The 56,663-nt window shown below is 64.0% G+C and carries 57 protein-coding genes and 1 pseudogene (2 of these 58 running past the window's edge); 31 read left to right on the top strand and 27 right to left on the bottom strand.

Annotated features, from left to right (window positions below; all coding sequences use genetic code 11):
* A protein-coding gene (locus OC450_RS08040; RefSeq protein WP_262047621.1) for an ABC transporter substrate-binding protein crosses the window boundary here: on the bottom strand, positions 1–1,211 show its 5' portion. It extends 40 nt beyond the left edge of the window; 1,211 of the gene's 1,251 nt are visible here — the first part of the coding sequence; its start codon is at positions 1,209–1,211; its stop codon lies off the left edge, out of view.
* Positions 1,212–1,413: 202 nt separating this feature from the next.
* Positions 1,414–2,172, bottom strand: coding sequence for an SDR family NAD(P)-dependent oxidoreductase (locus OC450_RS08035; protein WP_262047620.1), 759 nt, complete (start codon positions 2,170–2,172; stop codon positions 1,414–1,416).
* Between the two features lie 166 nt (positions 2,173–2,338).
* Here OC450_RS08035 and OC450_RS08030 point away from each other — a divergent pair, with 166 nt between their 5' ends.
* From OC450_RS08030 to OC450_RS07995, 8 genes are all read left to right on the top strand, one after another.
* Positions 2,339–3,598: an extracellular solute-binding protein gene (locus OC450_RS08030; protein ID WP_262047619.1), complete on the top strand. Its 1,260-nt coding sequence runs from the start codon at positions 2,339–2,341 to the stop codon at positions 3,596–3,598.
* Between the two features lie 2 nt (positions 3,599–3,600).
* On the top strand, positions 3,601–4,542 hold the full coding sequence (locus OC450_RS08025; RefSeq protein WP_262047618.1) for a carbohydrate ABC transporter permease: 942 nt from the start codon (positions 3,601–3,603) through the stop codon (positions 4,540–4,542).
* Positions 4,535–5,383 carry a carbohydrate ABC transporter permease gene (locus tag OC450_RS08020; RefSeq protein ID WP_211383194.1) on the top strand — a complete coding sequence of 283 codons (849 nt, stop codon included), beginning with the start codon at positions 4,535–4,537 and terminating at the stop codon, positions 5,381–5,383. Before OC450_RS08025 ends, OC450_RS08020 begins: the two co-directional genes overlap by 8 nt.
* A 22-nt stretch (positions 5,384–5,405) precedes the next feature.
* Positions 5,406–6,503 (top strand): Gfo/Idh/MocA family protein, encoded by a 1,098-nt coding sequence (locus OC450_RS08015; RefSeq protein ID WP_262047617.1) that lies wholly within the window; start codon positions 5,406–5,408, stop codon positions 6,501–6,503.
* A 10-nt stretch (positions 6,504–6,513) separates the two neighbouring features.
* Positions 6,514–7,158 carry a ThuA domain-containing protein gene (locus OC450_RS08010; protein WP_262047616.1) on the top strand — a complete coding sequence of 215 codons (645 nt, stop codon included), beginning with the start codon at positions 6,514–6,516 and terminating at the stop codon, positions 7,156–7,158.
* Complete coding sequence (locus OC450_RS08005; protein ID WP_262047615.1) at positions 7,155–8,204, top strand: LacI family DNA-binding transcriptional regulator; 1,050 nt, start codon at positions 7,155–7,157, stop codon at positions 8,202–8,204. Before OC450_RS08010 ends, OC450_RS08005 begins: the two co-directional genes overlap by 4 nt.
* 353 nt (positions 8,205–8,557) lie before the next feature.
* Positions 8,558–9,613 (top strand): sugar phosphate isomerase/epimerase family protein, encoded by a 1,056-nt coding sequence (locus OC450_RS08000; RefSeq protein WP_262047614.1) that lies wholly within the window; start codon positions 8,558–8,560, stop codon positions 9,611–9,613.
* A gap of 14 nt (positions 9,614–9,627) precedes the next feature.
* Positions 9,628–10,803: a Gfo/Idh/MocA family protein gene (locus OC450_RS07995; protein ID WP_262047613.1), complete on the top strand. Its 1,176-nt coding sequence runs from the start codon at positions 9,628–9,630 to the stop codon at positions 10,801–10,803.
* Between the two features lie 99 nt (positions 10,804–10,902).
* On the opposite strand, the gene OC450_RS07990 is transcribed toward OC450_RS07995, so the two are convergent.
* The 13 genes and pseudogenes from OC450_RS07990 to OC450_RS07930 form a co-directional block, all read right to left on the bottom strand.
* On the bottom strand, positions 10,903–11,607 hold the full coding sequence (locus tag OC450_RS07990) for a DUF1275 family protein (RefSeq protein WP_211383200.1): 705 nt from the start codon (positions 11,605–11,607) through the stop codon (positions 10,903–10,905).
* 10 nt (positions 11,608–11,617) lie between these two features.
* Positions 11,618–12,400 carry a 3-hydroxybutyrate dehydrogenase gene (locus tag OC450_RS07985; protein ID WP_211383201.1) on the bottom strand — a complete coding sequence of 261 codons (783 nt, stop codon included), beginning with the start codon at positions 12,398–12,400 and terminating at the stop codon, positions 11,618–11,620.
* A 40-nt stretch (positions 12,401–12,440) separates the two neighbouring features.
* Entirely contained in the window at positions 12,441–14,060 is a 1,620-nt protein-coding gene (locus OC450_RS07980) for an MDR family MFS transporter (protein ID WP_262047612.1), read from the bottom strand.
* Positions 14,061–14,097: 37 nt separating this feature from the next.
* Positions 14,098–15,247: pseudogene (locus OC450_RS07975) on the bottom strand (HlyD family secretion protein).
* Between the two features lie 34 nt (positions 15,248–15,281).
* Complete coding sequence (locus tag OC450_RS07970; RefSeq protein WP_211383204.1) at positions 15,282–16,457, bottom strand: DUF3734 domain-containing protein; 1,176 nt, start codon at positions 16,455–16,457, stop codon at positions 15,282–15,284.
* Positions 16,458–16,488: 31 nt separating this feature from the next.
* Positions 16,489–17,289 (bottom strand): acetoacetate decarboxylase, encoded by an 801-nt coding sequence (locus OC450_RS07965; protein WP_262047611.1) that lies wholly within the window; start codon positions 17,287–17,289, stop codon positions 16,489–16,491.
* 76 nt (positions 17,290–17,365) lie between these two features.
* Complete coding sequence (locus OC450_RS07960; protein WP_262047610.1) at positions 17,366–18,571, bottom strand: NAD(P)/FAD-dependent oxidoreductase; 1,206 nt, start codon at positions 18,569–18,571, stop codon at positions 17,366–17,368.
* A gap of 114 nt (positions 18,572–18,685) precedes the next feature.
* On the bottom strand, positions 18,686–18,979 hold the full coding sequence (locus OC450_RS07955; RefSeq protein WP_211383207.1) for a hypothetical protein: 294 nt from the start codon (positions 18,977–18,979) through the stop codon (positions 18,686–18,688).
* 101 nt (positions 18,980–19,080) lie between these two features.
* Complete coding sequence (locus OC450_RS07950) at positions 19,081–20,031, bottom strand: helix-turn-helix transcriptional regulator (RefSeq protein ID WP_262047609.1); 951 nt, start codon at positions 20,029–20,031, stop codon at positions 19,081–19,083.
* A gap of 51 nt (positions 20,032–20,082) precedes the next feature.
* Positions 20,083–21,030 (bottom strand): helix-turn-helix transcriptional regulator, encoded by a 948-nt coding sequence (locus tag OC450_RS07945; protein WP_211383209.1) that lies wholly within the window; start codon positions 21,028–21,030, stop codon positions 20,083–20,085.
* A gap of 262 nt (positions 21,031–21,292) precedes the next feature.
* Entirely contained in the window at positions 21,293–23,365 is a 2,073-nt protein-coding gene (locus OC450_RS07940) for an ATP-binding protein (protein WP_262047608.1), read from the bottom strand.
* Complete coding sequence (locus tag OC450_RS07935; RefSeq protein WP_211383211.1) at positions 23,358–23,795, bottom strand: response regulator transcription factor; 438 nt, start codon at positions 23,793–23,795, stop codon at positions 23,358–23,360. The genes OC450_RS07940 and OC450_RS07935 overlap by 8 nt, the downstream gene beginning before the upstream one ends.
* Before the next feature lie 39 nt (positions 23,796–23,834).
* Complete coding sequence (locus tag OC450_RS07930) at positions 23,835–24,497, bottom strand: response regulator transcription factor (RefSeq protein WP_211383212.1); 663 nt, start codon at positions 24,495–24,497, stop codon at positions 23,835–23,837.
* A 443-nt stretch (positions 24,498–24,940) separates the two neighbouring features.
* Here OC450_RS07930 and OC450_RS07925 point away from each other — a divergent pair, with 443 nt between their 5' ends.
* Entirely contained in the window at positions 24,941–25,759 is an 819-nt protein-coding gene (locus OC450_RS07925; protein WP_262047607.1) for a sigma-70 family RNA polymerase sigma factor, read from the top strand.
* 264 nt (positions 25,760–26,023) lie between these two features.
* Positions 26,024–26,953 carry a helix-turn-helix domain-containing protein gene (locus OC450_RS07920; protein ID WP_262047606.1) on the top strand — a complete coding sequence of 310 codons (930 nt, stop codon included), beginning with the start codon at positions 26,024–26,026 and terminating at the stop codon, positions 26,951–26,953.
* A 28-nt stretch (positions 26,954–26,981) separates the two neighbouring features.
* Here the strand turns inward: OC450_RS07920 and OC450_RS07915 are convergent, their stop codons facing one another.
* Both OC450_RS07915 and OC450_RS07910 read right to left on the bottom strand, forming a co-directional pair.
* Positions 26,982–27,923 (bottom strand): catalase family peroxidase, encoded by a 942-nt coding sequence (locus OC450_RS07915; protein ID WP_256806232.1) that lies wholly within the window; start codon positions 27,921–27,923, stop codon positions 26,982–26,984.
* 377 nt (positions 27,924–28,300) lie between these two features.
* On the bottom strand, positions 28,301–28,426 hold the full coding sequence (locus OC450_RS07910; RefSeq protein WP_256806231.1) for a hypothetical protein: 126 nt from the start codon (positions 28,424–28,426) through the stop codon (positions 28,301–28,303).
* 94 nt (positions 28,427–28,520) lie between these two features.
* On the opposite strand from OC450_RS07910, the gene OC450_RS07905 reads away from it, so the two are divergent.
* From OC450_RS07905 to OC450_RS07860, 10 genes are all read left to right on the top strand, one after another.
* Positions 28,521–29,675, top strand: coding sequence for a transporter substrate-binding domain-containing protein (locus tag OC450_RS07905; RefSeq protein ID WP_256806230.1), 1,155 nt, complete (start codon positions 28,521–28,523; stop codon positions 29,673–29,675).
* 2 nt (positions 29,676–29,677) lie between these two features.
* Positions 29,678–30,343 (top strand): ANTAR domain-containing response regulator, encoded by a 666-nt coding sequence (locus OC450_RS07900; RefSeq protein WP_211383217.1) that lies wholly within the window; start codon positions 29,678–29,680, stop codon positions 30,341–30,343.
* Between the two features lie 10 nt (positions 30,344–30,353).
* Positions 30,354–31,595: an urea ABC transporter substrate-binding protein gene (locus tag OC450_RS07895; RefSeq protein WP_211383218.1), complete on the top strand. Its 1,242-nt coding sequence runs from the start codon at positions 30,354–30,356 to the stop codon at positions 31,593–31,595.
* Between the two features lie 115 nt (positions 31,596–31,710).
* On the top strand, positions 31,711–32,583 hold the full coding sequence (locus OC450_RS07890; protein WP_148741855.1) for an ABC transporter permease subunit: 873 nt from the start codon (positions 31,711–31,713) through the stop codon (positions 32,581–32,583).
* Positions 32,584–32,598: 15 nt separating this feature from the next.
* Complete coding sequence (locus OC450_RS07885; RefSeq protein WP_262047605.1) at positions 32,599–33,663, top strand: branched-chain amino acid ABC transporter permease; 1,065 nt, start codon at positions 32,599–32,601, stop codon at positions 33,661–33,663.
* Positions 33,663–34,379 (top strand): ABC transporter ATP-binding protein, encoded by a 717-nt coding sequence (locus OC450_RS07880; RefSeq protein WP_211383220.1) that lies wholly within the window; start codon positions 33,663–33,665, stop codon positions 34,377–34,379. The genes OC450_RS07885 and OC450_RS07880 overlap by 1 nt, the downstream gene beginning before the upstream one ends.
* 1 nt (position 34,380) lies before the next feature.
* Positions 34,381–35,100, top strand: coding sequence for an ABC transporter ATP-binding protein (locus tag OC450_RS07875; protein ID WP_211383546.1), 720 nt, complete (start codon positions 34,381–34,383; stop codon positions 35,098–35,100).
* A 31-nt stretch (positions 35,101–35,131) separates the two neighbouring features.
* A complete protein-coding gene (locus tag OC450_RS07870; protein WP_211383221.1) occupies positions 35,132–36,121 on the top strand; it encodes an acetamidase/formamidase family protein in 990 nt (329 codons plus the stop codon).
* A 14-nt stretch (positions 36,122–36,135) separates the two neighbouring features.
* Positions 36,136–37,875, top strand: coding sequence for a nitrilase-related carbon-nitrogen hydrolase (locus tag OC450_RS07865; protein WP_262047604.1), 1,740 nt, complete (start codon positions 36,136–36,138; stop codon positions 37,873–37,875).
* Between the two features lie 21 nt (positions 37,876–37,896).
* Positions 37,897–38,658, top strand: a complete 762-nt coding sequence (locus OC450_RS07860) for an SDR family NAD(P)-dependent oxidoreductase (protein WP_211383223.1) — start codon at positions 37,897–37,899, stop codon at positions 38,656–38,658.
* Between the two features lie 419 nt (positions 38,659–39,077).
* Here the strand turns inward: OC450_RS07860 and OC450_RS07855 are convergent, their stop codons facing one another.
* The 6 genes from OC450_RS07855 to OC450_RS07830 form a co-directional block, all read right to left on the bottom strand.
* Positions 39,078–39,914, bottom strand: a complete 837-nt coding sequence (locus tag OC450_RS07855) for an ABC transporter substrate-binding protein (RefSeq protein ID WP_211383224.1) — start codon at positions 39,912–39,914, stop codon at positions 39,078–39,080.
* Between the two features lie 64 nt (positions 39,915–39,978).
* Positions 39,979–40,467 (bottom strand): MaoC family dehydratase, encoded by a 489-nt coding sequence (locus OC450_RS07850; RefSeq protein WP_262047603.1) that lies wholly within the window; start codon positions 40,465–40,467, stop codon positions 39,979–39,981.
* A gap of 10 nt (positions 40,468–40,477) precedes the next feature.
* The gene (locus tag OC450_RS07845) at positions 40,478–42,061 is read right to left on the bottom strand and encodes an acyl CoA:acetate/3-ketoacid CoA transferase (protein ID WP_211383226.1); all 1,584 of its coding nucleotides are present in this window, start codon (positions 42,059–42,061) and stop codon (positions 40,478–40,480) included.
* A gap of 16 nt (positions 42,062–42,077) precedes the next feature.
* A complete protein-coding gene (locus tag OC450_RS07840) occupies positions 42,078–43,220 on the bottom strand; it encodes an acyl-CoA dehydrogenase family protein (RefSeq protein WP_256806226.1) in 1,143 nt (380 codons plus the stop codon).
* Between the two features lie 14 nt (positions 43,221–43,234).
* Entirely contained in the window at positions 43,235–43,603 is a 369-nt protein-coding gene (locus OC450_RS07835; protein WP_211383228.1) for a tautomerase family protein, read from the bottom strand.
* A gap of 3 nt (positions 43,604–43,606) precedes the next feature.
* Complete coding sequence (locus tag OC450_RS07830; RefSeq protein ID WP_262047602.1) at positions 43,607–44,716, bottom strand: LacI family DNA-binding transcriptional regulator; 1,110 nt, start codon at positions 44,714–44,716, stop codon at positions 43,607–43,609.
* A gap of 184 nt (positions 44,717–44,900) precedes the next feature.
* On the opposite strand from OC450_RS07830, the gene dapA reads away from it, so the two are divergent.
* From dapA to OC450_RS07775, 11 genes are all read left to right on the top strand, one after another.
* The gene (gene dapA, locus OC450_RS07825; protein ID WP_262047824.1) at positions 44,901–45,809 is read left to right on the top strand and encodes a 4-hydroxy-tetrahydrodipicolinate synthase; all 909 of its coding nucleotides are present in this window, start codon (positions 44,901–44,903) and stop codon (positions 45,807–45,809) included.
* 15 nt (positions 45,810–45,824) lie between these two features.
* Positions 45,825–47,015, top strand: a complete 1,191-nt coding sequence (locus tag OC450_RS07820; RefSeq protein WP_262047601.1) for a CaiB/BaiF CoA transferase family protein — start codon at positions 45,825–45,827, stop codon at positions 47,013–47,015.
* Positions 47,012–48,175 carry an acyl-CoA dehydrogenase family protein gene (locus OC450_RS07815; protein ID WP_211383231.1) on the top strand — a complete coding sequence of 388 codons (1,164 nt, stop codon included), beginning with the start codon at positions 47,012–47,014 and terminating at the stop codon, positions 48,173–48,175. The genes OC450_RS07820 and OC450_RS07815 overlap by 4 nt, the downstream gene beginning before the upstream one ends.
* Positions 48,176–48,184: 9 nt before the next feature.
* Positions 48,185–48,592: a MaoC/PaaZ C-terminal domain-containing protein gene (locus OC450_RS07810; protein WP_211383232.1), complete on the top strand. Its 408-nt coding sequence runs from the start codon at positions 48,185–48,187 to the stop codon at positions 48,590–48,592.
* Positions 48,593–48,595: 3 nt separating this feature from the next.
* Complete coding sequence (locus OC450_RS07805; protein WP_211383233.1) at positions 48,596–49,027, top strand: MaoC family dehydratase; 432 nt, start codon at positions 48,596–48,598, stop codon at positions 49,025–49,027.
* Positions 49,024–49,977 carry a dihydrodipicolinate synthase family protein gene (locus tag OC450_RS07800; RefSeq protein ID WP_211383234.1) on the top strand — a complete coding sequence of 318 codons (954 nt, stop codon included), beginning with the start codon at positions 49,024–49,026 and terminating at the stop codon, positions 49,975–49,977. Before OC450_RS07805 ends, OC450_RS07800 begins: the two co-directional genes overlap by 4 nt.
* Before the next feature lie 11 nt (positions 49,978–49,988).
* A complete protein-coding gene (locus tag OC450_RS07795; RefSeq protein ID WP_211383235.1) occupies positions 49,989–50,291 on the top strand; it encodes a DUF4286 family protein in 303 nt (100 codons plus the stop codon).
* A 123-nt stretch (positions 50,292–50,414) separates the two neighbouring features.
* The gene (locus OC450_RS07790; RefSeq protein WP_211383236.1) at positions 50,415–51,251 is read left to right on the top strand and encodes an ABC transporter substrate-binding protein; all 837 of its coding nucleotides are present in this window, start codon (positions 50,415–50,417) and stop codon (positions 51,249–51,251) included.
* 16 nt (positions 51,252–51,267) lie between these two features.
* Complete coding sequence (locus tag OC450_RS07785; RefSeq protein ID WP_211383237.1) at positions 51,268–51,999, top strand: amino acid ABC transporter permease; 732 nt, start codon at positions 51,268–51,270, stop codon at positions 51,997–51,999.
* Complete coding sequence (locus OC450_RS07780; protein WP_211383238.1) at positions 51,996–52,796, top strand: amino acid ABC transporter ATP-binding protein; 801 nt, start codon at positions 51,996–51,998, stop codon at positions 52,794–52,796. The genes OC450_RS07785 and OC450_RS07780 overlap by 4 nt, the downstream gene beginning before the upstream one ends.
* Before the next feature lie 17 nt (positions 52,797–52,813).
* A complete protein-coding gene (locus OC450_RS07775) occupies positions 52,814–53,743 on the top strand; it encodes a dihydrodipicolinate synthase family protein (RefSeq protein WP_262047600.1) in 930 nt (309 codons plus the stop codon).
* Here the strand turns inward: OC450_RS07775 and OC450_RS07770 are convergent.
* The 4 genes in view from OC450_RS07770 to OC450_RS07755 are tightly spaced (at most 4 nt apart) and all read right to left on the bottom strand, a layout consistent with a single transcriptional unit that may run on beyond the window.
* Entirely contained in the window at positions 53,740–55,044 is a 1,305-nt protein-coding gene (locus tag OC450_RS07770) for an LLM class flavin-dependent oxidoreductase (RefSeq protein WP_262047599.1), read from the bottom strand. The two genes, OC450_RS07775 and OC450_RS07770, sit on opposite strands and share 4 nt — an antisense overlap.
* Before the next feature lie 4 nt (positions 55,045–55,048).
* A complete protein-coding gene (locus OC450_RS07765) occupies positions 55,049–55,807 on the bottom strand; it encodes an ABC transporter permease (RefSeq protein ID WP_211383241.1) in 759 nt (252 codons plus the stop codon).
* Positions 55,804–56,619, bottom strand: a complete 816-nt coding sequence (locus tag OC450_RS07760) for an ABC transporter permease (RefSeq protein WP_211383242.1) — start codon at positions 56,617–56,619, stop codon at positions 55,804–55,806. Before OC450_RS07760 ends, OC450_RS07765 begins: the two co-directional genes overlap by 4 nt.
* Positions 56,616–56,663, bottom strand: partial view of an ABC transporter substrate-binding protein gene (locus OC450_RS07755; protein ID WP_262047598.1) — the 3' portion only. Its footprint extends 969 nt past the window's final position; only the last 48 of its 1,017 coding nucleotides appear in the window; the start codon falls outside the window, past its right edge — the gene reads right to left on this strand; its stop codon occupies positions 56,616–56,618. The genes OC450_RS07760 and OC450_RS07755 overlap by 4 nt, the downstream gene beginning before the upstream one ends.

Genomic DNA, 56,663 nt, shown 5'->3' with positions numbered 1-56,663 from the left:
CCGATCTTGGCGAATACCGCAGGGTCGTAGCCCAGCGTCTGGTTGACGTTGGGAATCACCTTCACGACCTTCGAGAACAGCGCGCCCTTGCCGTCGTCGACGACTTCGGTGACGAAGTTTGTGCCGATCGCCTGTCGGTTGGAGTCGAGCTTGATCTTGCCGTTGGGCGCGTCGAGCTCGATCTTGGCGAGGGCTTCCTTGTACTTGGCCTGGTTGTTGGAGAGATCGCCATTGACCTGACGCAGCGCCAGGATCAGCGCCATGGTCGAGTCGTAATAGTTGGTGGCGAGCAGCGACGGGCTCGGGAAGCGCTTGTTCGGCGGGAAGGCGTCCTGATAGTTCTTGACGAACTTCTGCCAACTTGGATCCTCCCAGGTATCGGCCTGACCGCTCGCGGCCAGCGTGCCGACCAGCGCGTTCTTGGCGTTGCCCTTGGACGAGAGAATGGTCTGGTCGATCATGATCGAGCCACCCATCAGATGCGCCTTGCCGCCGGCCTGCTGGTACTGGTTGAGGAAGTTGACGGCGTCGGCGCCGCCGAGGCCGAGATAGATCGCGTCGACATCGTCGGGCAGCGCCGCGATGACCGAGGCAAAGTCCTTGGTGCCGAGCGGCACCCATTGCCGGTTGGTGACCTGTCCGCCGGCGCCGCAGAACTCGAGCACGAGGCCGAACACCTGGGTGTAGATGAAGGAGTAGTCCTCGCCGACGGTCGCTATCTTGCGATACTTCTTTTCTTCATAGGCGTATTTGCCGAGGCCCACCTGCCATTGTGCGCCGTCCATATTGTAGCGGAAGAAATTCGGGGCGGGGTCGACATAGGTCGTTTCCTGGGCGCCCGAAGCGGCGTTGATGAAGGTCAGCTCCGGATGGGTCTTTGCGAAATTCTTGACGGCGATGCCTTCGTCACCAGACAGCGGCGACAACAGGATCTGCACCTTGTCCTGCTCGATCAGTTTTCGCACGGCACGAACCGCGGAATCGGGCGTCGCGTCGGTGGACGCGATGACGAATTCGAGCTCCTTGTCGCCGACCTTCTTGCCGAGCACGTTGAGCGCCGTCTGGAAACCGCGGATACCGTCTTCGCCGAGCACGGTGTAGGTGCCTTCGAGCGTTGCGGTGACGCCGACCTTGATCTTTTCCTGGGCGATCGCTGCGCCCGAAAGAAACAGACTGCTCAGCGCGAGCAGTCCCACACTGCATTTCGACATTGTGCTCCTCCCTGTGTGTCGTCGCTTTGTTGCCGCGCCGAACCGGGCGCTACGCCCGTGGCTCTCGAACGGCCCGCGGCTTTGGAGGGAAGCTAGCCGAAGTCGAACGCGGCGCCTGCGTAGGCGCCTCGTCCGGTTTGACGGGCAGTCTCATTTTTGAATGTTGCGGCGCAAGTGGTTTTGCGGTGCAACTCGAAGCATCTCACACCCAGCCGCCATCTACGATGTAGTGCTGGGCGGTGCAGGCGGAGGCCTCGTCGGACGCGAGGAATACGGTGAATCTGGCGACCTCATCGGGTACGAGCTTGCGCTTCAGGCATTGCCGCTGCATCAGCTCGACCTCTCCCTGTGGCGTCATCCATTTCTCGAGCTGGCGCTCGGTCATGATCCAGCCCGGCGCTATCGCGTTCACGCGGATATTGTAGGGACCGTAGTCGCGCGCCAAAGAGCGCGTGAGGCCGATGACGCCGGATTTGCTTGCCGTGTACGCGGCCATGCCGCCTTGTCCGGCGATCCATGATACCGAGCCGAAATTGATGATGGCGCCGGCATTCGCCGCCTTCATGTCCGGCAGCACGGCTTGTGCCGCAAAGAACTGGTGCTTCAGGTTCACCGCGATGCGGTCGTCCCAATACTCCGGCGTCACCCCCTCGGTCTCGTGCCGTTCGTCATGCGCGGCATTGTTGACGAGGATACTGATCGCGCCGTGCGCGTTTCGCGCCTCCGCGACACTGGCGCGCAACGCGGCGATGTCGGTCAGGTCGACGCGCTGGAAATGCGCAGCCAGACCTTGATCCGACAACTCGCGTGCGAGGCGTTGGCCTTCGTCGGTTTTGATGTCGAAGAATACGACGTTGGATTTCTGCTGCGCGAAGCGCCGCACGATCGCAGCGCCAATTCCCGATGCGCCACCGGTGACGAGAACGACCTTGCCGGCGAGGTCGGAATAAACGGCGGCCATGGGCACCTCTCGTGTTGCGTTGTGGGCGGTGCGAGGGTCGCCCGATTCTGCCGCAGACCTTAGCCATTTCGGTCGTGAGGTTCATAGATCAGAATTTTAGTTGCGTACCTCAAAAATCGAAGGCAGGATTGCAGCCAAAGAATAAGAGCCTGTTGGGAGGGATGTGATGAGACTGCTCGGGAAGCTGGGACTCGCCGCTGCCGCATGCCTGCTTTGGGCCAACTCTGCCGCAGCCGACACAACCGTGAAATGGCTGCACATCGAGGCCAATCCGGCCCAGGTGAAGATCTGGGAGGAGGTTGCGCGTGCCTATGAGGCGTCGCATCCGGGCGTCAAGGTCGAGATGCAGTTTCTCGAGAACGAGGCCTACAAGGCCAAGCTGCCGACCATCCTGCAATCCAGGGATCGGCCGAACATCATCTACAGCTGGGCCGGTGGCGTTCTGAAGACGCAGATCGAGGCTGGTGTCCTCGACGACATCACGGATTCCGTGAAGGGTTACAGCGACAGCCTCACGCCGGCTGCGCTGGCCGCCTTCACCAGCAATGGCCGCGTTTATGGTCTGCCGACCGCGCTGTCGCAGGTCGGCTTCCTCTGCAACAAGGAGCTGATGGCCAAGGCGAAGGTCGACCCTGCAGGGATCAAGAGCTGGGATGACCTGCTTGCCGCCGTCAAGGCGTTGAAGGCCGCCGGCGTTACGCCGATCGTGGTCGGCGGCGCCGACAAATGGCCGTTGCACTTCTATTGGACGCATCTTGCCGTGCGGATCGGCGGCAAGCCGGCCTTCGACGCGGCGCTGCGCGGCGAGAATGGCGGCTTCGCCGGCGAAACCTTCCAGAAATCCGGCGAGTTGTTCAAGCAGCTCGTCGATCTGCAGCCGTTCCAGAACGGTTTCCTGGGCTTCAAGAATCCGCAGGCGGTCGGCTATTTCGGCGACGGCAAGGCGGCAATGACGCTCGCCATCAGCACCGTCTATCACTTGCAGCGCGCGCTTGCCGCCGACAAGGTCGGCTTGAGCGAGGACAAGATCTGCTGGTTCGACTTTCCGGTCGTATCGGGCGGCAAGGGTGCGCCGACGGATACGCTCGGCGGCATCACCGGCTGGCTGATTACCAAGGACTCGCCGAAGGAGGCGGTCGATTTCCTGAAGTATTTCGTCTCGAAGGACGTGCAGACGCGGCTTGCGGCGGGCAATTTCATCATCCCGGTGGTGCAGGGCGCGGATGCGGGCCTCAACAATTCCTTCATGAAGCTGATCGCGGCCAACCTGACGAAGTCGAACTACCACCAGAACTTCTATGACCAGAGCCTCGGCCCCTCGGTCGGTCGCGTCGTCAACGATGTTACTGCCGAAATCGCCGGCGGCAGCATGAGCCCGCAGGACGCCGCCAAGGCGATCGAGGCGGCCTGGAAGCAGGGCAACTGACGGTGGCGCGACGGATCGCGAGCGCGCCGGCGATGAGCGTTGCCCAGACACCGTTCTCGCCGACGGCGGTCCGCGGTCCTGGCTGGGACGGCCGTTTCACGGTGCTGATCCTGTTCCTGCCGCCGGCGCTGCTGTTGTTCACGCTGTTCGTGGTCCTGCCGATCGGCGAGGCCGCCTGGTATTCGGCCTTCAACTGGAACGGGTTTGGCCGGCCGACCAACTGGATCGGCTTCGACAATTACCGCTTCGTGCTGGAGACGCGCGCCTTCTGGCTTGCGCTGCGCAACAACGGGCTGATCATCGCGGTCTCGGTGCTGATCCAGCTGCCGCTGGCGCTCACGCTCGCGCTGATGCTCGCCGAGCGCTTTCGCGGCGCAGTGGCGCTGCGCATGCTGTTCTTCATGCCCTATATCCTGGCCGAGATCGCAACCGGGCTGATCTTCTCATTCGTCTATGACGGCGATTATGGCCTGGTCGCCTCGATCTGGCGCACCTTCGGCGCCGAGCCGCCGCATCTGCTGGCCTCGACCGATACGGCGATGCTGGCGGTGCTGATCGTCGTCGTATGGAAGTATTTCGGCTTCCACATGATGCTGTTCATCGCCGCACTCCAGGGGCTCGACAAGAGCCTGGTCGAGGCCGCCACCATCGACGGCGCGACGCGGTCTCAGACGCTCCGCCACGTCGTCGTTCCACTGCTCTATCCGACGATCCGGCTCTCGGTGTTCTTCGCCATCATCGGCTCGCTGCAGCTTTTCGATCTCGTCATGCCGTTGACGCGCGGGGGACCCGCGGATTCCTCCAACACGATGGTGAGCTTCCTCTACAACAACGGCATCTCCCGCATGCGCGTCGGCTACGGCAGCGCCATCGGCGTCATCCTGTTCGTGATCTGCGTGACCTTTGCCTTCACCTACAAGCGTTGGTTCATGCGCGATGAATGATGCCGAGACCACCCGTACGCCGTTCGATCCCGCCATCCTGTTCAAGGCGCTGTTTCTCGCCGTGATCGCCGTCCTCGTGCTGGTGCCGCTGCTTGCGACCCTGCTCGGCGGTTTCAAGTCGCTCGGTGAGCTGCGCGTCAATCCGTTCGGCCTGCCCAGGCACTGGGAATGGCAGAACTATGCCGACATCCTGTTCTCGGCGCGCTACTGGCAACTGCTCCGCAACTCCCTGGTCATCTCGACGCTTGCGGTGATCCTGACCCTGATCGTGGCCTCGATGGCGGCGTTCACCTTCGCCCACGTCAAGTTCTACGGCAGCTCGATGCTGCTGAGCTACCTGACGCTCGGCCTGCTGTTTCCCGCCGCGACCGCGGTGCTGCCGCTCTTCATCAAGGTGCGAGATCTCGGCTTGCTCGATACCTATTTTGGCGTTGCGCTGCCGCAGGTGGCCTTCAGCCTCGCGATGAGCGTGCTGCTGCTGCGACGTTTCTTCAAGGACATCCCTTATGAACTGCTGGAGGCTGCGCTGGTCGATGGCTGCAGCTATATCAAGTTCTTCCGTTATGTGACGTTGCCCTTATCAAGGCCGATCCTGGCGACCGTCGGCACCATCACCTTCGTCAATAGCTGGAACGCCTATCTGCTGCCGCTGGTGATGCTCAATACCGACGCGCTCTATCCCTGGCCGCTCGGTATCATGGTCTATCAAGGCGAGTATTCGTCCGAGTGGCACCTGATCCTGGCCTTCATCACGCTGACCATCCTGCCGACGGTCATTCTCTTTCTGCTGGCGCAGAAGCACATCGTCGCCGGCCTCACCGCGGGCGCGGTCAAGGGATGAACGGCATCTCACGGAGATCACAATGAGAAAAGTAGGCGTTGGAATCATCGGCTGCGGCAATATCAGCACCGCCTATCTGAAGGCGGCCCAGCGCTTCCCGGTCATGGAAATCAAAGCGCTCGCTGATATGCGCAGCGATGCCGCGGAACGCCAGGGCGCAGCCTTCGGCCTGCCGGGGGTGCGGGTCGATCAGTTGCTGAAGCGTGACGACGTCGAGATCGTCATCAATCTAACGGTGCCGCTCGCCCACACCGACGTCAGTCTCGCGGTGCTCAATGCCGGCAAGCACGTCCACTCCGAGAAGCCGCTCGGCATCAACGTCGCGGAAGCCCGCAAGGTGATGGACCTCGCCGCGCAGAAAGGCCTTCGCGTCGGTTGCGCGCCCGACACTTTCCTCGGTGGCGGACACCAGACCGCGCGCAAGCTGATCGACGACGGTGCGATCGGCACGCCCGTTGCGGGCAGCGCCTTCTTCGGCTGTCCCGGTCACGAGCGCTGGCATCCGGCGCCGGGCTTCTACTATTTGCGCGGCGGCGGGCCGATGCTGGACATGGGACCGTATTACGTCACCGATCTCGTGCAGTTGCTCGGCCCGGTCGTGAGCGTGATGGGCTCGACCGCGCGCCCGAAATCCGAGCGTCTGGTCACCAGCCAGCCGATGAACGGCACACTGATTCCCGTCGAGGTATCGACCCATGTGGCGGGCACGCTCGAATTCGAGAGCGGGGCGGTCGTCTCGATCGCCATGAGCTTCGACGTGCCGAAGCACCGGCACGCGCCGATCGAGATCTACGGCGACAAAGGCAGCATGCTGGTGCCGGACCCGAACCGGTTCGGCGGCGAGGTGCAGGTGGCGAGGACCGGCGGTGAATGGGAGACGGCGCCGCTGACGCACGGCCACGTCGACGGCGAGTTTCGCTCGATCGGTGTCGCCGACATGGCTGCCGGGATCCTGAACAACCGGCCGCACCGCGCCAGCGGTGCGTTGGCTTTCCACGTGCTGGAGGTGATGGAGGCGTTCCAGACCTCCGCCGACGAAGGGCGGCGCGTCGAGATCGAGAGCCGCGTCGAGCGGCCGGCGATGCTGCCGGCCGGACGCGAAACCGGACAGATCGACTGAGGACATGAACATGCGCAAGGCAATGATTGTTTGGGGCGGTTGGCCGGGACACGATCCGGACCTGTGTGCCTCGATGATCCGCGGCTGGCTCAAGGCGGAAGGCTTCGAGGTGCGGATCGAAACCACGACCGCGGCGTTCGCCGACCCCGCGATTCACGATCTGTCGCTGATCATCCCGATCTACACCATGTCGAAGATCGAAAAGGCGGAAGCGCTCAATCTCTGCGCGGCGGTGCGCAGCGGTGTCGGTCTCGCCGGCCATCATGGCGGCATGTGCGACGCGTTCCGCGATTCCGTCGATTACCAATTCCTGTGCGGCGGACAGTGGGTTGCGCATCCCGGCAACATCATCGACTACAAGGTCGACTTGACGAAGCCGGATGATCCCATCATGAAGGGTCTGAAGAGTTTCGAGCATCGTTCAGAGCAGTATTACATGCATGTTGACCCCGCCAATGAGGTGTTGGCGACGACGACCTTCACCGGCGAGCACGCGCCCTGGATCGAGGGCGTGATCATGCCGGTGGTCTGGAAGAAGCACTACGGGACGGGCAGGGTGTTCTATTCCTCGCTCGGCCACCGTGCCTACGAGCTCGACGTACCGGAGATCCGAACGTTGATGACGCGCGGCATGCTGTGGGCGGCGCGGGAATGACAGCCGGTGCGACGCAGCCGGCGGTTCGCGCCACGCTGGAGGACGTCGCGCGTGCGGCGGGCGTTTCGCTCGCAACCGTCGACCGCGTCGTCAACCGGCGCGAGGGCGTGCGCGCCAAGACCGTCGCGCGCGTCGAGGCCGCGGTGGCAAAACTCGGCTATCGGGGTGATGTCGCGGCGGCGCGGCTCGCGCGCGGACAGACGTTCCGCTTCGCCTTCGTGCTGCCGAGCGGCAGCAACAGCTTCATGACCAATCTGGCCGAGCAGGTCCGGCGCACCGCGGACTGGCTCGCCGGCCATCGTGGCTTTATCGATATTCTCCACGTCGACGTGTTCGATCCGGATGTACTCGCCAGTGCGCTGGAAGACCTGTCGCCGGCCTATCAGGGGGTCGCCGTCATCGCGCTCGACCATCCCAGGGTGCGCGCGGCGATCGACGAACTCGCCGCCCGCGGGGTCGCCGTGGTGACCCTCGTGTCGGACGCGCCGAGCTCGCGCCGGCTCCATTATGTCGGAATCGACAACCCGGCCGCGGGGCGAACTGCGGCAACGCTGATGGGACGCTTCCTCGCGGGCCGCGAGGGAACGGTTGCCGTGATCGCCGGATCGTTGTCGCTGCGCGATCACACCGAGCGGCATTTCGGCTTCCACCAGATCCTGTCCAGCGAGTATCCGAACCTGCTCGCGTTACCGGCCATCGAGGGCCGCGACGACGCCGCGCGCACGAGGGAGCTCACTGCCGCGCTGCTCGCGAGCCATGTCGATCTTCGTGGCATCTACTGCTGCGGCGCCGGCAATCGTGGCATCGCCGATGCGCTTGAGAGCTCGGGACGCGCGCGCGAAGTGGTCTGGATCACTCATGAGCTGACCCGGTATACGCGGCGTTTCCTGGTCCACGGCACGCTCGACGCAATCATCAACCAGGATCCCGGCCACGAGGCGCGGTCTGCGGCGCGAGTCCTGCTCGCGCATTGCTCGGGCGAGCCCATCAGCCCCGACCAGGAGCGCATTCGTATCGACATTTTTCTGCGAGACAATCTGCCGTAATTTCGAACCCGTCGTTGATGCGCGGGTCTTCAGCGGTTTGAGCACCGTGAACGTCGATCGTCGAACGAGCTTACAAGCGTGCGCAGGATCAGCTGGATGCAAAGCTATCAAGTCGGCAAAGGTGTGCGCGTCGAGCGACCGGCTCCGCTGTCCGACCTCGAGGCGATGGCGTTGTGTGCCGGGGAGACGGTCTGAAGCCGGGATTGTGCCCGGCTGCGATTGCCCGATCTCAGCATTGGGGTGAAATGCCCGCCCGGTCTACGGGAACCAGCAAGGGGAGACGAGTTTTTGGTGGTGTATCGAACTCAGCGGGCGCGTGCTGCTGGAGCGTTCAGGGTAGAAGGAAGCATTCGATGAAGACGATCAAAGGACCGGCGATATTCCTCGCTCAGTTCGCTGCCGACGCGGCGCCGTTCAACTCCTTCGATTCGATCTGCGGATGGGCCGCCGCGCTTGGCTACAAGGGGGTCCAGATTCCGAGCTGGGATGTGCGGCTCTTCGACCTGAAGAAGGCTTCGGAATCGCAGGACTACGCCGACGAGGTGAAGGGTATCGCAGCCCGTCACGGCCTTTGTATCACCGAGCTCTCGACCCATCTCCAGGGGCAGCTCGTCGCCGTTCATCCGGCCTATGACACGGCGTTCGACGGCTTCGCTGCACCTGAGGTTCGCGGCAACCCGAAGGCGCGCCAAGAGTGGGCCGTTGACCAGGTCAAGCGCGCGATCCTGGCCTCCAGGCGTCTCGGTCTCACCGCGCACGCAACCTTCTCAGGGGCACTTGCCTGGCCCTACATCTATCCATGGCCGCAGCGTCCGGCCGGCCTCGTCGAGGCCGCCTTCGACGAACTCGCGAAGCGCTGGCGGCCGATCCTTGACCATGCGGACGAGCAGGGCGTCGATCTCGCCTACGAGATCCACCCTGGCGAGGATTTGCACGACGGTGTCTCCTACGAGATGTTCCTCGAGCGTGTGAATAACCACAAGCGCGCGAACCTGCTCTACGACCCATCGCACTTCGTGCTGCAGCAGCTCGACTACCTCGACTACATCGACATCTACCACGACCGCATCAAGGCTTTTCATGTCAAGGACGCCGAGTTCAACCCGACCGGTCGCCAGGGTGTCTATGGCGGGTTCCAAAGCTGGGTCGACCGTGCCGGCCGCTTCCGCTCGCTGGGCGACGGCCAAGTCGATTTCGGCGCCATCTTCTCGAAATTGACGCAGTACGACTACGGGAGCTGGGCGGTGCTCGAATGGGAATGCGCGCTGAAGCATCCCGAGCAAGGTGCGCGCGAGGGCGCGGAGTTCATCGAAAACCATATCATCAGCGTCACCGAAAAGGCGTTCGACGATTTCGCAGGTTCCGGTACGAACCAGCAGGCGAACCGCAAGATGCTGGGCATCTCCTGAGCGAGGGGAAAAATATGGCTATCGAAGCAAGCAATGAAGCTGGCGGTCATCGTCGTATCCGGCTCGGCATGGTCGGTGGCGGCCAGGGAGCCTTTATCGGTGCCGTACACCGTATTGCGGCCCGTATCGACGACCAGTTCGAGCTCGTTGCCGGCGCGCTCGCGTCTGATCCGGTTCGGGCCAAGGCCTCGGCGAAGGAGCTCGGCATTGCCGACCATCGCGCCTATGGCTCCTTCGAAGAGATGGCGAAGCTCGAAGCCGCGCGAGCGGACGGCATCGAGGCCGTCTCGATCGTAACTCCAAATCACACGCACGGCCCGGTCGCCAAGTCCTTCCTTGAAGCCGGCATCCACGTCATCTGCGACAAGCCGCTGACGACGACCGTCGCGGAAGCCGAGGAGCTGGTGGCGCTCGTCGGGAAGAGCGGCAAGGTGTTCGTGGTGACGCACAACTACACGGGCTATCCGATGGTCCGGCAGGCCCGCGCCATGGTCGCGAATGGCGACCTCGGCGAGATTCGGCTGGTCCATGCCGAATATCTCCAGGACTGGCTGACCGAGCGGTTGGAGGCAAGCGGCCACAAGCAGGCGGCATGGCGCACGGACCCCGCCCGGTCCGGCGCCGGTGGATGCATCGGTGACATCGGTACCCACGCCTACAATCTCGCCTGCTTCGTCACCGGGCTGGAGCTCGACGAATTGCTCGCACAACTTTCGACCTTCGTTGAGGGACGGCGCCTCGATGACGATGTCCAGATCCTGCTCAGGTGGAAAGGCGGAGCCAAGGGCATGCTCTGGGCGAGTCAGGTCGCCGTCGGCAATGAGAACGGCCTCACCTTGCGCGTCTACGGCAGCAAAGGTGGCCTCGAATGGGCGCAGGAGAAACCGAACCATCTCTGGTTCACGCCCTACGGCCGGCCGAAGCAGCTCCTGACCCGGGGCGGCACCGGCGCCTTGGGTGAGGCGAGTAGGGTCACCCGCGTCCCCTCCGGCCACCCCGAGGGTTACCTTGAAGGTTTTGCGACTATCTATGCCGAGGCGGCGCGCGCCATCCGCGCGGCAGAGGCCGGCCAAAAGCCGGATCCTGAGGTGATCTTTCCAACCGTTGAGGATGGCCTGGCAGGGGTGAAGTTCATCGACGCTGCCGTGAAGTCCGCCACACGCAAAGGTGCCTGGGTTCGGATGACCTAACCTCTGACGCGTCGGCCATGAGGCAGTCGGTCGATACCGGCGCTCGCTGCGATGAAAGGGCTCATCTTGGCGTCACGATTGGTACTCCGCCATCTGCCGTTAACGCACCCCAATTGCAACGGCAGCCAGCGCCGTCGGGAGAGACCAGGCCCAATCTCCCGTCAACGAAACCGCGGCCGCGGCAACGACACATCCCAGGAGAAATCCGAGCAAGCGATCCAGCGAGCGGTGCAGCGGCGTTGAATCGTGCGGCAGTAGGGGATGGCGCACCGAGAGCAAGTCCATCGCTGACAAGACGGCATTGGCGAGATTACCGGTCATCACCGCCGTCGAAATCGCGCCAGGCACGGCGAGGCGAAGGAGCGCGTACTGGCAGGCCATGGCGGACACAGCCATCATCGCCGCCCAGCCGGCCCGCACACCAATCGGATCGATGGATGGCTTCGCAATGACGCTGAAGATCAATAGCGCGGCAAGCACAAGGAATTGAACCAGAAGCAACAGCCGCGCCAGGCTCGGCCCGTGCCTCTGGGAAGCGCGGGCGATCAGCCCGACGGTGGCCAGGGCCAGCACGAAGACCGGAATCGCCAACAACTGGGCGCAATGAAACGAGCCGCCGTCGACGGCAACGACGGTGGCCAGCACGATATTGCCGGTCACATGGGCCGTGAAGATATGGCCGAGGGTGGAGAAGCCGGTGAAGTCGACCATTCCGGCGATGACGCTGAGCAACGGTGGCAACCGCGCCTCGAGGCGCGACAGCTCCACTGCGTCGTCAGATGAATCAGCCGACCTTTGCAACATGAGAGAGCCTCTATTGCGCGGTCCAGCCACCGTCGACCGAGATCGCTGTGCCCGTGATCTGATCGGCGGCGGCCGAGCACAGGAAAGCCACGGTGGCCCCAAGCTGTGCCGGAGAGACGAATTCGAGGGATGGCTGCTTCTCGGCCAGCAGGTCCCTGGCGGCTTCCTTTTGGCCGATGCCTCTTTGCGCCGCGATGTCGTCGATCTGCTTGTCCACCAACGGCGTTCGTACCCATCCAGGACAAACCGCATTGCAGGTCACGCCGCTTCCGGCGGTCTCCAGGCCCACCACTTTGGTCAAGCCGACCAGCCCGTGCTTGGCAGCGACGTAGGCCGCCTTGTGTGTCGACGCGACGAGGCCGTGGGCTGAAGCGATGTTGACGATCCGCCCCCAGCGCTGCGTCTTCATCTGCGGCACGGCCGCCGCGATGCCGTGGAACGCCGCCGATAGGTTGATGCCCAGAATCGCGTCCCACTTGGCGGCCGGAAAATCTTCGACCGGCGCGGTGAACTGGATGCCTGCATTGTTCACGAGAATGTCGAGGCGTCCGAACTTGTCGATCGTCGCGGCAATCAGGCCGCGCACGGCGTCCGCCTTCGACATGTCCGCGCCGTCGTAGACGACACGCACCCCAAGCTCGCGCGCAATTCCGCTGCGGATCGTCTCGATTTCGCCGGCATCGCCGAAGCCGTTCAAGACGAGGTCCGCTCCGAGCCCGGCCAACTCTCTGGCGATGCCGAGCCCGATGCCGCTGGTCGATCCGGTCACGATGGCAACCTTGTTCTTCAACATGGGAGTTTCCTTTCCGTTGGGGATGCGCGTTGAACGATGATCAGTGGGCACCGCCGGCCTCGAGCGGGCCGGACTTCTTCAGCAGGAGCGCGGCCAGCAGCGCAATGATCAGGGCTGCACCGAGCACGTAGAAGGTGTCGCTGAAGGCCAGGATGAAGGCTTGCTTCTGCACGACCTTGCCGATCGCCACATAGGCGCGGTGCGTGGAGTCGACGCGATCGATGATGCCGTGGTTCATGAAATACTGCGTAAGCTGCTCGACCCGGGTGCGGGTCGCCTGTTCGAACATCGACACCGATTGCGTCAGCACGTTGGAGTGATATTGCTCGCGCTTGGTGAGCAGCGTCTGCAGCGCGGCAATGCCGATGGCGCCGCCGAGATTCCGTGTCATGTTGAATAGCGCGGATGCAGACCCGGCATTCTCGGACTCGATGCCGGCCGTGGCGACCGCCGAAAGCGGTGCGAAGCAAAGGGCCTGGCCAAAGGCACGGATCACGTTGGGCCAGAACAGTTGATCGGCCGCATAGTCATTGGTCATGTAGATGTTCATGAAGTTGGAGGCAGAGAACAGCGCAAAGCCGGCGCCGATTACGATACGCGGGTCGACGCGCTTCATGAGCTGCGGCACCATTGGGATCAGCAGGAGCTGCGGCAACCCGGTCCATGCCAGCACCATGCCGATCTGCTCGGAATTGTAGCCCTGGATGCGCGAGAGATAGACCGGCAGGACGTAGACCGAGCCGTAGAGAGCGACTCCAAGCAGGAGATTTGCGAGAACGCCGAAGCCGAAATTGCGGCGAACCAGCAGACGCAGGTTCAGCAATGGTTTGTCGGCGGTGAGTTCGATCGCGACGAACAGCGCCAGTGCGATCGCAGCGATCACGGCGAGACGAACGATGAACGGTGAGCCGAACCAGTCGTCCTTGTTGCCTTCCTCCAGAACGGTCTGCAGCGCGGCGAGCCCGATCGCCATGGTGATGATGCCCGCCCAGTCACCTTCGCGCAGCAGCGAGAGCCTCATGGGCTTCGATTCCAGCGAGACATACAGCATGGCGATCATGGCCGCGCCGGGCACGACGTTGACATAGAAGATGTAATCCCAGCCGAAATTCTCGGTGAGATAGCCGCCGATCGTCGGTCCGATTGCGGGCGCAAACGTCGCCGAGATCGCGAACAGTGCTAGGCCGATCGGCTGCTTCGCCTTCGGCAGCAGCGTAATGATCAGCGTGAATGCCATGGGGATCAGCACGCCACCGGTAAATCCCTGCACGGCGCGCAGCACGATCATCTGCGAGAGGTCTTGCGCGAGTGCGCAGGCTGCCGAGAACAGCAGGAAGAGGAGGGCGTTGGTCAGCAGGTAGATGCGTACCGAGAATACCTGCGCGAGCCAGCCGCTGAGCGGGATCACCACGATCTCGGCGATCAGATACGAGGTCGAGATCCAGCCGCCATCGTCGATGCCCGCGCCGATCCCGCCCTGGATGTCGGCAAGCGAAGCATTGACGATCTGGATGTTGAGGACCGCCATGAAGGCGCCGAGCGTGGAGCCGATCACCGCAAGCCAGGTTTTTGCGGAGACAACGGGAGCGGCTGGGGCCGCGGCGGGCGACCCAGCATCGCCGGTGGGAATGACGTCGACGATGGTTCGATCCGTGGTCATGGCGGTCTCTTCGCGTGCGCGGGAGGAGCGATGTGGTTCAGCTACGGGGCTGGGTGCGGCGCGATGCAACGCGCTTTTCGGCTTCGCGGTCGGCGAGAACGGCGCTCTTGGTGTTGATGGTCGGCAGCGCCGACATGCCGGGGCGCAACAGGCCCTTCAGTCTCTGGCCGTCGAGCACGATCTTCACCGGCACGCGCTGCACGATCTTGGTGAAGGTTGCCCGTTGCGTTGTCGGGCGGCAGCAGCGCGAATTCCAGGCCGCTCGCCGGCGACAGGCTCTCGACATGGCCTGTCAGTCTGGTCGAATGGAAGCTGTCGATCCGAAGCTCGACCGGCTGTCCGTCGCGCACATGGGTGAGCTGCGTCTCCTTGAAATTGGCGACCACATAGACCGCATCGAGCGGCACGACCGCCATCAGCTGGGTGCCGGCTTGCACGAACTGGCCGACCCGCAACGAGCGCGCGCCGACCGTGCCTTCGACGGGCGCCGTGATTTGCGTGTAGGACAGGTTCAGCGCCGCCTGCTGCTCCACCGCATGGGCGCGGTCGAGCTGGGCAACCGCCTTGGCACGGTCGGTCGCGAGCACCTCGATCTTCTTGCTGGCGGCGATCAACGCCGACTTCTCTGCGAGCAACTGGGCGGACTTCTCGCGCAGCGCCGCGTCGGTCTGCTGTGCGCGCTGGATGGTGCCGGAACCGGTCTTCATCAAGCCGTCGTAACGGGCCTGTTCCTCGCGTACGAACTTCAGCGCCGCTTCGCTGGCGTCCACCAGTGCGGCTTGCTGCTGGATCACGGACTCCTGCAATTCGATCTGCGCGTTGAGGTTACGCACCGCGGCATTGGCCGCGGCGACATCGGCATGGGCCTGATCGAGCGCCGCCCTGAAATCGCGGTCGTCGATCCGGGCCAGGATCTGACCGGTCTTGACCGGCTCGTTGTCGGAAACAAGGACTTCGGCGATGTAGCCGGAAACCTTCGGCGCGATGATGGTGGAATCGGCTTTGACATAGGCGTCGTCGGTCGTTTCCAGGTAGCGGCCGATCGTGAGGTAGTAGCGGGTGAACTCGGCCGCCCCGGCGACGCCGAGCGCCGCGACAAATATCAGCGCTGCCCGCCTGATCGCCTGCCGAGACGGGCGAAGCCTGGCTTGGGCCTTTCGTTCGGGGACAAAAGAAATGGTTGACATGGCATTCTCCTGAGGCTGCAGACGGCGCTAGAGCTCAATCGCGGCGATGAATATCGTGGGTGACGATGCCGAGCTCTGGTGACGGCGGGTCCAGGCGGCCCGGGTCGGCGAGAGTACGGCGGATGTCGTCGAGCCCGTTCTGCCAATGCCTGCGCATCGCACTCAGCCCAAACTCGTAGTCCCTGGAATGACCCTCGTAGGTCTTGGACTGGTAGATCAGGTGGACGATGTTGTAGGCGCGATGGCAGGCCATATCGGCAATGGCGCGGATTTCCGGCTTCGCTTTCGCGCTTTCCGGCAGTTCCTGCATGGTCCGTTGCAATGCCTGACGCATCTTCTGCATCCGCAACACCTGGTCGGTGACAGAGCGTGTGCGGCTCGAATACTGGATGTCCTTCTGCCGGCTCGACACTTCCATCAGGTCGTAGGGAACGCGGCCTCTGGCCGACCAGAGATCGATCTGGAACGTCAAGGTGTCGCGCGGCTCGCCGGACAGGACACGGGAGAGTGGCGTGTTCGACACCACGCCGCCATCCCAGTAATGTTCGCCTTCGATTTCGACGGCGGGGAATCCCGGCGGCAGCGCGCCGGACGCCATGAAATGTTTCGGTCCCAGCCGGCGTTCGGCGGTGTCGAAATAGGTCAAATTGCCGGTGCGGACGTTGACCGCGCCGACGCTGACGCGCACGTCGCCCGAGTTCAGCCGGTCGAAGTCGACGAGCCGCTCCAGCGTTTTGAGCAGCGGTGCGGTGTCGTAGAAGCTCGTCGCGGCATCGCCCGAGAACGGCGACCACAGCGGCGAGGGGAAGCGCGGCTTGAAGAAGCCGGGCTGGCCCTGGACCAAGGCTCTCGCGGCCGCCATCGCGTTGCGCAACGAGTTGATGTCGAACGCAAATGGCAAGGCATTGGCTAGCCCTTCGCCGGCGGGCCACTCGATCGAGAAGGCGCAGATGGTTTCCCAGAATTCGCGCAGCCTTTGCACGCGCTCGCCTTCGGGCGAGCCGGCAATGATGGCGGCGTTGAGGGCCCCGATCGAGATTCCGGCCAGCCAGTTCGGCCGGATGCCGGCTTCGTGCAGGCCCTCGTAGACGCCAGCCTGATAGGCGCCGAGTGCTCCGCCGCCCTGCAGGACCAGAGCGACCGCGTCATATGGCAGCGGCCTCGATTGCTGCGGCGCAGGACTGGTTTGCTCGCGCGTGACCTTAAGCATTTCGAACCTCCCGGTATTGCGGCTGATCCGATCAGCCGGCGTTTGCCTCGATAAGGATTTCGGATCTGGATCCGCGTCGCTGCGCAGTCGCGCCCGGCGAAAGATAGTCGTGGACCACGGTGCCGAGCCCGAGCGTCAGGTCGGCCACGAGGTGCTTGGCCGACAGCACCTCGAGGACCGGCAGTTCGGCGACGGGGGCGAGCGCGTGCGAATAAAGGTCGAGCGCAGCGGGGCCGGTCCATGCGCCCCTCACGGTGATGTCTTCGAGGTGGTAGCGGACCAGCTCGCAGATGCGGGCCGAGCCGTCGACATGCGGGATGATCTTGAGCAGGAAATTGGGCGCGGCGAGCTTGCTCGCCTCGGCTGCGCAATCGAGGGCGCGGTGCTTGTAGCCCATGGTGCCGGTTGCGATGCGTACCGAGCCATAGTTCAGGGTGCCGACCAGCGTATCGATCTCGACTGCAAGCTTCGGCTGTGCCAGCTTCTTGGGAAATCCCCACAGCTCACGCCCGCCTGCGATTGGCGGATGGTCGTTGAGAAACATCTGGTGGGTAAAGGTGCCCGCCTGGCTCTGATAGGACACAGGGATGACTTGACCGCTTTCGGTGTAATCGCCGAATCCGGTCGAGTCCGGCATGCGGATGAACTCGTAGTTCACGACCGGCTCCGTGAGCGCGAGCGGCTCGGGCACGATCCGGCGCAGCGCCTCGGGGTCGGTCCGGTACTGGATGATGAAGTACTCGCGGTTGACGAAGCGATAGGGGCCCGGCGGAAAAGCCGGGTTGGTCATCGGCATCGCAAACGCTGTCGCGCGGACGGTCTCGGGTTTCATTGCGGTGATCTCCACGTTGGTCGATTTTGAGCAGACTGCACTCTTTTGCGAGAAGCGCGGCCCTGGTTTGGTCGGTCTACACCTCGCCGACACGCTCGGGATCGGCTGCGGCCAGCGCGGCTGCACGCTCGGCCGGTGGCGGATAGATCCACACGGTGTTGATCTGTTGCTTGGTCTTCTTGGCCTCGGTCCCGACGAGCTCGAGCGTCCGATCCCAGCCACGCGTGAAGATCGCGCCAGCCTCGCCCAGGTCGAGACAGGTCGCATATGCCTCCTGGTGATACGGCTTCGTGGGGACTCCCAGCAGCTCGGCCGCGGCATTGTTGCCGGCAAAGGCGCCCATCCGCGTGGCGTGCTGGCACGACATCAGCGCGTAATTGCCGATGTTGTCGCTGGCGGCTCTTGCGGCGTCGCCGGTGGCAAAGACGCCGGCGACGTTCAGCACGCGCAAGTCGCGGTCCACCAGCAGCCGCCCAAAATTGTCGCGCTCGGCGGGAATTTGCGCGGTCAGAGGAGCGGCGCGCATGCCCGCCGCCCAGATCACGGTTTCACTTTCGATGTGTTCGCCGGAGGTCAACGTCACCCCGGAGTCGTCGAGCGATGCGACGCTCGCACCGAGCCGGGTCTCGACACCGAGCGTGCGCAGCGCATCCTCGATGACGGGGCGGGGACCCGCACCCATGTCGGGTGCAATCGCACTGTTCCGATCGACGATGACGATGCGCGGCCTGGCATCCTTGCCGAAGATCGCACGAAGCCGGGCGGGCATTTCCGTGGCGGTCTCGATTCCCGTGAAGCCGCCGCCGGCAACGACGACGGTGTCGCGTCCGTTCCTTGCCGGCCGACCGGCCAGACCGTGAAGATGCCGGTCGAGCGCAATTGCATCGTCGAGCTGGTCGACGCTGAAACCGTGCTCGGCAAGGCCGGGGATATTCGGACGAAACAGCCGGCTGCCGGTCGCCACCACCAGCCGATCGTAGGAGAGGTGCTTCTTCGCACCTTTGATACGGGCGATCTCCACCGTGCGAGCCGTAGTGTCGACCGCTTCGGTGCTGCCTTGTACGTAGACGACGTCAATCGCCTTGAGGACATCCTGCAGCGGCGCCGTCAGCGTTTCGGGCTTCGCTTCGTAGAGCCGCGGACGAACCACCAATGTCGGCTCGGGAGCCACCAGCGCGATCTCCAGCTCTTCGGGCGAGACGCCCTGGATATCGCGCAGACGGGCAGCCGAAAGTGCAGCGTACATGCCGGCAAAACCGGCGCCAATGATGACTATTCGCATGTGACTTTCTCCTGTGGTTGCTCTTCGGGGATACGCGCGTTGCCGCCGCCGCTGCCTGGGTGCGGCCTCTCGAACTCGACGACGACGCGAAGACGTGAAACGAACGCGCTGGTTTTAAGGGGAGAAACAGCTCGGCATCGACGATGCCCGCGGCGGCCAGCGGCGGAGGAAAGCCGCTCCGACGGCGATCGGGCCGCTCCAGTCGGCGTAGGGAAGCCGTGTGTCGTCGCTGAGCATGACGGACATCGCCGGAATCGTCCTGTGCATGAACTGGGTTGGAGTTTCCACGTCCTCGCCCGTTGCAGAGGCGAAGCGTACCGCCAATGACAGTCCGTAGACGATTGTGCCTGCGACTAGTCTGCGTCGCGGCGCGATTGCAGAGAGGCTGACGAAAGTCTTCGAGGTCATCTTCGTCTCCGTCTATTGGGAGCGTGGGGGACCCTGATCGTTTACCGGATCGACGCTGCGTCTGCGCCAGTGCGATTGCGGCACCTGCATCGCGATTGCTGTTACCGTATGCGCCGTCGCCAATCGCTGGGGGTTTCGCCGGTCAGCTTCTTGAATGCGGCGGTGAACGCAGTTTGTGAGGCATAGCCGAGCTTCGCGGCCACCGACACGATCGGCATATCGGTCTCGCGCAGCATGTTCATCGCCTGCTCCAGCCGCTGCTGGCGCAGCCACGCATGAGGTGAAAGCCCGGTGCTTTCCTTGAAGGCACGACAGAAGTGGAAGCGCGACAGGCCGGCATCCGAAGCGAGCGCCGCGAGCGACACGTCGGTATTGTTGTCCGAGCGCAGACGTTCGATCGAGCGTCGCAGAACATGGGAGCACAGGCCGCCCATGATCGGCTCGAACGTCGTGGGCACGCCAGTGTGATCGGCCAGGATACGTGTGGCCAGGACCTCCGTCAGCTGCTGCCTGAACAGTAGATCCAGGGCCGTATTGCCTTCCAGCACATCCGCTGCACTCATCAACAACCCGGATACGACAGGGTCGGGATGACCCGTTCGTTCCAGAAGATCGCCGAGGGTGGGCGCGTTGGCTTCGCGAACGACGCGTTCGAGCGCCGTGTGCGGAAGGTAGAGCTGGATGACGTCGACGAACCCGGGAATGTCCCATCTTGCGCTTGAACCGGCCGGAATGATGGTCACGACCCCGGAGCGGGCCGTTCCAATCGCAACCGATCTCCCGGAGCGACGCTCCAGGCGCTGAACGCCTGTGGGGTAAGTCATGATGACGTGGTCGGTCATGGGTTCGACCGCGTCATGGAGAGCCCCATGCTTCCAATGCGCGATGACGCCGCTGGAAGGGTCCGAAGCCATCTGGAGCGGTGCGGTCTTGAGGACGCGCGCCATTTCCACGTCGGCACGGCGCCGCTCGGTGACCGCGGTGTCGCGATGTCGCGCGCCGGGGTCGACGAGCAGAGCCTCCAAAGGATCGTGCAGGATCGGCTGGTTCATCGGGCTGTTCTCGCGTTCGAAGGCACTTCGTTGACTGCAGGGGGACAGTTGCTAACGCACGCGCCGCCGCCAATCGCTCGGCGTTTCCCCGGTCGATCGCTTGAATGCCGCAGCGAAGGCCGTCTGGGAGGCATAGCCAAGCTCCACCGCCACCGCCACGACCGATGCGTCGGTGTTGCGCAGCATATTCATCGCCTGCTCGAGCCGGTGTTGCCGCAACCAGGCAAGAGGTGAAAGCCCAGTGCTCTCCTTGAAAGCGCGGCAGAAGTGGAAGCGCGACAGGCCTGCGTCCGAAGCCAGGGCATCGAGGGAGACATCCGCATCGCTGTCCGAGCGCAAGCGTTCGATGGCGCGGAGCAGGACCTTCGGTGAAAGTCCACCCACGGTCGACTGGAACGCCGTCGGCGAGCCGGTATGTGCGGCCAGGAGGCGTGTGGCCAGGAGGTCGGTCAGCTGATGCCTGAACAGCACATCCAGCGCCCGATTGCCCTCCACCACACCGGCCGCGCTCAGGAGCAAGCGGGATGTAATGGGATCGGGATGCGCAGTTCGCTCCAGAAGGTCGGTCGGGTTGTGGGTCTCGGCTTGGTCGGCAACGCGCCTCAATGTGGCGTGAGGAAGATAAAGCTGGACGACGTCGACAGGTTTCGGAATGTCCCACCGGGAGCTTGAGCCTTCCGGGATGATGATCACGACCCCGGGACGAAACGTTCCTTTGACGACCGAGCTTCCCGACCGCCGCTCCATGCGCTGCACCGCGCCGTTGTAGGCCATGATGACGTGGTGGCTCATCGGCTCGACGACGTCGTGCAATGGTTCATGTTGCCAGTGGGCGATCCCGGCGCCGGAGGCGTCCAACGCCATGTGAAGTGGTGCGGTGTGGAGGACGCGCGTCATCTCCACATCGGCGGAGCGGCGGTCGGTAGCCTGAAAGTCCCTCTCTCGCGTCCTGGGTTCGACCGGCAGAGCGTCCAGGGTATCGACCATCGGCGTGCTCATGAATTGTGCTCGTGTTGGGGAAGTCTTGCGTTCAATTCCCGCCGGCCGATTCGTTGGTCGGTGGACAGAGCGGTTACCTCGACCATGTTCGTAACGATGATGGGAAACAGCGCTCGGTGGTATCGTGCGGCGGGTGTGGTCTCGCTGGTTCGGCGGCTAGAGTCACCTGTACCTTGGGATAGGGCGGCCGGGGCTTGGCGTGATCATTCGCAGTGAAGCCGCAACTCACCGAAGCGCGGGACGCGCCTCGTGCCGACATGTCCTACCCCGGTTCTGGGCTGGGCACCCTCGGTACCGGGACAGTGAAGTGGAAATGCGCGCCGCCATTCGGACGGTTGGCGCCCGCGATGCGGCCGCCATGCGCGGTGATGATCGACTGACAGATGGCAAGGCCGATGCCGAGCCCCGCGTCCTTGGTGCTGAAGAAACTGTCGAAGACATGCGCCAAGCCCGCGGCGGGAATGCCCGGCCCATTGTCGGCAACGGAGAGCACGACCGAGTCGTCGTCATCGAACGACGTCTTAATCTCGATCCGGCGCTTCGGCTGGCCCGACTGCACGATCGCCTGGACGCTGTTGACCAGCAGGTTGATGATGACCTGCTGCAACTGAATCCGGTCGCCAAGGACCTTGGGGAGGTCGGCGCCAAAGGCCGCCGACAGGACGATCGACTTTGAATCGGTGTCGTGGCGGATGAACAACAGCGCTTCTTCGGCCACCTCGTTCAAGTCGATGAGGCGCATCTCCGGTTCGTGCTTCGCCGCCATGCCGCGGATGCGATGAATGATGTCGCTGGCACGCCGCGCATTCGAGACGATTCGGGAGGTGAGCTGTGTGACCTTCTCCGTGTTTTGATCGGCGCGCGCGAGCCATCTCAGGCTGGTCTCGCCATTGGTCACGATGGCCGCAAGCGGCTGGTTGATCTCGTGCGCAATCGACGTCGCGAGCTCGCCGAGCGTTGCGATCCGCCCGGCATGCGAGAAGTCGGCTTGCAGTTTCCGCAGCTGCTGTTCGGCGTTTAATCGCTCGCTGATGTCCTGCATGGTGATGAAGGTGTTGTCGAGCTGCTCGGGCGGCACCGGATAGGTCACCGTGAACAGGACGTCGATGATCGAGCCGTCGAAAGCGCGAATCCTGGTTTCCTCGATCAGGTTCCGGCGGCCTTCGAAATGCGCGACCATGACCCGTTCGGCGAGCCCGGGAGCAGCGGCGAAAATATACCGGACCGGTTTGATGAGATCGGCGGGGTTGCGGGCGCGGAACAGCGATACGGCGTCGCGATTGACGTCGGTGACGCGAACGACGTCCTTGGCATGTTCGACGAGGTCCGGATTGCGCTCGAGATGGCCGGCGATATCGCGGACGCCGTTTGACTTCAATTGGTCGAAGGCCTCGCCCGCGCGGCGGGAATCCACCTGCCAGAGCGCGGTCGGCAGATATTGAACGAGCTGACGGTATCTCTCTTCGCTGGCCTGCAATTCCCAGGTCGTTCGGTCATCATTCGTCACGCCGTTGATCGTCACGAAGACGGTGTCGGGCGGCTTTGGCTCCGCCGAATGCCAGGCCTTTACGACGGGATTGCGCAAGCTTCCGCTCAAGATCATCTTGCGTATCTCGAGACGCGTGCGATCGCTCGTGACACTCTCGATCAGAGTGGCCAGCAACGCGCGGCTCTCGGCCGGCCAGAAGTCGCCGATGGATTTGCCTATCATCTGCTCGTAGCCGGCATGCGCGCCGAACATGCGGACCGCCCGATTGTTGACGGCCAGGATGCGGGTTGCGCTGAGCATCTCGTCGACCCAATCCGGGTGCTGGTCGAGATCGACGGGGATGCCGCCGCGCCGATGTTCGGCGATCGCATCGAGCAAATGGTGCGCGGCCGACGTATCGAGCTCCCAGGACGCGGCGAGAGAAGATTGCAGCTCGGCATCCATGCGCAGGTACGCCGCTTGAGAGAGCGAGCCTGCGTTCCGGCCGAACTCGACAATATCGAGAAGACCGCCCGCTGTGTCCCGGCGGACGATTTGCCTCACCGCAGCCACGATGTCCGCTCCGGTCAGGCCGCGCCGGAGGGCCACTCCCTCCCACCGGCCTTCGCGCAGGAGTGCGCTGAAATGATCGGTACCGCTGTGGGCGAGGGAGCCGATCGTCTGGACGCGCTGCCCCACCATCGCCATGGCAGGCCAGCCGTAGAGAGCTTCGGAGGCAGCATTCCAGTATTTGATGACGCCGTGTACGTCACTGACGATGACGCTTTCGGAGGCAAGATCGGCCAACTCCATGGCATGGGGGAAAGTGTGGTCACTTCCTGCGGCACGTTGGAACAGATTACTCATCTGACGGCGTATCCTGGCGATCATCGCCTTGCGAACGGCCTGCGCGGTCCAGCGTGGACTGCAGATGGTGCAAGAGGACGTCATCGTTGACCGGCTTCGTCAAACAGGCGAGAGCGCCGCCGCTGAGCGCGCGTGCCCGTGTGGCCGGACTTGCATCCGCGGTGATGATGATGACCGGCATTGACGAGCCCAATTCCCGCAATCGTTCCTGGAGTTCGAGGCCGCTCCGGCCTGGCATGCTCACATCGGTAATCAGGCAGTCGAAGTGATGTGGCGCGTACGCGGCCATGAAAGCTTCCGCCCGATCGAATGTCTGGCACGCGAATCCCAGCACGACGAGGAGATCGGAAAGCGCCTCGCGCACAGCTTCGTCGTCATCTACGACCGCGACGGCAGGCAGTCTGGGCGAACGGATCGTTTTCGCTGGCATGGCCCGACGACCATCCGCCCATTGCCGGCCGGGTTGTACCTATCCTTTGGTGTAGGCCGATTGCGTCCCTTGAAGTGCCGCAGGCAGCGATTCCCAGATCCGGATCAATTGGCCGACCGATCCGGCCTGCAGTTTCCGCATCGCGTTGCCGCGATGCAGCTTGACCGTGATCTCGGTGATGCCCAGATCGAATGCAATCTGCTTGTTGAGGCGACCCCTGACCACTTCGCGCAGCACCTCGCGTTCGCGAGGGGTCAGTGTCGCGTAGCGGTCGACGTGTTGCCTGACGTGATGGGCCGCCGCCCGTTGCGCGATGTCTTTCTCGATCGCCGCGGCGACCGCATCGAGCAGCGCCTGATCCCTGACAGGCTTGGTCAGGAAGTCGATGGCTCCCGCCTTCATCGCCTGCACCGTCATTGCGATATCGCCATGGCCTGTCAGGAAAACGATCGGCCGCGTGTGGCCGTTCGCGACGAGATGCTGCTGGAGATCGAGACCACTCGCTCCGGGCATGCGAACGTCGAGGATGAGACAGCCAGGCCGCTCCGGAAGATCGGCATGCAGCAGCTCCTGCGTTGATCCAAAGCAGCACGCATCGAGTCCAACCGACAGGAGCAGTTCGCGAAGCGCGAAGCGGACCTCTTCGTCATCATCCACGATCACGACAAGCGGACGGTTTGTGGATTTTTCATCAACGGTCATGGGATAGCGAGGTAGGGGATGTAAGGTACGAGAGCCGGCGATAGTCTCGAGCATGGCGTGGTCCCTTGATCGCTTCCCGCCCCCGGTTTGTCGCCGTGCCTTTCACAGAGGGTCTTGAAGCCTCGGCTCAAGGAACGGCTACACGGGATTTTACGGGTCTTAAGGTTGCGTCGTACCACCGTCTTTCCCGAAACAGGCGTGTTTTGTCAGATTCTGCTCCAAGGCGCCTCTGCGCACCTGGATGTGATGAACGCGCTGCACGGCGCCTCGGAAGGCGACGCCTGACCGGGACCGGGGCTCACGGCTCAAGCCCACTTTGTCTGCCGACCGGCCGAACATCCTAGACCAGGGGACTAGAAAGATGAGCCCCTCGTAGGATAGCCCGAACGGCTTCACGCGACGCATCCTCACCGCTATCGCGTCAAAAACAAGCGGAGGGAGCGATGTCCATCACCGAGGGGCGGCAACCAGGGGAAACTGCAAGGTTACGTCGACCTCGGTCGAGAACCTCCTCATCCGGCCACGCGCCGACCCGCCTGGGCGTGAGCCCTTGCAAGGCCGGCAACGGGCCAAAATCGCTGCAAGGACCCTCCAGCGCGGTGATACATGACGAGCTTGTTTTTGCCGTTTGCCGAACCGGGGAGTCGGAACCGGCTCCGGGACGGGAGTCACGCAATCGGGCAATCGATCTCCGCTTTGTGCAGGAAGATGCCTGCGACGAAATGCTGCTGAAAAACGTTGCGGAGGGCGACAAAGCGGCCATGCACATCATTTTTGCTCGCTACCGCGAAAGAGTGTCCCGATTCATTAGACGCCGGGTTCGCAATCCGGCGATCGTCGACGATCTCGTCAGTCAGGTGTTCCTCGATGTGTGGCGCTCCGCGAATCGCTTCGAAAGTCGCGCGCGCGTTTCTACATGGCTGCTCTCGATCGCCCGGTTCAAGGCCATCAGCTCGTGGCGAGAGCGAACGCATGATGATATCGATCAAGTCGATGCGTGTGGAATCGTCGACGTCCGGGATACGCCGGACGTTGCCCTGGACCGCAAGGATACGGAGGGCATCCTGCGCGCATGCATCGACAAGCTCTCCCCCGTCCATCGGGAAATCATCGACCTGTTCTACTATCGCGAAAATTCGGTCGCCGAGGTCAGCGGAATAATCGGCATTCCGCGGGCGACCGTGAAGAGCAGGATCTTTTACGCGCGCAAGCAGCTTGCGAGAATCCTCGTGGATGCGGGTTTCGATGCCAAGTCCGCCTGAGCATGCGCCGGACAAAGCCCTGCCGGGATTTCACAAACGCACGATGGAACCGGCCCCCAGCCCGGTTGTGGCGAGGCCAGAAGGGGCCAAATCTCATTGGAATTGCTTAGAAAATCGTTCGGTCGAAAGCTGATCGAACTCGATCGGCGCAGATGCCGATTCCGTGAGCAAGGCTGGACCGCTGCTTGTCGATCTCCAATAATGAACTCGACTTCATGGGCTCGGTGACCCCGGCGGCTCCAACTCCAGACAAGGCCGACCCATATGGCACAGGCGGGTACCTTCGGACAGAGGGTCAGGCAGCAGTTGCACTTGAGGGATGCGCCGCCCTCGCTGATCACGCGTTCGCGGCGCGGTATCGAACTCGCGGTCACCGAGACGCGGGATGATAGCCCCATGCCGGGCCGTTCCGGCTCCGTGGCCGATGAGGCCTATATCGTCAGCCTGAAGCTTCACAATTACCCGGACTGCGAGCTCTGGGATCACGGCAAGTGCGTGATGAAAGCGGATGTCAGGGCCGGTACGACGTATCTGTACGACCTCAGGAGTGATCCGGGGTTCGTTATCGACAAGCCGTTCCATTCCCTCCAGTTTTATCTTCCGCGTTCAGTGCTCGACGGCGTCGTCAAGGAATCCCGTACACGGCCTGTTGGCGATCTTGCCTGTCAGTTCGGCTTCGGCCATGACGACAAGATCATGCGTCATATCGGAGCAGCGCTGTTGGAAGGGCTCAATCGGCCGACCGAGGCGAACCAGCTCTTCATCGATCACATGATGCTCGCATTCACTGCGCACATTGCCCAGGCCTATGGCGGGCTGCAGAGCGTGACCGGATCGGTTCGCGGCGGTCTTGCCCCATGGCAGTTGAAGCGAGCTTGCGAAAAGCTCGACTCCGATCTCGGCGGGACAGTTTCGCTGCAGCAGGTTGCAGCCGAGTTCGGTCTCTCGGTCAGTTATTTTTCGCGCGCGTTTCGTATCTCCACCGGCCTGCCGCCGCACCAATGGCTGCTGCGCCAGCGCGTGAAGGCGGCCATGCAGTTGATGAGCGTGCGGGACCTGCCGCTGTCCGAAATTGCGATCGCCGTCGGATTTGCCAACCAAAGCCACTTTACGAAAGTGTTTTCGGCGCAGGTCGGCGTTAGTCCGGCAACATGGCGTCGCGAATCACTGGACATCAAGGAAAGCGAGAAGTGATTCAGAGGATGCCAGACCCGTCCTCTGGTCAACGACGCTTCGCCAGCGAGATGGCATAGGCGGCGCTGCGCGCCGCGAAGATCTCATCGGGCGGATGGGCAACGCCTTCGGCGAGATTTGCCGGATTGAAGACGGAGCCGTCGCACGTTTCGTCTGGCTCGAGGCCAGTGATCACGATCGTCCCCAGCCGAACCTCTTCGCGATTGTCCTCGTCGGGCCATCGGATGGTCACGTCCATGGTGGGATCGCCGGGACGATCGAGCAGCGCCATCACGCTGAAGCGGACGTCGCCGCTGGTGACCCGGCGCTCCAGGTCGTCGTGCAGGAAATTGGCAGACTTCGCCGTGACTTCGCTCTTCGCCGGCGCAACCTCTACGCCGACGGGTGCGACCTTGAACTTGATGAACCTCGTTTCGCCCGACGAATTCGTCACCGGAAATGAGTGCACGCCCCAGTAGGTCGTGCCGGCAAAACTCCGGGGTAGCGGATGCGCGGCGATGTAACTGGCCTGATGCAGCGTTTCGGGATTGGCGGCGGAGAATGCCTTGACCCTCTCCATATCCGGACTGCCGTCTGGTCCGGGAATGCGCGCCTCGAGGAAAGCCAGCATCTGGTCGAGCGTCTTCGCAAAATGCACGGGAGCACTTTGCGCAAGCATGTCGGAGCGGTGGTGAATGTCTCCGAGCCTGAGGCTCAAGCCGCGCAGCACGAGGTTGTCGGTATCCGCGACATTGGGATCGCCGCTGCCGACCGAGAAGCGCGCCAGCACGCGCGATGGTCTCGTGAAGCTCCGGGATCTCGTAATTTCCTCCGCCCGATCCGACGGAACATAGGTGCCGCGCACGCATCTGCCCTTGGCAAAGCTCGCGCGCTCCCTGGGCGGATCACCGGCGACCGCTTTCAGGGCATCGACGATCGCCACGAGCGTGGCGGTCGGAAGTTGGGACCTTGGCAGATCTGGGGATGACACCGCAACGATCTAGCGGACCTGCCGCCTCGTGACTCCAGAGCGATTGCTGCGATTACAGTGCGATTGCTGCTAACGCCGGTGCCGCAATCGCTCGGCGTCGCTGCCGGAGCCTCAGGACACGCAACAGGGCATTGGGTTCCCTTCGTGTAAGGTCGTCCTGCAATTCCTGCAAGGAATGGAAGCTAGTCTAGTCGCCGCGCGAGCGCCGAGCTTTCGCGGGATGAGCATGAGTCCAGATCTTCGCTTCCACGCCTCGGCGGACCTGCGTGACTGGCAACAACGACGTGTGCGTCAATGCGTCATCAGGTCAGGGAAGGGCCATGCCGGCCGCCTTGGTAGGCCCTTTCTGCGGACATGAACCACCTTGCACAATTTTGCTACAGGCCGGCACGAATTGCGGCAATCTCCGCTGCAACAACGCGCTTGACATAATATCCGATCTCAACGACCGTATGCTGCAAGCGTAGGGCAAGACGGCCCATCAACGCGGTGAGTTCAACCATTTCCAACGCCACGCTTTTATCGCGTGTTCGGTTGGCGGCGAGGGCGCCCTCGGCTTCACAGCCGGCGGGCGTTTTTTTTGTTTTGGATCGAGTGATGACGCAGAAGCGGTATCGAATTGGCGTGATGTTCTCGACGACGGGCTCCTACAGCGTCGTCGCACGCTCGATCCTCAATGGCGCGTTGCTGGCCTTCCAGGGGGTCAATGCGAGCGGTGGCGACATCGAGCTGGAGCCGGTCGTGGTCAATCCGTCCGGCGACCTCGCGCGCTATCGTTCGCTCAGCCTCGAGCTGCTCGGTTCCGGCATCCGTCAGGTGGTCGGCTGCTACACCTCGTCGAGCCGCAAGGAGGTGATCCCGTGCTTTGAGAAGTTCGACGGGCTGTTGTGGTATCCCTCGCACTACGAGGGTTTCGAGAGCTCCGATAACGTCATCTACACCGGTGCCGCCCCTAACCAGCACGTGTTGCCGCTCGTCGATTATCTGGCCTCCCGGGTCGGCTCGCGCGCCTTCTGCATCGGCTCCAACTACATCTGGGCCTGGGAGAACAACCGCATTTTCCGCGAGGCGCTGATTGCACGCGGCGGCACCGTGCTCGCCGAGCGCTATCTTTCGGTCGGCGATACCGAGGTCGACCAGGTCATTGCCGCGATCATCGACCAGCGCCCGGACTTCGTCTTCAACAATCTGATCGGCACCAGCGCCTATGCCTTCTTCCGCGCATTCCGGGCCGCTTGCCGCGCGCGCGGTATCGATCAGGCCGCCGAAATTCCCGTTGCGAGCTGCACGCTGTCGGAACCGGAATTGCCGGAGATCGGACCCGATGCAGTCGACGGACACCTCTCGTCGAGCGTCTATTTCTCGTCGCTGAATTCACCTGAGAATACCGCCTTCATCGATGCCTACACGAAGTCCTTTCCGGCCGGACCGGTCTCGTCGGCCGATGCGGAGTCGTCCTACATCGCCGTCAAGCTGCTCGCGGCGGCATTGCTGCAGGCCGGCACCGACGACGCGCGCACGGTGCGCGCCGCCGTGGCGGATCAACGGCTGCGTGCGCCGCAAGGCGAGGTCCGCATCGACCGGCAGACCTTTCACGCCTGGCTCACGCCGCGGATCGGCCGTTCGGCCGCCAACGGGCAATTCGAGGTGCTGCTGGAATCCCGCGAGCCGATCGCGCCCGATCCCTATCTCGTCCAGTCGTCGCCGCGCTTTGCCAGCGCGATGCGCACTCCGCTGTTGAAGGTGGTGTAATCATGAGCTCCCGATTGCTGCAGAACTTCAAGGGCGGCCGCGCCATCGTCGTGACACGGCGAGGCGGATGGGAAAGCACGCTCGAAACGACGCTCGCCAAGCTCGGTGTTTCCACTGAATATCCTGAAATCATCGACGGCCGTGCGCAGATCGACGTTGCGAGCCTCCAGGCCGACCGCGACATCCTGTTCGTCGACGGCGATCTCGAAGGCGCTGTCGCCATCGAGGTCAACCCGGCCTCGCGGCTGCCGCCGGTGCCGGTGATCGGCCTCGTCGGCGTCGAGGCGCCAAGTCGTCTGAAGGCGCTCGTCAATATTGGTGCGACCTCGTTCCTGCGCAAGCCGGTGCATGGCGGCGCGGTCTACACATCCCTGTTCATGGGTATCAACCAATTCCTGCTGCGCGCCGAAATGAACGATCGCCTGCAGGACCTCGAAGAGCGCCGCCGCGGCCGCCGCGCGGTGATCCGGGCCGTGATCCTGCTGATGCAGCGGGGCGGCCTCGACGAGGAAGGTGCCTATTCCCAGCTCCGTCGCGAAAGCATGCGCGCGCGGCAGAACATGGAACTCTACTGCGAGGAGTTCCTGAGCAAGCGGGCGAAGCCGCCCGACACGTCCGGCCGCACGACCGGCATCACGCTGCAAGGCGGCAACAAGCAAGCCATCTAGGAGAAGCAAAATGAGCAAGTCTGTATTGCGGGGGCTGCGCGCCGCAGCCCTCACGGGGACGCTTGTCCTCGCGTCAAGCCTGGCGCTCGCGGCGGAAAACCCGATCAAGATGGGCGTGCTGGAGGATCAGTCCGGCGACTTCGCCGCAGCCACGATCGGCAAGGTCCACGCCATCCAGCTTGCAGCCGATGAGATCAACAAGGCCGGCGGCATCATGGGTCGGCCGCTCGAGCTCGTTCCTTACGACACGCAATCCGACAACACCCGCTACCAGGAGTTCATGCGGCGCGTGCTCCAGCGCGACAAGGTCGACGTCGTGTTCGCCGGATTTTCCTCGGCCTCGCGCGAAGCGTATCGGCCGATCGTCGATCAGTTCAACGGCTTCGCCTTCTACAACAACCAGTACGAAGGCGGCGTTTGCGACGGCCACATGATCGTAACCGGCGCCGTGCCGGAGCAGCAGTTCTCCACGCTCATTCCCTACATGATGGAGAAGTACGGCAAGAACGTCTACACGCTCGCCGCCGACTACAATTTCGGCCAGATCTCGGCGGAATGGGTACGCAAGATCGTCAAGGAGAACGGCGGCAAGATGGCCGGCGAGGAGTTCATCCCGCTCGGCGTGTCGCAGTTCTCGCAGAGCATCCAGAACATCCAGAAGGCCAAGCCGGACTTCGTGGTCACGCTGCTGGTCGGCACCGCGCAGGCCTCCTATTACGAACAGGCGGCCTCCGCCAACGTCAACCTGCCGATGGCGTCCTCGGTCAACGTCGGCCAGGGCTACGAGCACAAGCGCTTCAAGCCGCCGAGCCTGAAGGACATGTACGTCACCACCAACTACATCGAGGAGATCGACTCGCCCAAGAGCAAGGAGTTCTACGCCAAGTTCAAGGCCAAGTTCCCGAGCGAGCCCTATGTGAACCAGGAGGCGGAGAACTCCTATCTCGCCGTCTATCTCTACAAGCAGATGGTGGAGCGGGCGAAGTCGACCAAGCGCGAGGACATCCGCAAGGTGATCGCGATGGGGGACGTCTGCATGGATGCGCCGGAAGGCAAGGTCTGCATCGACCCGAAGAGCCAGCACATGTCGCACACGATCTATCTCGCCAAGGTCGGCGCCGATCACTCGATCTCCTTCCCGAAGACCTGGGAGGACATCAAGCCGTACTGGCTGGGTGAGGCCGGCTGCGATCTCACCAAGAAAGATCCGATGGCGCAGTACACGCCGTCGAATCCGCCGCCGAAACCCTGACCCGGCGGCTGATCGCTCCGGCCCTCCCGGCACGCCTGCGGTGTTGCCGGCGGGCCGGGGCGATCACGGACATCTGCGACGGCAATTTTGCGTCTTCCCTCAGACTGGTTGGTTCATGGACATCGCGACCCACGTCTTTTCGGCGCTCTATCAATTTGGTGACGCCTTCGCGTTCCTGGTGCTGTCAGCTTGCGGGCTCGCGGTGATCTTCGGCATGATGGGCGTGATCAATCTCGCCCATGGCGAGTTCATCATGTGCGGGGCCTACGTTACCGCCGCGACCGTGCATGCCGGCCTGCCGTTGCCGCTGGGGATTCTGGCGGGAACGGTCGTGTCCGCGCTGGTCGGCGTGCTGGTCGAGCTCGCGGTCATCCGCCATCTCTATGACCGGCCGCTCGACACCATCGTCGCCACCTGGGGGCTCAGCCTGATCGCCACGCAGGGCACGCTGATCATGGTCGGCTCGACCATGGCGGGTGTCGGTACGCCGTTCGGCAGTTTCCAGGTCGGTGACTACTCCTATTCGATCTACCGCATCGTGCTGTTCTGTGCCGCACTCGGCGTACTCGCCGCGCTCTATGCGTTGTTCAACTGGACGCGCTTCGGCGTGCTGGCGCGGGCGACCATCCAGGTGCCGCACATGGCGGCCGCCCTCGGCGTCGATACGCGCCTGATCTACAGCCTCACCTTCGCCTGCGGCGCAGGGCTGGCGGGCCTTGCCGGCGGGCTCTACGCGCCGACCATGACGCTGGTGCCGACCATGGGCGCAACCTTCATCATGGAGGCCTTCGTCACGGTCGTGATCGGCGGTGCCGACGTCTTCCTCGGCACGGCCCCCGCCGGCGGCCTGCTTGCGATCGTGAAGTCGGGGATGACGTCCTGGCAGGGGCAGTTGTTCGGCCAGATCGGCCTTCTGGTTGCCGTCATCATCGTCGTCCGGGTTCTGCCGAAAGGCATCTCCGGCTTCGTGCTGCGCGAACGAACCTGACGGAGTAATGGCGCCGTGACCGGTTTCATTTCATTGTTTCGCCGTCTTGAAGGGCCGCAGACCGTCGGTCGCGGTCCGGCCTTCTGGAGCCTGTTTGCAATCGTGCTCGCGATCGGGCTTGCCTATCCGCTGTTCAGCGACGGCTATACGGTCGGCAACACCGTCTACTTCTTCGTCTGGGTGTTCATCGCGCTGAGCCTTTGCCTGATTTGGGGTTATGGCGGCTCGCTGTCCTTCGGGCAGACTGCGTTCTTCGGTATCGCGGGCTACGGATACGGTGTTCTGACGCTTAACTTCGGCGCGGCCTATGGCTTTACGCTGGTCGCCTTTGTCGCCGCGATTGCGATTGCAGCGCTGTTCGCTGTCCTGCTCGGCTATTTCATGTTCTTCGGCCGCATCGCCGGCGTCTTCCTCGGCATCGTCACGCTCGCCGTGACATTGATGCTCGAGCGCTTCATGGCGCAGACCGCTGGGCCGGAATGGCACATCGGCAGCGCGCGGCTCAACGGCTTCAACGGCATGAGCGCGATGCCGCCTCTGACCATCCCCTGGCCGGGCCAACCGATCGTGCTGTTCGCCGATGTCGGGCTCTACTATTTCGTGCTCGGCCTTCTTGTCTTGGTCTATCTCGCGTTGCGTATCCTGATGAACTCGTCGTTCGGAAATGTCATCGTCGCGATCCGCGAGAACCCTGAAAGGGCGGAGATGCTGGGCTATGACATCCGCAAATATCAGCTCATCACTTTCGTCATCGGCGCCGCGCTCGCGGGGATATCGGGCGTACTCTATACGGCGTGGGGGCAGTACATCACGCCGTCGAGCATGGGCATGACGGCGGCGGCGCTGCCGCTGATCTGGGTCGCCGTTGGCGGCCGCAGCGATCTGACCTCGACCGTGGTCGGCACGCTGGCGGTGCTTGCCGCATTCCAGGCGCTCACGATCTACGGCAGCCAATATGCGCTCGTGTTCATGGGCGTGCTGCTGGTGCTGACTGTCCTGATCGCCCCGAACGGCTTGGTGCTCGGCGCAATGAACTGGCTCGGACGGCTTGCCGCGCGCCTGACGCGGAGGGCTGGCTGATGTCGTTGCTCGAGCTCCGCAAATTGAACAAGCACTTCGGCGGCCTGCACGTTACCAACGCGGTAGATCTCTCGCTCGAGCCCGGCGAGATTCATTGCCTGATCGGGCCGAACGGCGCCGGCAAGAGCACGCTGTTCCGTCTCATTCTCGGCGAGCACCATCCCGGCAGCGGCGAGATTCTCTTCGCCGGAGAGAACATCACGGCGCTGAAGTCGTTCGCGCGGATTCACCGCGGCCTGTCGGTCAAGTTCCAGGTGCCGGGCGTCTTCAAGGGCCTGTCCGTCCGCCAGAACCTCGAGATTGCACTCCAGAGCCACCATCGCGGCGCCGAGCTCGAAGCCGAGATCGTGAGGCTGCTTGGCTTCCTCGGCCTCGAATCCGAGCAGGCGCAGAGGGCGGGGAATCTCAGCCACGGCCAGAAGCAATGGCTGGAGATCGGCATGGCGATCAGCCTGAAGCCGCGCCTGCTGCTGCTGGACGAGCCGACCGCCGGCATGTCGCCGGAAGAGACCCACATGACCGGCGAGATGGTGCAGCGGCTCAATGCAGACGGCATGACCGTGCTGGCGATCGAGCATGACATGGCGTTCGTTCGCCAGGTTGCCCAGCGTGTCACCGTGCTGCATCTCGGCCAGGTCTTCGCGCAAGGCTCGATCGACGAGATCGTGGCCGACGAGCGCGTGGCGGCGATCTATCTGGGGCAGGCTCATGCTTGATATGCCGCGCAAGGAAGTCATCCTCTCGACGCTGGCCTTACGTGCCGGCTATGGCGGCAAGCCGGTGCTCCAGGGCCTCGAGATCGAGGTGCGGGAAGGCGAGATCGTCGCCGTCATCGGACGCAACGGCGTCGGCAAGTCGACGCTGATGAAGAGCCTGATCGGGCTCGTGCCGTCGATGAGCGGCTCGATCGTCTATCGCGGCGAAGCCGTGGAATCGCTGCCGCCGCATAAGCGGGCGCGCCTCGGCATGGGGTATGTACCGCAGGGGCGCGATGTGTTTCCGCGTCTGACCGTCGGCGAGAATGTCGCGGTGGGTGCCGCCATCAAGGGCGGCGGCATTCCCGAGGCGGGCCGGCGCAAGATCGTCGAGGCTTTCCCGATCCTCGAAGAGCGCTGGAGTCAGCGCGCCGGTACGATGTCCGGAGGACAGCAGCAGCAGCTCGCGATCGGACGCGTCCTGATCGCCGATCCCAATCTGATCCTGCTCGACGAACCCTCCGAGGGCATTCAGCCGAACATCGTCCAGGACATCGCGCGCAACATGGTCGAGCTCAACCGCAGGACCGGCGTGACCATCATCCTGGTCGAGCAGAATCTCGACATGATCCGCGCCATGGCGCAGCGCTGCTACGTCATGGACAAGGGGCGCATCGTCGCAAGTCTCGACCGGTCCGCGCTCGACGACGAGGCGGAGATGCGCCGCCATCTGGCAGTTTGAAAAAACGACGCCCAACCAAGGAGAAACGGCAATGGCCTGGCAAAACGATTCCATCATGGCACGCAAAGGCGTCGCCAGGGGCGAGCGTGGCAAGCAGTACACCATCACCGAAAGCGAGCAGGGCAAGTACCACTACGTCTACGGCCCCTATGTGAATCCTGTGCTGACCGTCGATCCCGGCGCGGTCGTTTCCGCCGAGACGCATGATGCGTTCGAAGGCGCGATCAAGCACGAGACCGACAGCCCGTCGAATATCCTCAATTTCCCTTTCCTCAATCCGCAGAACGGACCGATCCACGTCAACGGCGCCGAGAAGGGCGACGTGCTCGCGGTCTACATCGAGAGCATCGTGCCGCGTGGGCCGCAGCCGTGCGGCACCACCGTGGTCATGCCGGATTTCGGCGGCCTGGTCTCGACCGGCCAGACCGCGCTGCTCAATCCGGCGCTGCCCGAGCGCGTCAAGAAGCTCGTGATCGACGCCAAGACAGGCACGAAGTGGAACGACAAGATCACGCTGCCCTATGAACCCTTCATCGGTACCATAGGCACCTCGCCGGAGATCGAGGCGATCTCGTCGCTGGTCCCGGACTATTACGGCGGCAACATGGACCTGCCCGACGTCGGCGTAGGCGCCGTCATCTACCTGCCGGTCAACACCAAGGGCGCACTGCTCTATCTCGGCGACTGTCATGCGGCACAAGGCGACGGCGAGCTCTGCGGCGTCGCCATCGAGCATCCGACGGTGACGACGGTGCAGATCGACCTGATCAAGGGGTGGACCATTGCCTGGCCGCGGCTCGAGACCAAGGATTTCATCATGACCATCGGCTCGGCGAGGCCGATGGAGGATGCAGCCCGCATCGCCTATCGCGAGCTCTGCCGCTGGATGGCGGCCGACTACGGCTTCGACGAGATCGACGCCTACATGCTCCTGACCCAGGCTGGACGCGTCCGTGTCGGCAACATGGTGGATCCAAAGTACACGCTCGGCGCCTCCATCAAGAAGTCCTTTCTGGTTTGAGGGCCGGTCAGCTCATGTCAGGAACTCATAAGGTCGCCGCCGTCCAGTTCGAGCCGACCATGTTCGAGAAGGAGCGCAACATTGCGCGCCTGCTCGAACTCTGCGAGCAGGCGGCGGCGGCCGGTGCAAGGCTCATCGTCACGCCGGAAATGGGAACGACCGGCTATTGCTGGTTCGACCGCGCCGAGGTCGCGCCGTTCGTCGAGACGATCCCCGGGCCGACCACAAATCGTTTTGCCGCGCTGGCGCGCAAGCACGACTGCTACATCGTGGTTGGCATGCCCGAGGTCGACGAGGACGGGATCTACTTCAACACGGCCGTCCTGATCGGGCCGGCCGGCGTTGTCGGCCGACACCGCAAGACGCATCCCTACATTTCCGAGCCGAAATGGGCGGCGGCAGGCGACCTGCACAATCAGGTGTTCGAGACGCCGATCGGGCGGATCGCGCTGCTGATCTGCATGGACATCCATTTCGTGGAGACCGCGCGGCTGATGGCGCTCGGCGGTGCGGACGTCATCTGCCACATCTCGAACTGGCTGGCGGAGCGTACGCCGGCGCCGTACTGGATCAGCCGGGCATTCGAGAACGGCTGCTACGTCATCGAAAGCAATCGATGGGGGCTGGAACGCACGGTGCAGTTCAGCGGCGGCAGCTGCGTGATCGCACCGGACGGGCAGGTCGCGGCCGTGCTCGATAAGGGCGATGGGGTGCTGCTGTCGGAGATCGATCTCGACGTCGCACGCGCGCGCCGCGTGCTCGGCGAGACCGTGTTCGCACAGCGGCGGCCGGAGCTCTATCCGGAGCTGCTCACCGATACCTTCAGCTGGAATCCGCGCGACTTCTTCGGTCTCTACGGCCACGAGCCGTGGCCGGCCGGGAAAACGTCGCGGGTCAGCGTTGCGCAATTTGCACCCGGCGACGATTTCAACCAGAACCTCGAGGAGATCGCGGCACTCGCGCGCAAGGCCCGCGCCGACGGCGCTGAGCTCGTCGTCTTCCCGGAGCTCGCGGTGACAGGGCTCGGCGATCCCGCGAGATCGGCGCAGCCGATACCGGGCCCCGTGACCAATCGCCTTGAGGAACTCGCGGAGGAACTGGGTCTCTATCTCGTCTGCGGCCTGGCCGAACGCGCAGCCGATATCCTCTACAACAGCGCCTGCCTGGTGTCGCCGGATGGGGACGTCTCGGTCTATCGCAAGACGCATCTGGCGGCCGACGAGCGAAGCTGGGCCACCGCCGGCGATGGCTGGACCGTCGTCGACACTCCGATTGGCCGTATCGGACTGTTGATCGGTCACGATGCGTCTTTCCCGGAAGCGGGCCGGGTGCTGGCGCTGCGCGGCTGCGATCTCATCGCATGCCCCGCCGCGATCAAGGGACGCTTCAGTTCGTCGCATACCGGCACGGAGGTGCTACAGCCAAAGCCGGTTCCGACCGGCCCCGATCCGCATCACTGGCATCATTTCCGCGTTCGCGCCGGCGAAAACAACCTGTTCTTCGCCTTCGCCAATATTGTCGATCCCGAACGCGGCTATCCCGGGCTGAGCGGCGTCTTCGGTCCTGACACGTTTTCCTTTCCGCGCCGGGAGGCAATCGCGGCAGGCGGTACGGGCCTTGCTACCGCGCTGGTCGACACTACCAATCTTGACAGCGTCTATCCCACCAACGTGGTGCGGCGAAAGGATCTGGTGTCGATGCGCATGCCGCACAGCTATCGTGGACTGGTCAAGGCGGCTGCGACCAACTACTGAACCAAGAAAAGGAATTTGGCCATGGATCTGGGACTCAAGGGAGCCAAGGTACTCGTCACGGGAAGCACCAAGGGAATCGGCCGCGCGATCGCCGAGACATTCGCTGCCGAAGGCGCTGATGTCGGGGTGTGCTCCCGCAATCTGGCCGAGGTCGAGAGCACGGTCGCCGCACTCAAGACCAGGGGCGTCGCGGCCTATGGCGGCGCCGTCGACGTTGCCGACGCGGCCGTACTGAAGGCCTGGGTCGGGGATATGGCGGCAAAGCTCGGCGGCATCGACGTCGTCGTCGCCAATGTCAGCGCGCTTGCGATCGGGCAGGACGACGAAAGCTGGGAGAAGGAATTCTCGACCGACATGATGGGCACGGTCCGGCTGGTGAATGCGTCCATGCCCTATCTTGAGAAGAGCGCGGCTGGCGCGATCGTCACCATATCGAGCGTCTCAGGGCGCGAGGTCGATTTCGCCGCCGGTCCCTACGGCACCTTCAAGGCAGCGATCATCCACTACACCCAGGGACTCGCCAATCAGCTCGCGGGGAAGAATATCCGCGCCAACTCGGTTTCCCCAGGCAATACCTATTTCGACGGCGGGGTCTGGAACATGATCAAGGACAACAATCCCGAGCTCTACAAGACGGCGCTGGCACTCAACCCAACGGGGCGGATGGGTACGCCACAGGAAATGGCCAACGCCGTAGTGTTTCTCGCCAGCCGCGCGGCCAGCTTCATCACCGGGACGAACCTCGTTGTCGATGGCGCACTCACGCGTGGGGTGCAGTTGTAGGAAAACGCGGCGGCGTTTGCCTCGTGTTGGCCCTCGCTAACAGCCGTTTCCGGCCCTTCGCGTTGGGGCACGCAGCTTCACGCCGTCAGCGAACCACGCGAGGAACGTGGAGTTTGAACGGGCGTGGTCCGCATCGGCGTACTGGATTTCTCCGAGGCCGTGGGGGCGGCGTCCCGAAGGCATAGCCGCATCGGCGTCGGTGAGACGTATCACCAGCCGGCCGATCGTGCTCTAGCCTGAGCCGGACTCTCCAACCAGGCCGAGCGTCTCGCCGCGCCGGATTTCGAAGCCCACATTCTTCGCGGCTGCGACCTCGGCCTCCGAGCTGAACAGTCGTTGCCACGATAGGTCTTCGCAAGTCCATTCGCCGCACAGACGATCGGTTCGTCCTCGTTGGCTATGCGCACGAAGCGCGGGGATCAATTGGTGGGCCCCTCGCCACGGATGGCAAAAGTGGTGGCCTTGAGCTTGGTCATGCCGAATTTATCGAACAGCTTGTCATAGGTGCCGTCGGCGCGGGTCGCCGTCAGCGCGTCCGCGAAAGCCTGCGCGAGCAGCTTGTCACGGAAGGCGAAGGTGATGTCGGTGCCGGCGATGTCGCGGACCCAGATCTTGGCGATGCCCTTCTGCTCGAGCGCGTTGGCGGTTTCGTTGATGTTTAGCGCGGCCTCGAGCTGACCGGCGCGTAACGCCGCAGAAGTCGCGGTGACGGTGGTGAAGGTGCGGAGCTCGATCGGCTTGAGGCCCTTGGCGACCATCTCGGTGTTGAATTCGCGTGCCTTGCGTTCCGTGTAGGTCGCCGATTCCACGCCCACCACGCGTCCGGCCAGATCCTCGAACTTTTCCAGCTTCAGGCTGGAGGATGGATCGGTATAGATGCTGATCGCCTGCTGCGCGTAAGGAACGAGGTAGAACATCTTGGAGCGCTCCTCGGTCCAGAACAGGCCGGTGTTGATGGCATCGAAGCGGCCCGAGCGCAACGCCGGGATCATCGGCGGGAAGTCCATGCGCAGGAACACCGCCTCGACGCAGATGCGCTTGGCGATCTCGCGGGCGAGCTCGACATTGAGGCCCTGCAGCTCGCCCTTGTCGTCGACGAATTGCTGCGGCGGCAGCGTCGGGTTGATCGACATCTGCCATTTCGGCGCCTCGATCAGGCTCGATGCCGGCACCTTTGGCGTGCAGGTCTGGGCGCCAGCCGCCTGGGACAGGCCGATCAGAAGGGTGAGGGCGGAGAAGGTTTTTGGAAATCGCATCAGAACACTCCTGTCAAATCATGGTGGCAGTTGAGCCGTCTTCGGTCCGACGTCTTCCTCGTTGTCATTTGGCGGCCGTCGCGCCGCGATCGGCCTGCCGGGTCAGGATCAGCGAGATGTGGCGGGCCGCGGTCACCACCTCGTCGCGCTGATTGAGAAGGTCGAGCGTCTCGATGACGATCCCGCGCTCGGGATTCCGGGTCGGCCGCTTCTCGACGAAGCGGAAGCGCACGCGCAAGGCGTCGCCGGCGACGATCGGCGCCTTGAACCGCACCTCGTCCCAGCCGAGCGAGGCGACCGAGGTCTCCTCGTAGAGTTTCAGCTCCGACTTCAACCCCTCCATCAGCGACAGGCCGAACAGGCCATGGCCGATCACGGCGGGAAAGCCGCGCGAGCGCGCATAAGCAGAATCGACATGGAGCGGATGGTGATCGCGGGTGACGTCGGCAAAGGTTGCGATATCAGCCTCCGTCACGATGTGCACGGCGGTCTCGAACTCGGCGCCGAGCGAAATGTCCTCATAACGGAGATTGATGGAGGCGCTGGCGTCCATGCGTGTCCCCTCAGGCGACCTTGCGCGGCCGCGCTGGCAGGGCCTTGAAACTCTGTGCGATCCCCATCGGTCCCGAGCGGAAGATGCGCGGGTCCATATCCTTCAGTTGCGGGCTGATGCGCGGACGGAAGCCCATATGCGCAAGGATGTCCTCCTCCAGCCGAACGCCCGGTGCGATCTCGGTCAGGGTCACGCTGCCGTTCTCGAGCTCGAACACGGCGCGCTCGGTCACATAGCTGACGTGCTGGCCGCGTTGTGCAGCGAACGAGGCGCTGAAGCTGATCTGGCCGACGTGCGGGACGAATTTGCGGAAAGCGCCGTCGCGCCGGATCGCGAGGCGGCCGTTCTCGACGCCGACATCGAACTTGCCGCCTGTCATGGTGCCGCTGAAGATCAGCCGCCGTGCGTTCTGGGTAATGTCGATGAAGCCGCCGGAGCCGTCGCGGCGTTCGCCGAAGCGGGTGACGTTGACGTTGCCAACCTCGTCGACCTCGGCGAAGGAGAGGAAGGCGCAGGACAGCCCGCCGCCGTCGTAGAAGTCGAACTGATAGGCCTGGTCGAGAATGACGCGCGGATTGATGGCAGTGCCGAATTCGCGCGCATGGCCGGGCACGCCGCCGACCACGCCGGATTCCACCGTCAGCGTGATCAGGTCGGAAATGCCTTCTTCCGCCGCGACGTTTGGGATCATCGCGGAGATGCCGACGCCGAGATTGACGACGTCGCGCGGGCGCAGCTCGAAGGCGGCCCGGCGGGCGATCACCCGGCGCTCGGTAAGTGGATCGGGCGTGATCATCACCTCCGGCACGCGGCTATCGCCGCAGCGCGCCGGGTCGTAGACGGTGCCGTAGGTCTGCATCTGCTCGGGGTCGAGTACGACGTGGTCGATCAGGAATCCGGGGATCTTGACCATCTGCGGATGGATCGAGCCGCGCTTCACGATCCGCTTCACCTGGCAAATCACGGTGCCGCCGGCATTGTGCACGGCTTGCGCGATCGAGAGATCCTCGCGCGTCGTGCCCTCGTGCTCCATGCTGATATAGCCGTCCTCGTCGGCGGAGGTGCCGCGGATGACGGCGACATCAGGCGGGGCGGGGACGCGGTAGAGCAAATACGACTGGCCGTTCAGCTCGAGCAGATCGACCAGCGGCGCTCTGGTGCGCTTGTTCATGCGGCCGCCGTCCTGACGCGGGTCCATGTAGGTGTCGAGGCCGACATGGGTGAGCACGCCAGGATGTTTCGCTGCCATGGCGCGGCAGAGCTGGCTCATGACGCCTTGCGGAAAATTGTAGGCGTCGATCAACTCGTCGCGGACCAGCCTCATGAACGGCACCTGGAGGCCGAAATTGCCGCCGATCACGCGTGCGATCATGCCTTCATGGGCAAGATGGCACAGTCCCTTCTCGGTCACCGCACCGACGCCGGTGATGTTGATCAGCGTCAGATTGTGCGGACCCTGGCCGTCGAGGAAGCGCTGCTCCAGCGCGCCGAGGATGGATTCGGCGACGCCGGTACCGCCATTGCCGCCGACGATCAGCGTGTCGGTGTCACGGATGAGACCCGCGGCCTCTGCAGCGGTGATGATACTCAGCATGTGCGCTTGCTCCGCATCATGCGGCGTCCTTCTCGATCTGGCGGGCGATGATGAGCCGCTGGATCTGGTTGGTGCCCTCGTAGATCTGGGCAAGGCGCACATCGCGGAAGATGCGCTCGATGCGGTATTCGCGCGAATAGCCGTTACCGCCGTGGATCTGGAGCGCGTTGGAGACGTGCTTCATCGCCATATCGGTCGTGAACAGTTTTGCCTGCGCGGCTTCCTTGGCGATCGGGTCGCCGGCATCATGCAGGCGTGCGGCGTGGTGGATCAGAAGCCGCGCAGCGGCGATGTCGGTCGACATGTCCGCGAGCATGAACTGCACCGCCTGGAAGCCGATGATGGCCTGGCCGAACTGCTTGCGGTCGCGGGCGTACGCCGTGGCGTCCTCGAAGGCGGCCTGGGCCATGCCCAGCGCCATCGAAGCCATCATCAGCCGGCTGAAGTTGAAATTGCTCATCGCCATCTTGAAGGCCTGGTTCTCGGGGCCCATCACGCTGTCGGCCGGCAGCTGCACGTCGGAAAACGTGATCTGGCAGTCGTCGAGGCCGTGCATGCCGAGAAGCTCCTCGTTCCTGCCGCGTGTGATGCCGGGCAGGGCACCGTCGACGAGGAGGCAGGAGATGGCGCGATGGCCTGCGTCCGCGCCGGTGCGCGCGAACACCATGATGCGGTCGGCGACGCCGCCGAGCGTCACCCAGGCCTTGGTGCCGTTCAGCCGCCACCCATTGCCATCACGCACCGCATGGGTGCGGATGCCCGCGACGTCGGAGCCGTGATCCGGCTCGGAGACGGCGGTGGCGGGGATGATGTCGCCGCTCAGGATTTGTGGGATCAGCGCCTTGTGCGCGTCGGTGCCGTGATGGTCGAAGAACAATGCCGCTTCGACGGGAATGGCAAACGCATTGGCGACCGCGCCGGAGCAGCGCGCCAGCTCCTCCATCGCGATGCAGGCCGCGACCGCGTCGAGGCCGGCGCCGCCCGCGCCTTCGCGCAGGCAAATGCCGAACAGGCCGAGATCGGCCATGCCCTTGTATAGCGCGCGGTCGAAGCGGTCCTCGCGGTCGATCGCGGCCGCGCGCGGCAGGATCTCGGCCTCCGCGAAACGGCGGGCGGTCTCGCGCAGCGCTTTCTGGTCTTGGTTATAGAAGCGATCCATGGCGTGCGGTCCCATCAGTCGCTGGCAAGCTTGGAATCGTGGGCGACTTCGCTCTTGTCGCGATCGATGAAGTAGACCGCGACATCGTCGCCCGGCACGCCATAGGCGTTGCACACGCCGCGGGTCAGGGCGATGGCGGCGGCGCGGCGCTCGGCTTCGCTGCGGCGGAATGCGTGCACCTTGAGCAGGATGCGCTGGCCGCCGTCCTGAGCCGCCATCGTGCCGGCATGCGCGTAGTCATCAGGCGAGATCGGGAGGAAGTAGAGCGTGACCGTGTCCGCGCCGACGCCGAACGCCGACATCAGGCCGTCGGTCACGGACCTCGCCAGAGCGGCCTTGCGTTGCGGCGGAACTTGCGGGGCGAGCACTTCGACATAGGGCATCGGTCAGACCTTCGCGGATTTGGCCGCAGACGATTTGGACGGGGACTTGGCGGCTGACGGCTTGGCGGTTGACGGCTTGGGCTTGCCGGCCCTAGTGCTGGCGACTTCGATCCGACGACAGGAGTCGCGCTGCACGAGGCGAGCGCCGACGCGGTATTCGCGAACGCCATCATTGCCGGTGCTCTTCGCATCCATGCGCTGCAGCAGCCGGTCGACAGCGAGGTTGGCGAGATCGCGTGCGCCATTGTCGACGATGCTGATCGCGGGGCGGTGCCATTCGAACCACGGCATGTCCTCGTAGCAGAGCAGCGAGAGATCGTCGGGGACCGCGATGTTTCGCTCCGCGATGACGCGCAGCACGCCAAGCGTGGCCTCGTGATTGGCCACGAAGATCGCGCTGGGCGGACGAGGGAGGTCGAGCAGCTTGCGGCAGGACGTCGCGCCGGTCTCGGGCACGAAATGGCCGGCATGAATCAATGTGTCGTCGACGGGGATGCCGGCCTCGCGCAGCGCGCGGACATAGCCGGATAACCGCTCGCGGCCCGACGTGGTGTCCTGGCGGCCGACGATCAGCCCGACGCGCTTGTGCCCGAGCTCGATCAGATGGCGCGTGCCGAGATAGGCGCCTTGCGGGTCGTCGGCGAGCACGGTCTCGAGGTCGGTCGCGTCATCGCGCCGCACCAGGCAGACGATCGGGACATCCTTTGCCAAGGCCTTGAGCTGCGCGCCGTTCTTGCCGGTGGGGACGACGATCAGTCCGTCGATACGGTGGTCGACCAGCGTGGTGAGCGTGTCGCTCTCCTGCTGCGCGTCGTCGCCGCCGATGCACAGCAGCATCTGGTAACCCACTGCCTTCAGGCGCGCCTGCATCACTTCGGCCATCACCTGGAACGAGGCGTTGGTGAGATTGTGGACCAGGAGCGCGACGAGCCGCGACTGACCGGTCTTCAATCCGCGCGCGATCGGATTCGGCCGATAGCCGAGCTCGCGCGCGATGCGCGTCAGGCGCTGCTGCGTGCGCTCGCTGGTCAGGCCGGTTCCAGTCAGTGCGCGCGATGCGGTGCTGACTGAAACGCGGGCCGCCTGTGCCACATCTTTGAGCGTGACGCTCATCAAACCTGCCGATAGACTGCAAACGATTGCAGAAACGCTATGGGCTATTCCCGCAAGGATCAAGCCCAAAATATGGATGGTGTTGCTCAATGCAGAGCCAGTTACGCAATCGATTGCATAACGGTTGCGGATATTCCGCAGGGCGCCGTCTTTCTTCCAGTTCACCAGATCGCCCGGCAGTTCCCTGATGAAGAAGTTTCGCGGCACCTACACCGTCATGATCACCCCGTTTACGCCGGCCGGCGAGATCGATGTCGCGTCACTGCGCGCCTTCGTCGATTGGCAGATCGCCGAAGGAATTCATGGGTTGATCCCGCTCGGCTCGACCGGTGAGTTCCTGTCTCTCGACGACGATGAGAAGGCGCTGGTCGCCGAGGTCGTCATTGCTCAGGCTGCAGGCCGCGTGCCCGTTCTGATCGGCACCGGCGCGGAAGATACGCGCGAGGTGGTGCGACTCAGTCGCCATGCCGAAAAACTGGGCGCGGACGGCGTGATGATCATCCCGCCGTTCTACTCGACCCCGACCGACGACGAGCTCGTCCATCACTACAAGACGGTTGCGGATGCGATCTCGCTACCGATCATGGTCTACAACAACCCGGCAACCGCCAATGTCGACCTGAAGCCACCGCTCGTGGCGCGCATCTCCGAGATCGACAATTGTCTCTACATCAAGGAGTCGACGCTTGAGGTGACGCGCGTGCGCGACATCATCCGGCTCTGCGGCGACCGGATGACGGTGTTCGGCGGCATCCTCGGCTTCGAGTCGTTCGTCGAAGGCGCACAGGGGTGGGTGGCGGTCGCCTCCAACGTGGCGCCCGCCGCAATGGCGCGCATCTTCAGCCTCGTTGCCGATGATGGCGCGATCAAGCAGGCGCGGGAGCTCTATCTGAAATACCTGCCGCTGATCGAATTCGTGGGCGGCCAGGCCTATGTCGCCGGCAGCAAGGCGTTGCTCGGTCATATGGGTCTTGCGGTCGGCAATCCGCGTCCGCCACGGCTGCCGCTGCCGGCTGCGCAGGACGCCGCCGCCCGCGCCCTGGTCAAGACGTTCGATCTGGCGTGGCGCGGCACGCCAATCGCGGCTGCTTAAATTGGGTGTGAACGGATGAACCTGCTCGACGGCGTCAAAGTACTGAGTTTCAATCATTACCTCGCGGGCCCGTTGGCCGCGCAGACGCTTGCCGACCTCGGCGCCGACGTCATCGCGGTCGAGCCGATCGAGGGCGCGTTTCAGCGCAACTGGGCGGTTGCGAACCATTTTGTCGCCGGCGACAGCGTCAATCACCTTGCCACCGGGCGCAACAAGCGCAGCCTGGCCGTCGATCTCAAGCATCCCGATGGCATTGCCGCGGTGAAGAAGCTGGTCGCCACCTCCGATGTGGTGATGGAGAATTTCCGGCCGGGCACCATGGCCAAGCTTGGCCTCGGCTACGACACGTTGAAAGCAATCAACCCTGGCCTAATCTACGCCGTCGCGACCGGGTTCGGATCGGATGGGCCCTACAAGGAGCGCCCGGGCCAGGATCTCCTGCTTCAGGCGATGTCGGGTCTTGCGATGCGAACCGGACGCGCCGACGGCGAGCCGACGGCGGTTGGCGCGGTGATCGTCGACCAGCATGCCGCCTCGCTCTATGCCATGAGCATTCTGGCGGCGCTGTTCGCCAGGACCAGGACCGGGAAGGGGCAGCTCGTCGAGGTCAACCTCTATCAGGCCGCCCTCGATCTCCAGGTCGAACCGCTGACCGCCTGGCTCAACGGCGCGCCGTCGCCGACCTCGCGCGGTCCGGCCGGTATTGCGGCCTGGTTCAGCCCCGGGCCGTACGGCATTCACGCGACCGCCGACGGTCATCTCGCGATCTCCATGGCTTCGCCCAAGGCATTGGCAATAGCGCTTGCCAGCGATGCCTTGCAGCAGTTTGGCGACGCCGACAGCTTTTCGAAGCGCGAGGAGATTACGGGCATCGTCGCGGCGCGGCTGAAGCAGAAGCCGACCGCGGAATGGCTGCCGGTGCTCGAAGCCGCGCGGGTCTGGCACGCGCCCGTGCAGGACTATCGCGACCTCGAGACCGATCCCCAGCTCAACCATCTCGGTGTGTTCAAGACCGCCGAAAGTGCAGGGGGCGCGCCAATCCGCATGGTCGCGCATCCCGCGCGCTATGACGGCCGGACGCCGGAGGTGCGGCTGGTGCCGCAGCGGCTAGGTGCGCAGACCCGCGAAGTGCTCGGCGAGATCGGCTACGGCGCTGCCGACATTGACGCGATGATTGCTGGCAAGGCGGTGGGAGCGGCGCGATGATCGACTTTTCAGTCCCTGAGGATACCCGCCTCCTGGTCGATACCGTCCGCCGGTTCGTCGAGACGGAGGTGCAGCCGCTCGAGGACGAGGTGGAGCGGACGGCAACGGTGCCGGCCGATGTGCTGGCGGTCACCAAGGCCAAGGCGCAGAAGCTCGGCCTTTACGCAATGAACATGCCGGCGGATGTCGGCGGTGGCGGGCTGTCCTGTGTCGAGCATTGTCTCGTCGAGGAAGAATTCGGCAAGACCTCCGATGCGTTGATCCGCCGTGTGTTCGGCCAGGTCTATCCGATGCTGATGGCGTGCAAGGGCGACCAGGTGGAACGTTACCTTCTGCCGACGGTCAAGGGCGACAAGATCTGCGCCATGGCGATCACCGAGCCGGGGGCCGGCTCCGACGCGGCATCGATCAACACGACCGCTCATCTCGATGGCGACGAGTGGGTGCTCAATGGCACCAAGCATTTCATCAGTGACGGCGACATCGCCGACTACGTGATCCTGATGGCGCTGACCGACAAGGAGAAGCGTGCGCGGGGCGGCATCACGCTGTTCCTGGTCGACCGCGGCACGTCCGGCTTCAAGGTTGCGCGGACCCAGCCGATGATGGGCCATCGCGGCTACGGCCATGCCGAGTTGACCTTCGAGGACTGCCGTATCCCGAAAGCGGCCGTGCTCGGCGAGGTCGGCGGCGGCTTCAAGCTGATCATGCAGAGCGTACTGCAGATCCGCCTTGCCCATATCGGCGCCCGCGCCGTCGGCATGGCGCAGCGTGCGCTCGAGATGATGCGCAAGCATGCCGGCGAGCGGCGCCAGTTCGGCCAGGCCATCGGGGATTTCCAGATGGTGCAGAAGCTGATCGCCGATTCCGCCACGGAGATATTCGGCGTCAAGATGATGGTGATGAATGCCGCCTGGGACATCGATCAGGGGCGGGATGCGCGCGACAAGGTCTCGATGATCAAGGTTGCGGCCTCCGAGATGCAGGGCCGCGTCGTGGATCGCGCTATCCAGGTGTTCGGCGGCATGGGTTTCAGCAAGGACCTGCCGCTGGAGCGCATGTATCGCGATGCCCGCGTCACCCGCATCTATGACGGCACCTCCGAAATCCACCGCATGCTGGTCGCGCGCAGCACGATCAAGAACGGCTTGCAGCTCTAGGGAAGACCGATGTCTCACGCACCTCTCAAGCCCGGCGCCGCCTTTGCCTTCCGCAAGACCATGACGGTCGCAGAGCAGGCGATGTTCACCGGCATCAGCGGCAATCTCGGTGGTCTCTATGTCGATGCCGTCCGCGCCAAAAAGGCCGGCGCCTCAAACATGGTCGCCTTCGAGCTCGCAGTCGGCGGTCTCGCCACCACCTGCCTCAGCCAGCTCGGCGGACCGACGCGGCGGATCGGCAGCATCGCGCTGACTTTCGCCGCCCCCGTGATCGTCGGCGAGTCCGTCGAGGCCAAGGCCGAAATCGTCTCGGTTGCCGGCGACGACGCGGTCTGCCGGGTCACCTGCACGCTGTCGCCCTCGGGGGTGACCGTGGTGGACGGCACCGCGACGCTGGTTCCGTTCGCGAAGGGCTGAGCCATGTACGAGCCGAAATCCTTCGACGATCTCAAGGTGAACGACAGGGTCAGCCTCAGCAAGACCATCACCGAGGCGGACGGCGCGCTCTACATTGCCGCCACCGGCGATTTCGGACCTGTCCATGTCGACGAGGTCTATGCGGGCGCAACGCGCTTCGGTCGCCGGCTGGCGCCGGGGATCATGGTCGCCGGCCTCTGCACCAGTGTACTCACCAGCGAGCTCGTTGGCACCATCGGCGTCTCTGTCGAGGATCGGTTCTGGTTCACCGGCCCGGTGTTCTACGGCGATACGCTCACATTCGACGTCTGGATCGCCGAGCAGCACGACGAGACCCGCACCATCATCTGGGAGGCAAGCGCCCGCAACGAGGGCGGCCTCGAGGTGCTGAAGGCACGCGCGAGCCTGAAATTCCCGCGCCGGAAACCGTCATGAGCAAGCCGATGAAGAAACCTGACTTGCGCGGCGTCACGGTCGCAACCGTGCTGCCCTTCAAGGACGACAGCTCGATCGACTGGGACGGCTACGCCCGCGTGCTCGACTATTGCGCCTGTCCGGACGGAATCGCGGCGGTGTTCGTCAACGGACATGCCGGCGAGGGCGGGTCGCTCTCGGACGACGAGCGACAGGCGGTGATCGAGCGGACGCGCCGGCATATCGGTGGCAAGCCGCTGCTTTCGGGTATCATCGCTCATTCGACCGCGGAGGCGATCCATCAGGCGCAGCTCGCGGAAGCCGCCGGCGCCGATTGCGCCGTGTTATTCCCGCCGGCACCGCTCGGCGGCGGTGCATCGGCGACCTCGCGCGCGCCGGTGGCTTACGTGCTGGCTATCAGTTCCGCCATCGGCATTCCGGTGTCGATCTTCCAGTATCCGCTGGCGTCCGGACTTGGCTATTCGCCGGAGACGCTGGCGAAGATCGCAGGCCTCGACAGCGTCATCGCTATCAAGGAGGGCAGCGACACCATCTTCGCCTATGACGAGAACCGGCGCGCGGTGAAGCGGGCCGACCCGTCCGTCGCGATCCTGCCGTCGAATTTCAACTGGTTCCTGCCGCAGCTTGCCGTCGGCGGCGACGGCATTCTCTCGGGTCTCGTCAGCCTCGCGCCGGATCTGTTCGTCGCGCTCTGGCAGGCTTCGCTCGCCGACGATCTCAAGGCGATGCGCGCCGTCAACGAGCGGCTCTATCCGATCGTCCGGGCGATCTATGGACCAGCGCCGATCATGGACATGCACACGCGCATGAAGGTCGGGCTGAGGGTGCTCGGCCTGATCCGCAATGCGGATCCGCGGCCGCCGTTGCTGCCGGTCCTGCCTGCGTTGTGCGACGCCATCGCGACGACCGTCGGAGCGGCGCGCGCGGCCGGCGACATCCGTTTGGCGTGACGGAGGCGCTGATGCCGGACGAGGCCTTCATCCACATCGTGCGGGTCGATATCGATCCGGAGCACGAAGCTGCGTTCAACGCCTGGTACGAGCAGAGGCATTTTCCCGATCTGCTCGCCTGTCCCGGCTGGCTGTCGGCAAAGAGATTCGTCTCGATCGGCGACGGACCAAAATACGCGGCCATGTACGAAGTCGCGGGACGATGGGCGTTCGAGACGCCGGAATTCCACAAGGTGAAGGGCTTCGGTCCGTTCGAATCCCTGGTGAAGAACTTCATGCGAATCCAGCTCAAGCCGATGTCGGGACCGGCCTGAGAGGGACGAAGACGATGCTGCCTGTCGTGTCGCAAGATCCGGCCCGCCGCATCCAAGAAACATTGAGGGGGAATCCCGGGCGAGGGACTGCATCGCTCATTGGCGTCTTACCGGAGGTATTATATGCTCTCGACACTGCTTCGCTTGAGTGCCGTTGCCGCACTCGTTCTCGCGCCCGCTGCGGCGCGTGCCGCCTGCACGCCCGCGATCAGCGACGACAATCTGATCGCACCGGGGAAATTGCAGCTCTCCATCAACCCGACCAATCCGCCGCAGCAATTCGTCGACAAGGACGGCCAGTTGCAGGGCCTCAACGTGGAACTCGCCGCCGAGCTCGGCAAGCGGTTGTGTCTTCCGGTCGAACTCGTCCGGATGGATTTTCCGGCGATGATTCCGGCGATGGGCGCGGGCCGCATCGACGGCATCGACACCGGCATGTTCTGGACCGAGGAACGCTCGAAGCTGATGTACATGGTGCCGTACGCCATTCAAGCCATCTCGGTCGTGGTTGCGCCTGACAGCGGCATAACAATTGCTAATGAATCCGACCTGACCGGAAAAACATCCGCGGTTGAGGTCAGCACCTACCAGATGAATTGGCTCAAGAAGCTCAGCGATACCAGCGTGGCAAAGGGCGGCGGGGCGATCGAGATGCGCACGTTTCCGACGGCGACCAACGTCGTGAGCGCGCTGCTCGCAGGGCAGGTGGACAATGCGCTGCTCGTGGACAGCGTGGCACGCGATCTCGTCGGCCGCGGCCGCGTCAAGGAAGTGCTGAGCGGGCTCGGCACGGCGCGCACCACGCTCGGCTTCCGCAACAAGATGGTGGTCGATGCCGTCGTCAAGGCGCTGAACGCGATGCGCGCCGACGGCTTCTATCAGGCATTGTTCGACAAGTTCGGCCTGACCAGCATGCCGGCCGATCAGCCGCTTGCGATCGCCGGCCCCGGTCCGGCCTAACCACGGAGACGAGCCGATGAGCCATTTCAGTCCGACGGCCGCCGTCAACTACTTCTTCAACTACTTCCTGATGAAGGGTGTGCTCGTCACCATCGGCCTGACGGTGGCGGCCGTCATCGGCGGATTGATCCTCGGCATGGGCATCGCGTTGATGCGCATGTCGTCCAACCCGGTTCTGTCAGGCTTCTCGCGCTTCTATATCTGGTTCTTCCGCGGCACGCCGCTGTTGATCCAGCTGGTGGTGATCTACAGCGGCTTGCCGCAACTCGGGATCAAGTTCTCCGTGATCACTTGCGCGCTGGTCGGCCTCATTCTCAACGAGGCGGCTTATCTGGCCGAGATCGTCCGCAGCGGCTTCATGGCCGTTTCGGCGGGGCAGCGCGAAGCCGCCTGGGCGCTCAGCCTGTCGCCATGGACGACGTTTCGCCGCGTGACCCTGCCGCAGGCATTCCGGCTGATGATCCCGCCGCTCGGCAACTCCATCAATTCGCTGCTGAAGGCGACTTCGCTCGCCTCGGTGATCTCGGTCGAGGAGCTGATGCGCCGCAGCGACATGCTGATGCAGGAGCATTTCCAGATCCTTGAAGTCTATGCGGCGGCCACGGCCTATTACCTGATCCTCACCTCTGTCTGGGATGCGATTCAGCGCCGGCTGGAGAAGCATTTTGGTCGGTCGAGCGCTGCGAAGTCCAGGCGGGTCGCGGCGAGGGCGCCGGTTGCGCAGGCGAGCGTGGAGGCCCGTGCATGAGCGAGATACCGAGGAATACGGTCAGCGTGAGGGGCGTCGAAGGTGCGCAGCCGCAGCTCCGCGAGGTACAGGCGGTTCGCATGGAGGCCGTCTACAAGCATTATGGCGACTTCACCGCCTTGAATGAGGTCGATCTCAAGGTCGCAAAGGGCGAGAAGATCGTGGTCTGCGGTCCCTCGGGCTCGGGCAAGTCGACGCTCATTCGCTGCATCAACCACATCGAGAAGCATGATGAGGGTCTGATCTACGTCAACGGTGTCGAGCTCGATCGCCAGCGCAAGAACATCGATGCGGTCAGGCGTGACACCGGCATGGTTTTCCAGAGCTTCAACCTGTTTCCGCACATGACGGTGCTGGAGAACTGCATCCTGGCGCCGATGACCGTGAACGGCATGACGGTGGCGGAGGCAAAGGACCTCGCCATGCATTTCCTCACCAAGGTTCGGATTCCGGATCAGGCCGAAAAATTTCCGGGGCAGCTCTCGGGTGGCCAGCAGCAGCGCGTCGCGATCGCACGCGCGCTGTGCATGCGGCCGAAGATCATGCTGTTCGACGAGCCGACCTCCGCGCTCGACCCCGAGATGGTCAAGGAGGTGCTCGAGACCATGAAGAAGCTCGCGGAAGAGGGCATGACCATGCTGTGCGTGACCCACGAGATGGGCTTCGCCCGCGAGGTCGCGGACCGCATCGTGTTCATGAATGAAGGAACAGTCGTCGAGCAGGCCGCGCCGGAGGAATTCTTCAAGCATCCGAAGTCCGAGCGGGCGCGGACGTTCCTCGACCAGATCATTCACTAGCCGGCGCGGCGGCTGTGATGCAAACATTCAGAGATCGCCTGCGCGGCATCCATGCCGCCACGATCGTGCCGATGACGCCCCACTTCGAGATCGATGAGCCAGGACTGGCAGATCATCTGGCCTCGGTCGCGTCCACGCCGGGGATCAATGGGCTGCTTGTCAACGGCCATGCCGGCGAAAACTTCGTGCTGTCGCTGGCCGAGAAGCGGCGCGTGGTGGAGCTGGCGCGTGCACATGTTCCGGGGGGCTGCCTGATCGTCTCCGGTGTCAACCATGAATCGAGCCTGGAGGCTGCGCGCGAGGCGGCCACGCTGGAGCAGGCTGGTGCGGACGGCCTCCTGGTATTCCCTCCGAACAGCTGGGCGCTCGGTCACGCCGATGACTGCGTCATCGAGCATCATCGACGCATCCGCGATGCGACAACCGCACCCTTGATGCTCTATGCCGCACCGGTCGGTGCGGGCACCATGGCCTACCCGCCGCCGCTGCTGACGCGGCTCATCGCGGATCGTCGCTTCGTCGCGATCAAGGAAGGCAGCTGGGAGGTCGCGACTTACGAGCAGAATCTGAGGCTGATTCACAAGCTGCGTCCCGAGTTCGTCGTGCTCGGCTCCGGCGACGAACATCTGCTGACAAGCTACCTCGTCGGTTCGGCCGGTAGCCAGGTCAGCCTTGCCTGCGTCGTGCCGGAGCTCGTGATCAGCCTCTGGACTGCGGCCGAGGCCGGCGATTGGGATCGTGCGCGTGCCGCGCATGACAAGCTTTATCCGCTGGCGGTGGCAATCTATCGCGATGCGCCCGGAGGACGGGCGACAGTCCGGCTCAAGGCCTGCCTGAAGCTGCTCGGACGTCTCTCCTGCGACGCGGTACGGCCGCCGCAGCCGCCGGCGATACCGAGCGAGTTGCAGGCGCTCGAACAGGCCTTGCGGACCGCCGGCGCGCTCTAAGCCTCGAAGAACGGATTGGCCGGGCGCGGAAGGCCGAGATGATCGCGCAACGTCGCGCCCTCATACTCCGCGCGGAACAGCCCGCGCTCCTGCAGGATCGGCACGACCAACTGGACGAAATCCTCGAACCCTTCGTGGAAGTAGGGCGGCATGACGTTGAAGCCGTCGGCGGCGTGCTCGTCGAACCAGAGCTGGAGCGTATCGGCGATGCGCTCGGCCGAGCCGCACAGCACCCAATGGCCGCGTGCGGCGGCGGTGAGATTGTAGAGATCGCGCAGCGTCATGTTCTCGCGGCGGCCCTTCGCGAGCATGACGCTGGCGAAGCTGTGATAGCTGTCTGACGGTGCGATGTCTGGGATAGGTCCGTCGAGATCGTAAGTCGACATGTCCCGGCCGAAGCGGTCGGACAGGATGGCAAGCGCATTACTGCCGCTGACAAAGCTCTGGAGCACGTTGAGCTTCTCGAACGCCTCCTTGTCGGTGCGGCCGACGACGGGCATCACGCCCGGCAGCACCGTGACATCGGCGGCCTTGCGGCCGAACGACGGCAGTCGCGTCTTCAACGACGTGTAACCGGTCTTGGCCTCCTCGATGTCCTGCACCACCGAGAACACGATATCGGCGGTGCGCGCGGCCAGCGCCTGGCCGGCCTCGGAGCCGCCGGCCTGGAGGACGACCGGGCGCCCCTGCGGGCTGCGGCCGATGTTCAGCGGGCCCTTGACCTTGAAGAATGCACCGTCATGGTCGATCGGGCGGAGCTTCGCCGGATCGATATAGAGGCCGCTGGCGCGGTCGGCGACGATGGCGTCATCCGCCCAGCCGTCCCACAGTCCCTTGACGACGTCGAGGAATTCGCCGGCCATCTCGTAGCGGCGGGCGTGGTCGGGGTGGGTGGTGCCGAAATTCGCTGCGGTCGCCGGATTGGCCGTCGTCACCGCATTCCACGCCGCGCGGCCCTTGGAGATGTGATCGAGCGAGGCGAACACGCGCGCCACCGAGAACGGATCGCTGTAGGTGGTGGAGACGGTCGCGCCGAGGCCGATGTGGCTGGTCGAGGTCGCGAGCGCGGCGAGCATCGTCAGCGGCTCCAGCCGCAGGGTGTAGGAGGGATGGGCTACGGCATCGGCATAGAGATTGTCGCCCATGAAGATCAGGTCGAACTTGCCGCGCTCGGCGGTGCGGCCGATCTGCTGGATCGCCGCAAAATCCTGGAAGCTGTCGACCGCGCCGGGATAGCGCCAGCCGGCGACGTGGCTGCCGGTTCCCAGGATGAACAGGCCGAGATGCATCTGTCGTTTCATGGCGTCATGTCCAGAACAGGATCTTGCGTTCGAGGAAACCGATCAGGCCGAAGAAGGCGAGGCTCGCGGCGGAGGCGACGAAGATCGCCGCCCAGACCTGGACGAAGTCGATCTGGAGCACCGCCTGGTAGATCACCCAGCCGAGCCCGCCATGCGCGCCGAGCATCTCGGTGACGATCGCCACGATCACGCTGCGCACCGTCGAGACGCGCATGCCGGCCAACAGCAGCGGCAGCGCGGTCGGCAGGCGCAGGCGCCACAGCACCCCGAAGCGGCTTGCCCCGAAGCTGCGCATCAGGTCGATGGCGCGGCGATCGACACGATCGAGCCCGGCCAGCATCGAGAGCAGAATGGTGAAACTCACCGCCATCGCCACCATCACGATCTTCGAGCTGACGCCGATGCCGAACCAGAGCAGGATCAGCGGCGAATAGCCGACCACGGGCACCGAATTGATCGCGGTCGCGAGCGGCAGGATCGCGGTGCGCAGCGCCGGCACCAATGCGATGGCGACGGCGAGGCCGATGCCGATCAGGCAGCCGAGGCCATAGCCCACCAGCGCTTCGAGCAGGGTGTAGCCGGCGGCGTCGGTCAGCGTTGCGCGCTTGGACCAGAGGCCCGCGAGGATGTCGCTGACGGCGGGCAGAACATAGGCCGGCAGATGCAGTCCGCGCGCCGCGCCTTCCCAGCACGCGACCAGGATGAAGGCGCCGAGAATGCCGCGCTGGACGGCGAGCGAGGGTGAAGCAAGCGCGCGGCTCATTGCTCCGCGCTCCAGAACACCAGCCGTCGTTCGACCGCGGCGACGACCGCATAGAAGCCGGTGCCGAGCAGAGCCGCGGCAAGCAGGGCGGCCCAGATCGCGACGACGTTCTCGGTGAACATGGCCTGGAGCAGCAGCACGCCGAGCCCGGTGGTGTCGCCGAACCATTCGCCGACGATGGCGCCGACCAGGCTCAATGATGCAGCGAGCCGCAGCGCCACGAAGATCTGCGGCAGCGCGGTTGGAAGCTGCAAGCGCAACAGGAGCTGGCGGTTGGAGGCGCCGAAGCTGCGCATCAGGTCGACCTGCTTGGGATCGACCGTCTCGAGGCCCAGAAGCGTGTTCACCGTCACCGGAAAGAAGGTCAGGTAGAATGCGATGATCGCCTTGGCGAGCAGCGTATTGCCGAACCACAGCACCACCAGCGCGCCGAAGGCGATGACCGGGATGGTCTGCGACACCACGAAGATCGGAAACACCATCTCGCGCAGCGCACGGAGGCGGAAAAACGCGACACCCATGAGCACGCCGAACGCGCCGCCGGAAGCGAATCCGATCAGCGTCTCGGCCAGGGTCCGCAGGAAGCCGTCGACATAGGCGCGGGGCGTCGCCGCCATCGCCAGCAGAATCGTGCTGAGGCGCGGCAGGTAATAGGGCCGGATGCCGAACAGCAGCACCGCGCCTTCCCAGACCACCGCGGCAATGGCGAGGCCGAGCAGGAGCCGGATCAGCTTGCGCAGCGAAACCGGCATTGCCATCGACCGCGCAGCCGCGCGGCCGGAACCAAGCGATGTCGCCGCAGTGCTGCTCACGGCAGCCGGTCCGCCGCCGGGATGCTCTGGATGAAGCTGGCGTC

The sequence above is a fragment of the Bradyrhizobium sp. Bra78 genome, from assembly GCF_024519855.1.
GTDB classification, from domain to species: Bacteria; Pseudomonadota; Alphaproteobacteria; order Rhizobiales; family Xanthobacteraceae; genus Bradyrhizobium; species Bradyrhizobium japonicum_G.
Note: the sequence above shows the minus strand (reverse complement) of the source record. Positions and strands in the feature narration are given on the sequence as shown.

Coding starts and splice junctions, on each gene's coding strand:
- OC450_RS07980 (WP_262047612.1), bottom strand. CDS start 14,060: ATGACCACGGATCGAACCATCGTCGACGTCATTCCCACCGGCGATGCT.
- OC450_RS07875 (WP_211383546.1), top strand. CDS start 34,381: ATGCCGCGCAAGGAAGTCATCCTCTCGACGCTGGCCTTACGTGCCGGC.
- OC450_RS07895 (WP_211383218.1), top strand. CDS start 30,354: ATGAGCAAGTCTGTATTGCGGGGGCTGCGCGCCGCAGCCCTCACGGGG.
- OC450_RS07780 (WP_211383238.1), top strand. CDS start 51,996: ATGAGCGAGATACCGAGGAATACGGTCAGCGTGAGGGGCGTCGAAGGT.
- OC450_RS07880 (WP_211383220.1), top strand. CDS start 33,663: ATGTCGTTGCTCGAGCTCCGCAAATTGAACAAGCACTTCGGCGGCCTG.
- OC450_RS08015 (WP_262047617.1), top strand. CDS start 5,406: ATGAGAAAAGTAGGCGTTGGAATCATCGGCTGCGGCAATATCAGCACC.
- OC450_RS07940 (WP_262047608.1), bottom strand. CDS start 23,365: ATGAGTAATCTGTTCCAACGTGCCGCAGGAAGTGACCACACTTTCCCC.
- OC450_RS07955 (WP_211383207.1), bottom strand. CDS start 18,979: ATGACCTCGAAGACTTTCGTCAGCCTCTCTGCAATCGCGCCGCGACGC.
- OC450_RS07920 (WP_262047606.1), top strand. CDS start 26,024: ATGGCACAGGCGGGTACCTTCGGACAGAGGGTCAGGCAGCAGTTGCAC.
- OC450_RS07970 (WP_211383204.1), bottom strand. CDS start 16,457: ATGCTTAAGGTCACGCGCGAGCAAACCAGTCCTGCGCCGCAGCAATCG.
- OC450_RS07865 (WP_262047604.1), top strand. CDS start 36,136: ATGTCAGGAACTCATAAGGTCGCCGCCGTCCAGTTCGAGCCGACCATG.
- OC450_RS07810 (WP_211383232.1), top strand. CDS start 48,185: ATGTCTCACGCACCTCTCAAGCCCGGCGCCGCCTTTGCCTTCCGCAAG.
- OC450_RS07830 (WP_262047602.1), bottom strand. CDS start 44,716: ATGAGCGTCACGCTCAAAGATGTGGCACAGGCGGCCCGCGTTTCAGTC.
- OC450_RS08010 (WP_262047616.1), top strand. CDS start 6,514: ATGCGCAAGGCAATGATTGTTTGGGGCGGTTGGCCGGGACACGATCCG.
- OC450_RS07945 (WP_211383209.1), bottom strand. CDS start 21,030: ATGAGCACGCCGATGGTCGATACCCTGGACGCTCTGCCGGTCGAACCC.
- OC450_RS07765 (WP_211383241.1), bottom strand. CDS start 55,807: ATGAGCCGCGCGCTTGCTTCACCCTCGCTCGCCGTCCAGCGCGGCATT.
- OC450_RS07950 (WP_262047609.1), bottom strand. CDS start 20,031: ATGAACCAGCCGATCCTGCACGATCCTTTGGAGGCTCTGCTCGTCGAC.
- OC450_RS07845 (WP_211383226.1), bottom strand. CDS start 42,061: ATGCTGAGTATCATCACCGCTGCAGAGGCCGCGGGTCTCATCCGTGAC.
- OC450_RS07990 (WP_211383200.1), bottom strand. CDS start 11,607: ATGTTGCAAAGGTCGGCTGATTCATCTGACGACGCAGTGGAGCTGTCG.
- OC450_RS07815 (WP_211383231.1), top strand. CDS start 47,012: ATGATCGACTTTTCAGTCCCTGAGGATACCCGCCTCCTGGTCGATACC.
- OC450_RS07960 (WP_262047610.1), bottom strand. CDS start 18,571: ATGCGAATAGTCATCATTGGCGCCGGTTTTGCCGGCATGTACGCTGCA.
- OC450_RS07930 (WP_211383212.1), bottom strand. CDS start 24,497: ATGACCGTTGATGAAAAATCCACAAACCGTCCGCTTGTCGTGATCGTG.
- OC450_RS07995 (WP_262047613.1), top strand. CDS start 9,628: ATGGCTATCGAAGCAAGCAATGAAGCTGGCGGTCATCGTCGTATCCGG.
- OC450_RS07820 (WP_262047601.1), top strand. CDS start 45,825: ATGAACCTGCTCGACGGCGTCAAAGTACTGAGTTTCAATCATTACCTC.
- OC450_RS07900 (WP_211383217.1), top strand. CDS start 29,678: ATGAGCTCCCGATTGCTGCAGAACTTCAAGGGCGGCCGCGCCATCGTC.
- OC450_RS07795 (WP_211383235.1), top strand. CDS start 49,989: ATGCCGGACGAGGCCTTCATCCACATCGTGCGGGTCGATATCGATCCG.
- OC450_RS07770 (WP_262047599.1), bottom strand. CDS start 55,044: ATGAAACGACAGATGCATCTCGGCCTGTTCATCCTGGGAACCGGCAGC.
- OC450_RS08005 (WP_262047615.1), top strand. CDS start 7,155: ATGACAGCCGGTGCGACGCAGCCGGCGGTTCGCGCCACGCTGGAGGAC.
- OC450_RS08000 (WP_262047614.1), top strand. CDS start 8,558: ATGAAGACGATCAAAGGACCGGCGATATTCCTCGCTCAGTTCGCTGCC.
- OC450_RS07785 (WP_211383237.1), top strand. CDS start 51,268: ATGAGCCATTTCAGTCCGACGGCCGCCGTCAACTACTTCTTCAACTAC.
- OC450_RS07935 (WP_211383211.1), bottom strand. CDS start 23,795: ATGCCAGCGAAAACGATCCGTTCGCCCAGACTGCCTGCCGTCGCGGTC.
- OC450_RS07775 (WP_262047600.1), top strand. CDS start 52,814: ATGCAAACATTCAGAGATCGCCTGCGCGGCATCCATGCCGCCACGATC.
- OC450_RS07965 (WP_262047611.1), bottom strand. CDS start 17,289: ATGAAACCCGAGACCGTCCGCGCGACAGCGTTTGCGATGCCGATGACC.
- OC450_RS07860 (WP_211383223.1), top strand. CDS start 37,897: ATGGATCTGGGACTCAAGGGAGCCAAGGTACTCGTCACGGGAAGCACC.
- OC450_RS08020 (WP_211383194.1), top strand. CDS start 4,535: ATGAATGATGCCGAGACCACCCGTACGCCGTTCGATCCCGCCATCCTG.
- OC450_RS07870 (WP_211383221.1), top strand. CDS start 35,132: ATGGCCTGGCAAAACGATTCCATCATGGCACGCAAAGGCGTCGCCAGG.
- OC450_RS07835 (WP_211383228.1), bottom strand. CDS start 43,603: ATGCCCTATGTCGAAGTGCTCGCCCCGCAAGTTCCGCCGCAACGCAAG.
- OC450_RS07905 (WP_256806230.1), top strand. CDS start 28,521: ATGACGCAGAAGCGGTATCGAATTGGCGTGATGTTCTCGACGACGGGC.
- OC450_RS07790 (WP_211383236.1), top strand. CDS start 50,415: ATGCTCTCGACACTGCTTCGCTTGAGTGCCGTTGCCGCACTCGTTCTC.
- OC450_RS08030 (WP_262047619.1), top strand. CDS start 2,339: ATGAGACTGCTCGGGAAGCTGGGACTCGCCGCTGCCGCATGCCTGCTT.
- OC450_RS07805 (WP_211383233.1), top strand. CDS start 48,596: ATGTACGAGCCGAAATCCTTCGACGATCTCAAGGTGAACGACAGGGTC.
- OC450_RS07840 (WP_256806226.1), bottom strand. CDS start 43,220: ATGGATCGCTTCTATAACCAAGACCAGAAAGCGCTGCGCGAGACCGCC.
- OC450_RS07855 (WP_211383224.1), bottom strand. CDS start 39,914: ATGCGATTTCCAAAAACCTTCTCCGCCCTCACCCTTCTGATCGGCCTG.
- OC450_RS07985 (WP_211383201.1), bottom strand. CDS start 12,400: ATGTTGAAGAACAAGGTTGCCATCGTGACCGGATCGACCAGCGGCATC.
- OC450_RS07800 (WP_211383234.1), top strand. CDS start 49,024: ATGAGCAAGCCGATGAAGAAACCTGACTTGCGCGGCGTCACGGTCGCA.
- OC450_RS07890 (WP_148741855.1), top strand. CDS start 31,711: ATGGACATCGCGACCCACGTCTTTTCGGCGCTCTATCAATTTGGTGAC.
- OC450_RS08035 (WP_262047620.1), bottom strand. CDS start 2,172: ATGGCCGCCGTTTATTCCGACCTCGCCGGCAAGGTCGTTCTCGTCACC.
- OC450_RS07925 (WP_262047607.1), top strand. CDS start 24,941: ATGTCCATCACCGAGGGGCGGCAACCAGGGGAAACTGCAAGGTTACGT.
- OC450_RS07910 (WP_256806231.1), bottom strand. CDS start 28,426: ATGGTTGAACTCACCGCGTTGATGGGCCGTCTTGCCCTACGCTTGCAG.
- OC450_RS07850 (WP_262047603.1), bottom strand. CDS start 40,467: ATGGACGCCAGCGCCTCCATCAATCTCCGTTATGAGGACATTTCGCTC.